Origin of the sequence: Variovorax sp. 3319 (assembly GCF_031456585.1) — a bacterium.
GTDB classification, from domain to species: domain Bacteria; phylum Pseudomonadota; class Gammaproteobacteria; order Burkholderiales; family Burkholderiaceae_C; genus Variovorax; species Variovorax paradoxus_P.
Genome location: NZ_JAVDUZ010000001.1, coordinates 168,821 through 225,282 on the forward strand (window position 1 = coordinate 168,821; position 56,462 = coordinate 225,282).

Annotated in this window: 53 protein-coding genes (2 of these 53 running past the window's edge); 43 read left to right on the forward strand and 10 right to left on the reverse strand. The window is 64.3% G+C overall.

Translation table 11 applies throughout. From position 1 onward, the window contains the following. From groL to J2X67_RS00805, 3 genes are all read right to left on the reverse strand, one after another. Positions 1–1,202 carry the 5' portion of a chaperonin GroEL gene (gene groL, locus J2X67_RS00795; protein ID WP_281149289.1) on the reverse strand. Its footprint begins 451 nt before the window's first position, so 1,202 of the gene's 1,653 nt are visible here — the first part of the coding sequence; its start codon is at positions 1,200–1,202; the stop codon falls past the left edge of the window. A 30-nt stretch (positions 1,203–1,232) separates the two neighbouring features. Next, positions 1,233–1,523, reverse strand: a complete 291-nt coding sequence (locus J2X67_RS00800; protein ID WP_258504344.1) for a co-chaperone GroES — start codon at positions 1,521–1,523, stop codon at positions 1,233–1,235. A 214-nt stretch (positions 1,524–1,737) separates the two neighbouring features. Next, the gene (locus J2X67_RS00805) at positions 1,738–2,529 is read right to left on the reverse strand and encodes a LuxR C-terminal-related transcriptional regulator (protein ID WP_309949638.1); all 792 of its coding nucleotides are present in this window, start codon (positions 2,527–2,529) and stop codon (positions 1,738–1,740) included. Positions 2,530–2,600: 71 nt separating this feature from the next. Here J2X67_RS00805 and J2X67_RS00810 point away from each other — a divergent pair, with 71 nt between their 5' ends. Then, complete coding sequence (locus tag J2X67_RS00810; RefSeq protein ID WP_309949639.1) at positions 2,601–3,092, forward strand: DUF3237 domain-containing protein; 492 nt, start codon at positions 2,601–2,603, stop codon at positions 3,090–3,092. Positions 3,093–3,144: 52 nt separating this feature from the next. Continuing rightward, complete coding sequence (locus J2X67_RS00815; protein WP_309949640.1) at positions 3,145–4,167, forward strand: tripartite tricarboxylate transporter substrate binding protein; 1,023 nt, start codon at positions 3,145–3,147, stop codon at positions 4,165–4,167. A gap of 39 nt (positions 4,168–4,206) precedes the next feature. On the opposite strand, the gene J2X67_RS00820 is transcribed toward J2X67_RS00815, so the two are convergent. Beyond that, positions 4,207–5,823: a phospholipase D family protein gene (locus J2X67_RS00820; RefSeq protein WP_309949642.1), complete on the reverse strand. Its 1,617-nt coding sequence runs from the start codon at positions 5,821–5,823 to the stop codon at positions 4,207–4,209. A gap of 160 nt (positions 5,824–5,983) precedes the next feature. Here J2X67_RS00820 and J2X67_RS00825 point away from each other — a divergent pair, with 160 nt between their 5' ends. The 4 genes from J2X67_RS00825 to J2X67_RS00840 all read left to right on the forward strand — a co-directional run bounded on the left by J2X67_RS00825 (position 5,984) and on the right by J2X67_RS00840 (position 11,706). Beyond that, positions 5,984–8,086, forward strand: a complete 2,103-nt coding sequence (locus tag J2X67_RS00825) for a TonB-dependent siderophore receptor (RefSeq protein ID WP_309949643.1) — start codon at positions 5,984–5,986, stop codon at positions 8,084–8,086. A gap of 33 nt (positions 8,087–8,119) precedes the next feature. Then, entirely contained in the window at positions 8,120–9,319 is a 1,200-nt protein-coding gene (locus J2X67_RS00830) for a PepSY domain-containing protein (RefSeq protein WP_309950809.1), read from the forward strand. Beyond that, complete coding sequence (locus tag J2X67_RS00835; RefSeq protein ID WP_309949644.1) at positions 9,316–9,495, forward strand: hypothetical protein; 180 nt, start codon at positions 9,316–9,318, stop codon at positions 9,493–9,495. The genes J2X67_RS00830 and J2X67_RS00835 overlap by 4 nt, the downstream gene beginning before the upstream one ends. 66 nt (positions 9,496–9,561) lie before the next feature. After that, on the forward strand, positions 9,562–11,706 hold the full coding sequence (locus J2X67_RS00840; RefSeq protein WP_309949645.1) for a TonB-dependent receptor: 2,145 nt from the start codon (positions 9,562–9,564) through the stop codon (positions 11,704–11,706). 19 nt (positions 11,707–11,725) lie between these two features. Here J2X67_RS00840 and metK read toward each other — a convergent pair whose 3' ends face one another. Then, a complete protein-coding gene (gene metK / locus J2X67_RS00845; protein WP_126745502.1) occupies positions 11,726–12,910 on the reverse strand; it encodes a methionine adenosyltransferase in 1,185 nt (394 codons plus the stop codon). Positions 12,911–13,130: 220 nt separating this feature from the next. Between metK and J2X67_RS00850 the strand changes: the two genes are divergently transcribed. Both J2X67_RS00850 and J2X67_RS00855 read left to right on the forward strand, forming a co-directional pair. After that, a complete protein-coding gene (locus J2X67_RS00850) occupies positions 13,131–14,030 on the forward strand; it encodes a lysophospholipid acyltransferase family protein (RefSeq protein ID WP_309949648.1) in 900 nt (299 codons plus the stop codon). Beyond that, entirely contained in the window at positions 14,027–14,911 is an 885-nt protein-coding gene (locus J2X67_RS00855) for a lipid A biosynthesis acyltransferase (RefSeq protein WP_309949651.1), read from the forward strand. Before J2X67_RS00850 ends, J2X67_RS00855 begins: the two co-directional genes overlap by 4 nt. Before the next feature lie 17 nt (positions 14,912–14,928). On the opposite strand, the gene J2X67_RS00860 is transcribed toward J2X67_RS00855, so the two are convergent. Both J2X67_RS00860 and yihA read right to left on the reverse strand, forming a co-directional pair. Next, on the reverse strand, positions 14,929–15,840 hold the full coding sequence (locus J2X67_RS00860; protein WP_309949652.1) for an alpha/beta hydrolase: 912 nt from the start codon (positions 15,838–15,840) through the stop codon (positions 14,929–14,931). A 78-nt stretch (positions 15,841–15,918) separates the two neighbouring features. Next, a complete protein-coding gene (gene yihA / locus J2X67_RS00865; RefSeq protein WP_309949654.1) occupies positions 15,919–16,662 on the reverse strand; it encodes a ribosome biogenesis GTP-binding protein YihA/YsxC in 744 nt (247 codons plus the stop codon). A gap of 70 nt (positions 16,663–16,732) precedes the next feature. On the opposite strand from yihA, the gene J2X67_RS00870 reads away from it, so the two are divergent. From J2X67_RS00870 to J2X67_RS00890, 5 genes are all read left to right on the forward strand, one after another. Next, positions 16,733–17,398 (forward strand): c-type cytochrome, encoded by a 666-nt coding sequence (locus J2X67_RS00870; protein WP_309949656.1) that lies wholly within the window; start codon positions 16,733–16,735, stop codon positions 17,396–17,398. Positions 17,399–17,513: 115 nt separating this feature from the next. Further along, entirely contained in the window at positions 17,514–19,685 is a 2,172-nt protein-coding gene (locus J2X67_RS00875; RefSeq protein WP_309949658.1) for a cytochrome c biogenesis protein ResB, read from the forward strand. Further along, positions 19,682–20,998 carry a c-type cytochrome biogenesis protein CcsB gene (ccsB, locus tag J2X67_RS00880; protein ID WP_309949660.1) on the forward strand — a complete coding sequence of 439 codons (1,317 nt, stop codon included), beginning with the start codon at positions 19,682–19,684 and terminating at the stop codon, positions 20,996–20,998. The genes J2X67_RS00875 and ccsB overlap by 4 nt, the downstream gene beginning before the upstream one ends. A gap of 118 nt (positions 20,999–21,116) precedes the next feature. Beyond that, positions 21,117–22,127, forward strand: a complete 1,011-nt coding sequence (gene msrP / locus J2X67_RS00885; protein WP_309949662.1) for a protein-methionine-sulfoxide reductase catalytic subunit MsrP — start codon at positions 21,117–21,119, stop codon at positions 22,125–22,127. A gap of 29 nt (positions 22,128–22,156) precedes the next feature. Further along, positions 22,157–22,825, forward strand: coding sequence for a protein-methionine-sulfoxide reductase heme-binding subunit MsrQ (locus tag J2X67_RS00890; protein WP_309949664.1), 669 nt, complete (start codon positions 22,157–22,159; stop codon positions 22,823–22,825). Between the two features lie 25 nt (positions 22,826–22,850). On the opposite strand, the gene lysA is transcribed toward J2X67_RS00890, so the two are convergent. Both lysA and lptM read right to left on the reverse strand, forming a co-directional pair. Then, positions 22,851–24,131, reverse strand: coding sequence for a diaminopimelate decarboxylase (gene lysA, locus J2X67_RS00895; protein ID WP_309949665.1), 1,281 nt, complete (start codon positions 24,129–24,131; stop codon positions 22,851–22,853). Then, complete coding sequence (lptM, locus tag J2X67_RS00900; protein WP_309949667.1) at positions 24,128–24,406, reverse strand: LPS translocon maturation chaperone LptM; 279 nt, start codon at positions 24,404–24,406, stop codon at positions 24,128–24,130. The genes lysA and lptM overlap by 4 nt, the downstream gene beginning before the upstream one ends. Before the next feature lie 12 nt (positions 24,407–24,418). On the opposite strand from lptM, the gene cyaY reads away from it, so the two are divergent. Then, a complete protein-coding gene (gene cyaY / locus J2X67_RS00905) occupies positions 24,419–24,751 on the forward strand; it encodes an iron donor protein CyaY (protein ID WP_307702537.1) in 333 nt (110 codons plus the stop codon). A gap of 12 nt (positions 24,752–24,763) precedes the next feature. Here cyaY and J2X67_RS00910 read toward each other — a convergent pair whose 3' ends face one another. Next, positions 24,764–27,172 (reverse strand): penicillin-binding protein 1A, encoded by a 2,409-nt coding sequence (locus J2X67_RS00910; protein WP_309949669.1) that lies wholly within the window; start codon positions 27,170–27,172, stop codon positions 24,764–24,766. Between the two features lie 238 nt (positions 27,173–27,410). Here J2X67_RS00910 and J2X67_RS00915 point away from each other — a divergent pair, with 238 nt between their 5' ends. The 29 genes from J2X67_RS00915 to hisC all read left to right on the forward strand — a co-directional run. Beyond that, positions 27,411–28,490 carry a pilus assembly protein PilM gene (locus J2X67_RS00915; protein WP_126745805.1) on the forward strand — a complete coding sequence of 360 codons (1,080 nt, stop codon included), beginning with the start codon at positions 27,411–27,413 and terminating at the stop codon, positions 28,488–28,490. Further along, positions 28,487–29,107, forward strand: coding sequence for a PilN domain-containing protein (locus J2X67_RS00920; RefSeq protein ID WP_309949671.1), 621 nt, complete (start codon positions 28,487–28,489; stop codon positions 29,105–29,107). The genes J2X67_RS00915 and J2X67_RS00920 overlap by 4 nt, the downstream gene beginning before the upstream one ends. Before the next feature lie 7 nt (positions 29,108–29,114). Beyond that, the gene (locus tag J2X67_RS00925; protein ID WP_309949672.1) at positions 29,115–29,795 is read left to right on the forward strand and encodes a type 4a pilus biogenesis protein PilO; all 681 of its coding nucleotides are present in this window, start codon (positions 29,115–29,117) and stop codon (positions 29,793–29,795) included. Further along, positions 29,792–30,334: a pilus assembly protein PilP gene (locus tag J2X67_RS00930; protein ID WP_281149313.1), complete on the forward strand. Its 543-nt coding sequence runs from the start codon at positions 29,792–29,794 to the stop codon at positions 30,332–30,334. The genes J2X67_RS00925 and J2X67_RS00930 overlap by 4 nt, the downstream gene beginning before the upstream one ends. Then, on the forward strand, positions 30,331–32,472 hold the full coding sequence (gene pilQ / locus J2X67_RS00935) for a type IV pilus secretin PilQ (RefSeq protein ID WP_309949674.1): 2,142 nt from the start codon (positions 30,331–30,333) through the stop codon (positions 32,470–32,472). Before J2X67_RS00930 ends, pilQ begins: the two co-directional genes overlap by 4 nt. A gap of 23 nt (positions 32,473–32,495) precedes the next feature. Continuing rightward, positions 32,496–33,044, forward strand: coding sequence for a shikimate kinase (locus tag J2X67_RS00940; protein ID WP_309949676.1), 549 nt, complete (start codon positions 32,496–32,498; stop codon positions 33,042–33,044). 33 nt (positions 33,045–33,077) lie between these two features. Further along, positions 33,078–34,190, forward strand: coding sequence for a 3-dehydroquinate synthase (aroB, locus tag J2X67_RS00945; protein ID WP_309949678.1), 1,113 nt, complete (start codon positions 33,078–33,080; stop codon positions 34,188–34,190). A gap of 22 nt (positions 34,191–34,212) precedes the next feature. Next, the gene (locus J2X67_RS00950) at positions 34,213–35,343 is read left to right on the forward strand and encodes a deoxyguanosinetriphosphate triphosphohydrolase (protein WP_309949680.1); all 1,131 of its coding nucleotides are present in this window, start codon (positions 34,213–34,215) and stop codon (positions 35,341–35,343) included. Next, complete coding sequence (locus J2X67_RS00955) at positions 35,340–36,602, forward strand: MFS transporter (protein WP_309949682.1); 1,263 nt, start codon at positions 35,340–35,342, stop codon at positions 36,600–36,602. Before J2X67_RS00950 ends, J2X67_RS00955 begins: the two co-directional genes overlap by 4 nt. Then, positions 36,599–37,174: a DUF1415 domain-containing protein gene (locus J2X67_RS00960; RefSeq protein ID WP_309949683.1), complete on the forward strand. Its 576-nt coding sequence runs from the start codon at positions 36,599–36,601 to the stop codon at positions 37,172–37,174. Before J2X67_RS00955 ends, J2X67_RS00960 begins: the two co-directional genes overlap by 4 nt. Beyond that, complete coding sequence (locus J2X67_RS00965) at positions 37,171–38,052, forward strand: SAM-dependent methyltransferase (RefSeq protein WP_309949685.1); 882 nt, start codon at positions 37,171–37,173, stop codon at positions 38,050–38,052. Before J2X67_RS00960 ends, J2X67_RS00965 begins: the two co-directional genes overlap by 4 nt. A gap of 28 nt (positions 38,053–38,080) precedes the next feature. Beyond that, positions 38,081–38,776: a transposase gene (locus tag J2X67_RS00970; RefSeq protein WP_309949687.1), complete on the forward strand. Its 696-nt coding sequence runs from the start codon at positions 38,081–38,083 to the stop codon at positions 38,774–38,776. Between the two features lie 182 nt (positions 38,777–38,958). Further along, positions 38,959–43,725: a glutamate synthase-related protein gene (locus tag J2X67_RS00975; RefSeq protein WP_309949689.1), complete on the forward strand. Its 4,767-nt coding sequence runs from the start codon at positions 38,959–38,961 to the stop codon at positions 43,723–43,725. 35 nt (positions 43,726–43,760) lie between these two features. Next, positions 43,761–45,239, forward strand: coding sequence for a glutamate synthase subunit beta (locus tag J2X67_RS00980; RefSeq protein WP_309949690.1), 1,479 nt, complete (start codon positions 43,761–43,763; stop codon positions 45,237–45,239). Positions 45,240–45,337: 98 nt separating this feature from the next. Continuing rightward, positions 45,338–46,162: an ABC transporter ATP-binding protein gene (locus tag J2X67_RS00985; RefSeq protein WP_309949691.1), complete on the forward strand. Its 825-nt coding sequence runs from the start codon at positions 45,338–45,340 to the stop codon at positions 46,160–46,162. Further along, the gene (gene mlaE / locus J2X67_RS00990) at positions 46,159–46,941 is read left to right on the forward strand and encodes a lipid asymmetry maintenance ABC transporter permease subunit MlaE (protein ID WP_126745528.1); all 783 of its coding nucleotides are present in this window, start codon (positions 46,159–46,161) and stop codon (positions 46,939–46,941) included. Before J2X67_RS00985 ends, mlaE begins: the two co-directional genes overlap by 4 nt. A gap of 38 nt (positions 46,942–46,979) precedes the next feature. Continuing rightward, positions 46,980–47,471: an outer membrane lipid asymmetry maintenance protein MlaD gene (mlaD, locus tag J2X67_RS00995; protein WP_281149326.1), complete on the forward strand. Its 492-nt coding sequence runs from the start codon at positions 46,980–46,982 to the stop codon at positions 47,469–47,471. Positions 47,472–47,497: 26 nt separating this feature from the next. Then, on the forward strand, positions 47,498–48,217 hold the full coding sequence (locus J2X67_RS01000) for a VacJ family lipoprotein (protein ID WP_309949693.1): 720 nt from the start codon (positions 47,498–47,500) through the stop codon (positions 48,215–48,217). 186 nt (positions 48,218–48,403) lie between these two features. Then, the gene (locus J2X67_RS01005; RefSeq protein ID WP_309949694.1) at positions 48,404–49,063 is read left to right on the forward strand and encodes an ABC transporter substrate-binding protein; all 660 of its coding nucleotides are present in this window, start codon (positions 48,404–48,406) and stop codon (positions 49,061–49,063) included. A gap of 4 nt (positions 49,064–49,067) precedes the next feature. After that, positions 49,068–49,340, forward strand: coding sequence for an STAS domain-containing protein (locus J2X67_RS01010; protein ID WP_309949696.1), 273 nt, complete (start codon positions 49,068–49,070; stop codon positions 49,338–49,340). 94 nt (positions 49,341–49,434) lie between these two features. Beyond that, entirely contained in the window at positions 49,435–50,382 is a 948-nt protein-coding gene (locus tag J2X67_RS01015; protein ID WP_309949698.1) for an ABC transporter ATP-binding protein, read from the forward strand. After that, complete coding sequence (locus tag J2X67_RS01020) at positions 50,379–51,143, forward strand: ABC transporter permease (RefSeq protein WP_309949699.1); 765 nt, start codon at positions 50,379–50,381, stop codon at positions 51,141–51,143. Before J2X67_RS01015 ends, J2X67_RS01020 begins: the two co-directional genes overlap by 4 nt. Before the next feature lie 21 nt (positions 51,144–51,164). Then, entirely contained in the window at positions 51,165–51,407 is a 243-nt protein-coding gene (locus J2X67_RS01025; RefSeq protein WP_012746311.1) for a BolA family protein, read from the forward strand. Between the two features lie 40 nt (positions 51,408–51,447). Further along, entirely contained in the window at positions 51,448–52,737 is a 1,290-nt protein-coding gene (gene murA, locus J2X67_RS01030; RefSeq protein WP_309949701.1) for a UDP-N-acetylglucosamine 1-carboxyvinyltransferase, read from the forward strand. A 93-nt stretch (positions 52,738–52,830) separates the two neighbouring features. Then, a complete protein-coding gene (gene hisG / locus J2X67_RS01035) occupies positions 52,831–53,481 on the forward strand; it encodes an ATP phosphoribosyltransferase (RefSeq protein ID WP_309949703.1) in 651 nt (216 codons plus the stop codon). 21 nt (positions 53,482–53,502) lie between these two features. Then, the gene (gene hisD / locus J2X67_RS01040) at positions 53,503–54,825 is read left to right on the forward strand and encodes a histidinol dehydrogenase (RefSeq protein WP_309949705.1); all 1,323 of its coding nucleotides are present in this window, start codon (positions 53,503–53,505) and stop codon (positions 54,823–54,825) included. 41 nt (positions 54,826–54,866) lie between these two features. Then, complete coding sequence (locus tag J2X67_RS01045; RefSeq protein ID WP_409050452.1) at positions 54,867–55,688, forward strand: hypothetical protein; 822 nt, start codon at positions 54,867–54,869, stop codon at positions 55,686–55,688. A gap of 4 nt (positions 55,689–55,692) precedes the next feature. Then, the gene (locus J2X67_RS01050; protein WP_309949710.1) at positions 55,693–56,064 is read left to right on the forward strand and encodes a hypothetical protein; all 372 of its coding nucleotides are present in this window, start codon (positions 55,693–55,695) and stop codon (positions 56,062–56,064) included. Beyond that, positions 56,061–56,462: the 5' portion of a histidinol-phosphate transaminase gene (gene hisC / locus J2X67_RS01055; RefSeq protein ID WP_309949713.1), read on the forward strand. It continues 687 nt past the right edge of the window; 402 of the gene's 1,089 nt are visible here — the first part of the coding sequence; its start codon is at positions 56,061–56,063; its stop codon lies off the right edge, out of view. The genes J2X67_RS01050 and hisC overlap by 4 nt, the downstream gene beginning before the upstream one ends.

Below are 56,462 nucleotides of genomic sequence, written 5' to 3' on the forward strand. Positions count from 1 at the left end.
TGCAATGCATCTTCCACACGTGCTTTCTTTTCCTTCATTTCGACTTCGGTGGCGGCGCCAACCTTGATCACTGCAACACCGCCGGCCAGCTTGGCCACGCGCTCTTGCAGCTTTTCACGGTCGTAGTCGCTCGTGGCTTCTTCGATCTGCACGCGCACTTGCTTCACGCGGGCTTCGATGTCGGCAGCAGCGCCGGCGCCGTCGATGATGATGGTGTTTTCCTTGCCCACTTCGATGCGCTTGGCTTGGCCCAGGTCGGCCAGCGTCACCTTCTCGAGCGTCAGGCCCACTTCTTCAGCGATGACCTTGCCGCCCGTCAGGATGGCGATGTCTTCGAGCATGGCCTTGCGGCGGTCGCCGAAGCCAGGAGCCTTGACGGCCACGACCTTCAGGATGCCGCGGATCGTGTTCACGACCAGGGTAGCCAGGGCTTCGCCTTCGACTTCTTCGGCAATGATCAGCAGGGGACGGCCAGCCTTGGCAACTTGTTCCAGCGTGGGGAGCAGGTCGCGGATGTTGCTGATCTTCTTGTCGAACAGCAGCACGAACGGGTTGTCGAGCAACGCCGATTGCTTTTCGGGGTTGTTGATGAAGTAGGGCGACAGGTAGCCGCGGTCGAACTGCATGCCTTCGACGACGTCGAGTTCGCTTTCGAGCGACTTGCCGTCTTCGACGGTGATCACGCCTTCCTTGCCGACCTTGTCCATCGCGTCAGCGATGAGCTTGCCGATGGTTTCGTCGCTGTTGGCCGAGATCGAGCCGACTTGTGCGATTTCCTTCGACGTGGTGGTGGGCTTCGAAGCCTTCTTCAGCTCTTCGACCAGGGCCGTGACAGCCTTGTCGATGCCGCGCTTCAGGTCCATCGGGTTGATGCCGGCGGCCACGTACTTGAAACCTTCGCGAACGATGGCCTGTGCCAGCACGGTCGCGGTGGTGGTGCCGTCACCGGCGTTGTCGGAGGTCTTGGAGGCCACTTCCTTCACGAGCTGGGCGCCCATGTTCTGGAGCTTGTCCTTGAGTTCGATTTCCTTGGCGACCGAAACACCGTCCTTGGTGACGGTGGGGGCGCCGAACGAGCGCTCGAGCACCACGTTGCGGCCCTTGGGGCCCAGGGTCACCTTGACTGCGTTGGCGAGGATGTTGACACCCTCGACCATGCGTGCGCGGGCTTCGCCGCCGAAGACTACGTCTTTTGCTGCCATGTTTTATTTCTCCGAAAGGGGATGGATGGATTACTTATCGACGACTGCGAACAGGTCGTCTTCCTTCATGACGAGCAATTCGTCACCGCCGACCTTGACGGTCTGGCCGCTGTACTTGCCGAACAGGACGCGGTCGCCGACCTTGACGGTCAGTGCGGTCAGTTCGCCCTTGTCGTTGCGCTTGCCCGGGCCCACGGCCAGGACTTCACCCTGGTCGGGCTTTTCGGCGGCTGCGTCGGGAATGACGATGCCGGAGGCGGTCTTGGTTTCGCTGTCAACACGCTTGACGATCACGCGATCGGCCAAAGGACGAAGTTTCATTGCATCTCCTGGATAAGAAACGGGGTTGTGGTCGGGCGCCGGGCGGGGGAGACCGGCGGCCCATCGACTGGAAGCGAGGCCTGTTAGCACTCATCAACAGTGAGTGCTAATCATAAGGGCAATCGGAGGAGTTTCAAGGGCGGCAGGGCGGTTTTGCCCGCCCTGGCCGTGGCGCCAAGCGCCCGGGCTGGCCAGATGGCTCTGTTTCAGAGCCTCAAAAGGCTACCTCGCGCTCCGGCAGCATGAGCGCGAACAATTCGCTGCGAAAGTGAATGCCGAGCCGGTTGAACGCCCGGTTGCGGTATGTCTTGACGGTCGGCAGCGCCAGGCCCATGTCCGACGCAATGCCCTCCTGGGTCATGCCGCGAAGCAACCGGAGGCATACGTTGAGTTCTTGCGTCGTCAAGGCAGGGCAACGGGCGAGCAGCCGCGCGCCGGGTTCGTTGGCCGCGTCCGCGCGTGTCAGGGCAATGTGCTTGCGCGCGAGCGCCATCAGCAAGCGCCCCGCAATGCCGAAGTCTGCCAATTGGGCATCGCTGAGCGGCCGCTGATGCGTATGCCGATAGAAATTGACCGCAAACAGCGCGTTGTCGTCGTATGCGGCAGGTTCTTCCTCGACCACCGACACGCGCTCCATTACCCCGTGGGCGTCGTATACCTTGGCTCGGTGCTCCGCAGGCACCTCCGGCGCAGTGATGTGGCACACGCGAAGTTGCGGCACGCTTGCTTCACGCAATGTGCGGTCGCTTCGGATCGGGCCCGACAAATAGGCGTGCCAGCAGTCGCGGGTGGTGTCGGGCATGCCCCGGCTGCCACTCAGAAAGATCGCCGGCCGCGACCCTGTGCGGTACACCGAGAACGAGCCCACCGGCAGGGCGGATGCCATGGCGTCTAGAAGGCAGGCGCCAAACCCGGGCTCTCCCAGCGCAGGTACCACCATCGGCAGGCGCTGCGCCAACGACGATCCGAGGGACTCGGCGGGCAGGTCAGGAATCCAGGTGCGCATGGGGCAATACGGGGAATCCCGTCATCTTCCGGGATGACAACGTTGTCCGGCCACCGGACTTACGCTAGGGCATGACTTCTTCCCCTCCCCAAGAGAACGATCCGCTTGCCGCACCGCGCCTGGCCAGGTTTGCCGATGTCACCGTAGAGGTGGGTGAGCCGATGGTGCTGGGCGAGGGTGCCCAAGGGCTGCGCCGCGTGGTGCCCATCCTGGGCGGCCGCGCCACGGGCGACGGATGGACGGCGCGGGTGCTGCCGGGCGGTGCCGACTTTCAGCGCATTGCAAGCGACACGGTTTCGGAGCTAGACGCCCGCTACGGCCTGGAGACGGATGCCGGCGACCGCATCTACGTGCGCAACCGTGCCATACGCGCCGCTCCCGCCGAGGTGATGGCGCAGCTGCTGCGCGGTGCACCGGTGGATCCGGCGCAGGTCTATTTTCGTTGTGCGCCCTCGTTTGAAACGCGCAGCCAGTCGTTGCGCTGGATCACCGAGCGGCTGTTCGTCGGAGTCGGCGTGCGCCACCCCGCCCAGGTGGTCATGCGCTTCTTCGCGCTGCAGTGATCCGCGCTGCCACCGGCCACTCGCTTCAATTTCAAAACGACAGGAGACTTGAATGAATACCGCCCCTCTTACGGGCGCGCGCCGCCGCGCGCTCATTGCTGCTGCCACCACCACGCTGGTCGGGCTCGGGAGCATGGCCGGGGCCTCCCAGGCGCTTGCCCAGGCGGGTTCTGCCTATCCAAACCGGCCGGTGCGCCTTGTTGTCGGGTTTCCGGCTGGCAGCGGGCCGGACATCGTGGCTCGCCTGCTGGCCCAGAAACTGTCCGAGGGGTGGGGAAACCTTGGCGTCATTGTCGACAACAAGCCAGGTGCCGGCGGGTTGATCGCCGCCTCGGAAGTGGCCCGCGCCCAGCCTGACGGCTACACCCTCATGCTCGGCGAAACCGGCCAGCTGGCGATTGCGCCCAGCAGCTACAGCAAGCTCTCGTACGACCCGAAGAAGGACTTTGTGCCTGTGAGCCAGGTGGTTACCTCAAACTTCATGCTGGTGGTCAACCCGGCCAAGGTGCCGGCGCGCGACGTGAAGCAGTTCGTGGAGTGGAGCCGCGCGCAGAAGGGGCTGTTCATGGGCACTTTCGGTGCCGGCACGCCGGGCCACTTTGGTGCTTTTCTCTTCGGCGATGCCATCGGCCTCAAGCCGGAGCCGGTGCATTACAAGACCACCGGCGATGCGCTGGGCGGCCTGTTCAGCGGCGACGTGGCGGGGGCCTTCGCGAGTGTTGGTCTCTCGGCGGCCAATGTGAAGGCGGGCAAGCTGCTGGCGCTGGCTTCCAGCGGCGACACGCGCAGCGCCAGCCTTCCCGACGTTCCAACCTTTCGTGAGCAGGGACTCCCGCAGCTGGTATTCAACTCGTGGTTCGGCGTGGTGGCCCCGGCCAAGACGCCGCCCGAGATCGTCGCGCGGCTCGAGAGCGATATCCGCAAGGCCGTGCAATCGGCCGAAGGCAAGGCGAAGCTGGAGGATGCGGGCTTCGGGGTCACGGGCACCACGTCGCAGGAGTTCAGCCGCGTGATCGCCGCCGACACGGCGAGTTGGGGCAAGGTGGTCGCCGCCACGGGCTTCAAGGCGGATTGAGTCGTGAACGGGCGGGTGTAGTTTGGCCTTGACCAGCGGCTACAGCTGGTCTGTGGGCACGAACCAGGAGAACAGCAGCAGCTGCAGGCGAGTGAGCAGGCTGGAGTCGGGTTCGCTGTCGAGCACCTCGTTGTCCACGTCTCCGGTGCCGATCCACTGCACGTTCTTGCCGTCGGGCATGAGCACCACGCGGTAGACGCCCTCGATGTCGTCAAGCTGATAGGCATAGAGCAGTGCCTGGCTCAATTCGAAACTGCGCACCCGAACGCCGAACTCGGTGTTCAGCCGGGCCGAGCGAGGATCGAGATTCATCGACCCCAGGAGCACCCATTCCCGGTCGACGATTGCGAGCTTGGCGTGCAGTCGCCCGCGCGCCTTCTTGAGCAGGGTGCGGAACTGCCGGTTGCGCTTGAGCTGCTCGGTGCTCACCTCGTACAGGTTCACGCCCAGCTTCAGCATGTCGACGCGGTAGCGGTTGTAGTTGATGTTGACCAGCGGCTCGTCGCTGTCGGCCAGCGAGTTGGTAACCACGCTGATGCGCACGCCGCGCGCGCGGCCCTCCCGAATGCGCGCCATGCCCTCGTCGCCCGGAATGAAGTAGGGCGAAATCACGATCACATCGGAGCGTGCGCTCGCCGTCATTTCATGGAACCGCGCTGCGAGCGACTCGGTCGCCGGAGTGAGGGCACCCAGTGCCTTGTGGGGGCTGTCGGCGGCGGCGTGGGCGTCGGCGCGCATCCACTTTACGCGGCCGATGTCGGCGAGCTGCGCACCCAATGGCGCATCGCCCATGAGGTCGGTGCCTGAAGGCGGAGCTGGCGGGGGCGCATGAACCGGTGAGGTGGCGGCTTCGAACGCGGACTTCAGCGCCTCCGCACCGTCGCTGGTGCCGGCGATCCGCTGGATCGGATAAACCACGTCGCTGTTCCAGTAGGTGTCGAAGATGCGCGCGGCTTCCGGAACCACCGGGCCGGCCATGACCAGCTCGAAATCGATGAAGTTGGCGCCTTCGCTTCGCAGGAAGTATTCGTCGGCCAGGTTTCGCCCGCCGGCGATTGCCATGGCGCCATCGGCCACGAAAAGCTTGTTGTGCATGCGGTGGTTCAGGCGCCTGAAATCGCCGAAGAACTCCAGCCACCGCGTTGCCGAGTGGTCGCGTGCGTTCACGAAGGGGTTGAACAGGCGAACCTCGGCGTTGGGCTCCGCGGCAAGGCCTAGCAGCAGGCGATCCATGCCGGCGGTATAGAAGTCGTCGAGCAGCAGGCGCACCCGCACACCGCGCCGGGCGGCGTTGCGCAGTTCGCGCAGCAGCAACAGGCCGGTCTTGTCGTTGCCGAGTTGATAGGTTTGCACGTCGAGCGAGGCTTGGGCGCGTCGCATCAGCTCGAATCGGGCGTCCAGTGCAAAAGAGGCCTCGACCAGCGGGCGGACGCTTGAAAGGCCATCTTGCGCCGCGTTGTTCAGGCTTGCCGCGGCGCGGCCGAGCCTGGTGGCGGGCGAGGCCACGATCGAAAGCGTTGGCGGCTCGGGTGCGCGAGGGGGAAGGCCAGCGCAGCCCGCGAGGAAGAGCGCGAATCCGGCGGCGGCCAGCCGCAGGGCCGGCCGGCGCAGCGCAGAAAACGAGGGTGCAATGAGCTTGAGCATGAGACCGGCCATCGCACGGAACGTGCGGGCGGGATCGTAGCCGTTTTGGCTTGCGCCACGCCCGCGGCGGGTAACGGAACGCCCCTGCAGATCTCGGGAAATTGAAACAGGTGAGACTTTATAACTATTAGAATGCGAATCGTTCTTAATAATGTTTCGGAGTGGAGCAGGAATGTCGAGGAAGATGGCGGGGCGCAAGGTTGTATCGGTGCTGGCAGGATGCATGGCAATTTATGTGCATCAGCAGGTTTTGGCCCAAGCCGCGACGCCCGGCGCATTGCCGGAAATCAGGGTCGATGCAAGTGCAGAGGCCGAAACCGCCACTTCGCCCGTCATCGGCTATCGCGCCAGGAACGCCGCAACCGCTACCAAGACCGACACCCCGCTTTCAGAAACCCCCCAGTCCGTGACCGTGGTCACACGCGACCAGATGGTGGACCAGGGCGCGGGCAATCTGCAGGACGCGCTCAACTACGCAGCCGGCGTGCGCTCCGATGCCTATGGTCTCGATTCGCGGACGGACTCCGTGCGCATTCGGGGTGCCTCGCCCGACATTTACCTGGACGGCCTGCGCCAAGCCTACGGCTATTACACCAGCACCACGCGGACCGAGCCCTACACGCTGGAGCGGCTCGAAGTGCTGCGCGGCCCGTCGGGCATGCTGTTCGGCGCGGGTACGGCTGCGGGCGTGGTGAACATGGTGAGCAAGCGGCCCCTGCAAGAAGCGCAGCGCGAAGTAGGCGTGCAGTTCGGCAGCTTCGGCCGCAAGCAGATCCAGGCCGACCTGACCGGCCCGCTGAATGCCGACGGTTCGCTCTCTTACCGGTTGATCGCTTTGCAGCGCAAGTCGGACACGCAGGTCGACTACGTGCCCGACGACCGCAGCGTCATTGCACCTTCGTTGACCTGGCGGCCGAGTGCGGCAACGTCGCTCACGCTGCAAGGCCTGTACCAGAAGGACAAGAGCGGCAGCAGTTCGCAGTTCTTTCCGTGGGAAGGCACGTTGCTGCCCAACCCGAACGGACGCATTCCCACCAGCCGCTTCATCGGCGAGCCGGGCTTCGACTACTACGACAGCGAGCGCAAGACCTTCGGCTGGCAGTTCGAACACAAGTTTAACGAGAGCTGGACCCTGCGGCAGAACTTTCGCTATGCGCAAAACGAAAACGACAACCGCTACCACTACGGTGCGGCATTCAGTGGCGCTGAAAGCTGGGATGCAACGGACCCGATCTTCAAGCGCACGCTGGGCCGCTACTATGACAGCTACCTGACGCGCAACCGCACGCAGACGCTGGACAATCATCTTGAAGGGCACTTCCAGACCGGTGCGCTCAAGCACACGCTGCTCGTCGGGGCCGACTTCGCGCGCCAGCGCGAAAACGTCTGGGGCGGAACCACGTTCGACACCATTGATGCCTACGCGCCTGTGTATGGCCATGTCGACATGCCTGTGCGCGATGCCCGGCCGCGCACGCGCCAGCGCCAGAACGGCTTCTATCTGCAAGACCAGATCAAGCTCGACAACTGGATCTTCGTGGCGGGCCTTCGGCACGACAAGGCCGTTTCGAGCGCCGAGGGAAGCGATGCCGAGAAGAGCAGCGCAACCACCAAGCGCTTCGGGGTGATGTACGCCATGCCGTCGGGCTGGTCGCCGTACCTGAGCTACAGCGAATCTTTCACGCCGCAGTCGCCGCGCAACGGGCAGATCTTCTCGCCATTGCGTGGCGAGCAATGGGAGGCCGGTATCAAGTACGAACCGAAGGATCGCGCACTCGCGTTCAGCGCGGCGGTGTACGACCTGCGCGAGAAGAACCAGATCACCTCGCCGTCGCCCAATGTGTACACGCAGGTCGGCAAGACCAAGACCCAGGGCCTGGAGCTCGAGGCCAAGGGCTCGATCGGCTCGAACCTCGATCTGATTGCGCACTACAACTACACTGATGCGGACGAGCTGATTGAAGGCCTGCCAAAGCACCAGGCGAGCGTGTGGGCCAAGTACCGCTTCTCGATTGGCGGCCTCAGCGGGTTCTCGGCGGGCGCGGGTGTACGCATGATGAGCTCGTTCCGCGACCTGCAATCGGGCGCGGGCCCGCGCGTGCCGGGCGTGACATTGCTCGACGCCGTCCTTGCCTACGAAAATGCCAACTGGCGCTATGCGCTCAACATCAACAACCTGACTGACAAGGTCTACTTCAGTACCTGTCTTTCACGTGGCGACTGCTGGTACGGCTCGCGCCGCAGCGTCGTGGCAAGCGCAACTTACCGTTTTTGATATTTCTCTTTCGACGGGAGCAGTGACGACATGATGAACAGCCGAAAGATCAAGACCTGGGCGTGGGTGCACAAGTGGAGCAGCCTTGTGTGCACCGTGTTCATGCTGCTGCTGTGCATTACGGGCCTGCCGCTCATCTTTCATCACGAGATCGGGCATCTGCTTGGCACCGAGGTCGAAGCGCCGAAGATGCCCGCGGACACGCCCCGCGTGAGCCTTGACAGCGTGCTTGAAACGGCGCGCTCCAGGCACCCCGATCGCGTGGTGCAGTTCGTCTCGCAGCCCGAGGACGACGACGGCCTCTGGCTCGTTACGCTCACGCCCACGCCTGAGCCTACGGAAGACTTCAAGTCGGTCGCCATCGATGCGCGCACCGGCGCCGTGCTTGCGCAGCCGAAGTTCGACGAAGGCTTCATGTACGTGATGTTCAAGCTCCACGTCGACCTGTTCGCGGGGCTTGCGGGCAAGCTGTTCCTGGGCTTCATGGGCTTGCTGCTGCTCGTGGCTATCGTTTCGGGTGTGGTGCTCTATGCGCCGTTCATGCGCAAGCTCGACTTTGGTACGGTGCGGCGCGAGAAGCGGCCACGCCTCAAGTGGCTCGACCTGCACAACCTGCTGGGCATCGTCACGCTGGTATGGCTGTTTGTGGTGGGCTCCACCGGCATGATCAACACGTGGGCCGACCTGATCATCAAGTACTGGCAGTACGACCAGCTGAGCACGCTGCTTGCGCCGTACAAGAACGAGCCGACCGTGCCCGCTGCCGAGCGCGGTTCGGTTCAGCGGTCCATGGAAGTCGCGCTGAAGCAGGCGCCCGACATGAAGCTGTCGTTCATCGCGTTTCCGGGCACTTCGTTCTCGAGCCCGCATCACACCACCTTCTTCCTGCGCGGCAACGAGCCCTTCACCTCGAAGCTGCTGAAGCCGGTACTGGTCGATGCCAAGACGACGCAGGTAACAGCCTCGCCCGAGATGCCCTGGTACCTGACAGCGCTGCTGGTGTCGCAGCCGCTGCACTTTGGCGACTACGCCGGCATGCCGATGCAGATCATCTGGGCGCTGCTCGACATTGCGACCATCATCGTGCTGGGCAGCGGGCTCTACCTGTGGCTCAAGCGCGGCAACACCGTGCCGGCGCCCGCCGCGCCGCTGCCGGCCGGCGGTGGCGGGCGCGGGCCGCAGCATGGCGGAAAACAGCCTGACCCGGCCCCCGCCATGAAGGTGCAGGCATGAAGCCCCGGCACGCGTTCCGGCGCATGTGGGGCTGGCCGATCGTGCTCGGCGTGCTGACCACCGTTGGCCTGATCTCGGCGCTCTTCAGCGACGGCGGCGTGGGAGACGTGCTGGCCTGGTTCGCGCTCGGCATTCCCGTTGCCGTGTGCGCCTGGTACGGCTGGCGAAGAACCTGATTTTTTCGACCCGCCCGGGTTGTTGCTAGTACGGGCAGCGCTGCACACCAAAGCAGAATGGGTGCGATGAAGCCTGCACTCGTCGCCGCTGCCGTTCGCCTGTTGCTGCTGGGTATTCCGCTCATCTCTCAAGCACAGCAGGTGCAACAGGAGCTGCCGGCGGAAACCGACCGCGGCCGCTTGCCCGAAGTGACGGTGTCCACGCCGCGCGGTGAAGTTGCGCCCTTCGCCGTGCCCGGCTCGGTCGACCGCGTTGACGGGGCGGAGATGCGCGACAACCGCCTGCAGGTCAACTTGTCGGAAAGCCTGGGTGGTGTTCCGGGCCTGCAGGTGCAGAACCGCATGAACTATGCGCAAGACCTGCAGCTGTCGATTCGCGGCTTCGGCGCGCGGTCCACTTTCGGGGTGCGGGGTGTGCGGCTGTATGTCGACGGCATTCCCGCCACATTGCCCGATGGCCAGGGGCAAACTTCCAATATCGACATCGGTTCGCTGGATCGCGTCGAAATCTTGCGCGGGCCGTTCTCCGCGCTGTACGGCAACTCTTCGGGCGGCGTGCTGCAGGCCTTCACCGCATCGGGGGAGGGCGCGCCGCGGCTTTCATACTCGGCGGCCGGCGGGAGCTTTGGCACCTGGCGTCAATCGCTGCAGGCCAGCGGCTCGCGAGGGGCAGTGGACTATCTGCTGAACGCCAGCCGCTTCCAGACCGACGGCTGGCGCGAGCACAGCGCCGCTCGGCGCGACATTGCCAATGGCAAGCTCGGCATTGCGCTCGACAACGGCGACAAGCTCACCCTGGTGCTCAACAGCGTTCGTATCAGTGCGCAAGACCCATTGGGCCTCACGGCCGACCAGTACGCACTGGCACCACGCAGCGCCGCGCTGGCTACGCAATTCGATACCCGCAAAACAGTAGAGCAGACCCAGGCGGGCCTGCTCTACGAACGGCGCGTGAGCGCCTCGCAGTCGCTCCGGCTCATGGTGTACGGCGGCGAGCGCAAGACGGTGCAATACCAGTCGATTCCGCCATCGGCACAGCAGAATCCCTTGCATGCCGGCGGCGTAATCGATCTTTCACGCCAGTATGGCGGCGTCGATCTGCGCTGGACCGCCGTGTTGCAAATGGCCGACCGGCCGCTCGACCTTGCCGTGGGGCTGGGCTACGACAGCTTGCGCGAACAGCGCCTCGGCTACGAAAACTACCTCGGCCGCGTGGCCGCGCCCGTGCTCGGCGTGCAAGGGCGCCTGCGGCGCAGCGAGCGCAACGAGGTCTGGAATCTCGATCCCTACGCGCAGGCCACCTGGCGGCTCGCGGAGCGATGGACGCTCGAGGCCGGCGTGCGCCGAAGCAGCGTGCACTTCGATTCGCAAGACCGTTACATCGTGGGTGCCAACCGCGACGACAGTGGCAGTGCGCGCTACAGCAAGATTTTGCCGGTGGCCTCGCTGCGCTACCAGGCAACGCCGGATCTGGCGCTCTATGGCTCGGTTGGCCGCGGCTTCGAGACGCCGACGCTGAACGAGCTGTCCTACCGATCGGGCGGTGCGAGCGGGCTCAACTTTGCCTTGCGGCCCTCGGTCAATGACAGCGTGGAAGTCGGCGCCAAGGCAAGGCTGGGCGGAGGCCTGCTGACCGCTGCGCTGTTCCAGACCCGCACGCGCGACGAGATCGTGACCGACACCAACAGCGGCGGACGCGCCACCTTTCAGAATGCAGGCCGCACGCGGCGCAACGGCTTCGAACTGGCCTGGCAGCATGAAACCGCCAGCCACTGGCGCACGCAGCTTGCCTATACCTGGCTGGACGCACGCTACCGCGACGCCTTCTGCTCGCCGTCGCCCTGTGCGGCATCCAACACCGTGGCGGCGGGCAACCGTATTCCGGGCATCGCGCGGCAATCGCTCTTCGCGTCGCTCGGGTGGGTGCCGCCCGAAGGTTGGCGGGCCGGCGCCGAGCTGCGCGCGCTTGGCCGCATGCAAGCCAACGACGTCAACACCGCCAGTGCGCCGGGCTATGCCGTTGCGGCGTTGTACGCCGGCTATCTGAAGAAGTGGGAGCGCTGGGAGTTCAACGCCTTTGCCCGCATCGACAACCTCTTTGACCGGCGCTACGTGGGCTCGGTCATCGTCAACGAGGGGAATGCGCGCTATTACGAGCCTGCGCCGGGCCGCAACTGGACGGTGGGCCTGAGCGGCGCTTACCGCTTCTGACCCACCGCCGGTTGGCTTTTTACTTGAGGCCGGCCGCAGCGCGCAGCGCGGCAGCCTGGGTGGTTGCTTCCCAGGTGAATTCGGGCTCTTCGCGGCCGAAGTGGCCATAGGCTGCGGTCTTCTGATAGATGGGGCGCAGCAGGTCGAGCATCTGGATGATGCCCTTCGGACGCAGGTCGAAGAACTCGCGAACGAGTTCGGCAATCTTGTCGTCGGGAATCACGCCGGTGCCTTCGGTGTAGACGGTGATGTTCATCGGCTGTGCCACGCCAATGGCGTAGGCCACCTGGATCTGGCACTGGCGCGCCAGGCCGGCCGCCACGATGTTCTTGGCCACGTAGCGCGCGGCGTAGGCGGCCGAGCGGTCGACCTTCGACGGGTCCTTGCCCGAGAACGCGCCGCCGCCGTGCGGGCAGGCGCCGCCGTAGGTGTCGACGATGATCTTGCGGCCGGTAAGACCGCAGTCGCCCTGCGGACCGCCGATGACGAAGCGCCCGGTCGGGTTGATCAGGTAGCGCGTGTTCTGCAGCCATTCCTTCGGCAGCACGGGCTTGATGATCTCTTCGATGATGGCTTCATTGAACGAGGCCTTCATCTTGGTGGGCGTTTCGCTCTGGTCGGGGCTGTGCTGCGTGGAGAGCACCACGGTGTCGATGCTGTGCGGCTTGCCGTCGACATAGCGCATCGTTACCTGGCTCTTGGCGTCAGGGCGCAGGAAAGGCAGGCGGCCGTCCTTGCGCAACTGGGCCTGGCGCTCGACAAGGCGGTGCGCATAGTAGATGGGGGCGGGCATCAGCTCGGGCGTTTCGTCGCAGGCGTAGCCGAACATCAGGCCCTGGTCGCCGGCGCCGGTGTTCAGGTGGTCGTCCGATGCGTGGTCCACGCCCTGCGCAATGTCGTTGGACTGCTTGTCGTAGCAGACCATCACGGCGCAACCCTTGTAGTCGATGCCGTAGTCGGTGTTGTCGTAGCCGATGCGCTTGATGGTGTCGCGCGCCACCTGGATGTAGTCGACGTGCGCGTTGGTGGTGATTTCGCCTGCGAGCACCACCAGGCCGGTGTTGGTGAGCGTTTCGGCGGCCACGCGGCTGCGGGGGTCCTGCTCGAAGATCGCGTCCAGGATGGCGTCCGAGATCTGGTCGGCAACCTTGTCGGGGTGGCCTTCGGAGACGGATTCGGAAGTGAAGAGGAAGTCGTTCGCCATTTTGTTCAAAGCTCCTTGAAGTGATTTGGCGCGTTGCCAACTCTGCGGAGCCCTGGCGAACGCTTTAGCAGATGCCGATGAATCGACGGGGCACAATCGCTCTTGCGCTTGTGTTTGTCGCCCTGCAAGTTGTTCCGTAACTCGGCGACAATTTGCATTCTATTCGAGCCGCGCCAAATCGTGCGCGCGCGTCCTGGTATTCACTCCCTGCTGTCAGCCCATGGTCACCCTGTTCCGCCTGCTTGCCCGCATACCGATGCCCTTGATGCATCGGCTCGGCGCATTGCTTGGCTGGATGGTCTGGTGGTGCGCCCCCGATTACCGCCGCCGCTTCAAGGCCAACGCCGAAAACGCGGGCTTCACGCCCGACCAGTACCGTCCCGCCATTTCAGCCGCCGGCCACATGGTTGCCGAGTTGCCCTGGCTCTGGCTGCGCCCGCAGGGCGAAAGCGTGCTCCGGCGCGTGGTGCGCTGGGAAGGCGTCGAGGCTTTCGAAGCCGCAATGCAGGCGAAGAAGGGCGTGATCCTGGTAGCGCCGCATCTGGGAAGCTGGGAGATGTGCGGCCAGGCCATCGGCGAGCGCTTTCTCGATGCCTTCGGCCCCATCACCGCACTGTTTCGCCCCGCACGCAAGAAATGGATGGCCGAGCTGATTGCAGCCGGCTCGCGCGACCGGCCCGGCCTGCAGACGCTGCCGACCAACAACACCGGCGTGCGCGGACTCATTCGCACGCTTCGCAGCGGCGGCTACACCGGCATCCTGCCGGACCAGGTGCCGCCGCTGGGGCAGGGCGTCTGGGCGCCTTTTCTGGGCCGGCCGGCCTACACCATGACATTGCTGCCGCGCCTTGCCCAGCAGACCGGCGCCGCATGCTTCCTGAGCGTGTGCGAGCGGCTGCCGCGCGGCAAGGGCTACGTGATTCGCTTCGAACCCATCGAAGGCACTGCACTGACCGATCCCAAAGCTTCCATCGAAGACGCTGCGGCGGCAATGAACGACGCCATCGGCCGCCTGATTCGCAGCCTGCCCGGCCAGTACGTGTGGGACTACGCGCGCTACAAGGAGCCGCGAGGCGACACAGTGGTGGCGGCCCATGGCGGCGGGGAGCAGGTGCGATGAGTCTCGGTTCCCGTCTCGGCATCGGTTTCATGCGCGCGATTGCGCCGCTGCCCCTGCCGCTGGTGCGCGGCTTCGGCGCGCTGCTGGGGCGCGTGCTCCACACCGTTGCCGTGCCGCGCCGCCGCGTGGTCGACACCAACCTGGCGGTTTGCTTTCCTGGCAAATCGGAGGCCGAGCGCCGCCGCATAGCGCGTGAAACCTTCGTCTACGTAGCGCAGTCGTGGCTCGATCGCAGCTGGCTCTGGCATGCGCCCGAAAAAGTGGTGGCCAGCCGGCTCAAGGTGGTGGGCGCGGCGCAGGAGATTCACGAAATTGCCGACGGCGACGAGCCGATGATCCTGTTCGCGCCGCACTTCTATGGCCTCGATGCGGCAGCTACGGCGCTGACCATGCACACTGCCCGGCCGTCTGCCACCATCTACACGACCCAGCGCGATCCGATGGTCGACGAATGGATTCGCGAAGGGCGCACGCGCTTCGGCAATGTGGCGGCTCTCAACCGGGTCGACGGCATCAAGCCGGTGCTAGGGGGCTTGCGCAAGGGAGGCCTGCTGTACCTGCTGCCCGACATGGACTTTGGCCGGGACCAGACGATCTTCGTGCCGTTCTATGGCGTGCAGGCGGCCACCGTGCCCTCGCTCTCGCGCTTTGCCCGGCTCGGCAAGGCCAAGGTGGTGCCCATCGTCTCCAAGCTCACCCCGGGGGGCTACGAGATCGAGGTGCTGCCGGCCTGGCAGAACTTTCCAACGGACGATGTCGAGGCCGACACGGCGCTTATGAACGAGCGGCTGCAGGGCTACATCGACAAGATGCCTTCCCAGTACTACTGGGTGCATCGCCGCTTCAAGACGCGGCCCGAGGGTTCCCCGTCGATCTATTGAAGCAAAGCGGCTTCTTCTCAATTCCTCTTCAGGAAGGCTTCAATCTCTCGCGCCACCAGTTGCGGCTGTTCGTGAATGATCCAGTGGGTGGCGTTGGGCACCTTCTTGATCTCCAGTTTTGGCACGTATTCCTCCAGGCCTTCGAGCAGGCCGGGCAACAGCGCAGCGTCGTCGAGGGCCCAGAAGACGAAGGTGGGTACGTTCACCGTGAGCCGTTCGCGCGGCAGCACCGGAATGCCGTCGATGGTCTGCCCCGGCAGCGGCGGCTTCATCGGCGTGACGCGATAGAGATTGCAGGCGCCGGTGAGGCCTGCATTCCACACTTCGCGGTACTGCTGCTTTACCGCTTCAGTCAGCCAGCCGAAGCCGTCGGGGCCGGCCTTCATCAGCGTGAAGAACGGCCACATGCGCTTGAAGTCGTCGGCTGAGAGCAGGGCCTCCGCGTCTGGCCGGGCCAGAAAGTTCATGTAGGCGCTCGCTTGCTGCTGCGCCGGGTTGTTGCGCAGCTCGCGCGTGAAGGTGCCAGGGTGCGGCGAGTTGATGATGACCAGCCGGCCGACCTGTTCCGGAAACGCATTGGCATAGCCCCAGCCGAAAGCGCCGCCCCAATCGTGCGCAACCAGGGCGGCCATGGTGCCGTCGCCGCTCTCGGTAGCGACCAGTTGCTGGATGTCCTGAATGAGCAGGTGGGCCTTGTATGCGGCAACCTCGGTCGGCGCGCTCGACTTTTCGAAGCCGCGCAAGTTGGGCGCAAGACAGCGGTAGGCGCCGTGTTCAGGCTGGGCGAAGTACTCGAGCAACTCGTCCCAGATGAATGCGGCCTCCGGAAAGCCATGGAGGAACACCATCAGCGGGCTGCCGGGCGTGCCGGTTGCGCGGCAGCTCAGCGTGGTTCCGTTGGGCAGGCTGCGCTGGAACGTCTCGATCATGCTTTGTCTCCTTCAACTTGCGTTGCTATTGTTTTCATAGTGGACCGCGCAAATGGGACGGCAGCGAGCCGGTTTTCCCTAGGTGTCTTCCGGCACTGCGGGCTGCTCTGCTTCTGTTTGCGCTTCCCCGGGTGGATGGGCCCAGCGCCACAGCAGCTCGGCGGCTTCTCCCACGCCCTGTTTCTTGAGGGCGGAAAACAGTTTGACCTCGCCGCCACCGGCCTGCAGTCGCGTAATGGACAGCACCTTGGCGCCTTCGCTGCGGGTGAGCTTGTCGGACTTGGTCAGGAGAACGAGAAACTTGAGCCCTTGCTCCACGCGCGGGCGGATCACGTCGAGCAGGATCTCGTCGAGTTCGGTAAGCCCTTGGCGCGGGTCGCACATCAGCACCACGCCGCGCAGGTTTTCGCGCGTCATCAAATAGTTGCCCATGACGCGCTGCCAGCGCAGCTTCGCTTCCTTGGGAACCGCGGCATACCCGTAGCCGGGCAGGTCGGCCAGCACGGCGTCGTCGGCCTTTTGCTTGCCGACGCCGAACAGGTTGATGTGCTGTGTGCGGCCAGGCGTCTTGGAGGCGAAGGCCAGGCGTGTCTGCTGCGTGAGCGTGTTGATTGCAGTTGACTTGCCAGCATTCGAACGGCCCACGAAGGCGATTTCAGGCAGGTCGAGCGGGGGCAAATGCTCGAGTTGCGGAGCGCTGGTCAGGAAGTGGGCGGTGTGCAGCCAGCCGAGCGCCGTGCGCTCGCGCTCGGCGACGATGGGGTCCACGGCAGGGGTCGCGCGGGAAGGGGGAGCAGCGTGCTTGCGCGACGGGGTAGTCATCTATGAGCTTTCGGAACGGGCCGCCATTGTAGAATCGCGGGGTTTTGCGCCAATAAATCGAGCCCCCGATATGAAGTTGTTTGCCAATTTTCTGCTTGCAGCCCTCATGGGCGTCGCAGCCAGCGCGAGCCTAGCGGCTGATGAACATGCAGCCGCACCGGCTGCACCCGCCGCGGCCAAGCCGGCCAAGCCCGATCCCGCCAAGGGCGATGCGGTGTTCAATTCCGCCGCCCAGGCCTGTGCCTCCTGCCATAACGCAGACGGCAACTCGGCCGTTGCGGCAAACCCCAAGCTGGCGCAGCAGCACCCCGAATACATCCTCAAGCAGCTGCAGGACTTCAAGTCCGGCAAGCGCAAGAGCCCCATCATGCAACCCATGGCCGCCAAGCTGTCCGACGAAGACATGCGCAACATCGCCTGGTTCGTGGGCTCCAAGAAGATCAAGACCGGCTTCTCCAAGGAGAAGGACTCCGTGGCGCTTGGCGAAAAAATCTACCGCGGCGGCATTGGCGACCGCCAGATTCCGGCCTGCGCCGGCTGCCACAGCCCCAACGGCGCCGGCATGCCTGCGCAATACCCGCGCCTGGGCGGCCAGCACGCCGACTACACGGTGGCACAGCTTGTTGCCTTCCGGGACAACGTGCGCCAGAACAGCGCACCCATGACGAGCGTGGCCGCAAAGCTCAATGACCGGGAAATCAAGGCTGTTGCCGACTACATCGCCGGCCTGCGCTGACGCCACGCCCTTCAGCGTGAACTAACCGCCGATAAAAAACCCAAACAAAGGGCGGGCCGATCCAGTTGGATGGCCCGCCCTTTGCTTTTTCACCTATTCCTTTCTTTCCTGACCGATGTCTGTCTCCACCCATGGCCTTCGCGTCCATCGCGGCCCGCAAGTGCTTCGCGCTGCGGTGGAGCTGTTTTCATCGATGCGGTTCGCAATTGCGCTGCTTACCGTCATCTGCATTGCGTCGATCATCGGCACCGTGCTCAAGCAGCACGAGTCGATCAACAACTACATCAACCAGTTCGGGCCGTTCTGGGCCGAACTGTTTCGCGCGGCCAAGCTTGATTCGGTCTACAGCGCCTGGTGGTTCCTGCTGATCCTGCTGTTTCTGGTGATCAGCACGTCTCTGTGCATTGCGCGCAACACGCCGCGCATTTTTGTGGACCTGAAGACCTTCAAGGAAAACATCCGCGCGCAGAGTCTCAAGGCCTTTGGCCAGCGCGCTGAAAACCAGCTTGCCGAGGAGCCCGCAGCGGCCGCCAATCGCATAGGCCAACTGCTGGTGAGCGGCGGCTGGAAGGTCAAGCTGCAGCAGCGCGAAGCCACAGACGGCCAGACCGGTGCCGGCTGGATGGTTGCCGCGCGTGCCGGGGGCGCCCACAAGCTTGGCTACATTGCCGCCCACAGCGCCATCGTGCTGGTGTGCATCGGCGGCCTGCTCGACGGCGACCTGGTGGTGCGCGCCCAGACGTGGTTCAACGGCAAGAGCGTGTTCACCGGCGGCGGCATGATTGCCGACGTGCCGCCGCAGCACCGGTTGTCTCCGCGCAACCCGACCTTCCGCGGCAACATCCTGGTGCCCGAAGGCGGGCAGGGCAGCGTGGCCATCCTGCAGCAGTCAGACGGCGTGCTGCTGCAGGAACTGCCCTTTTCGATCGAGCTCAAGAAATTCATCGTCGACTACTACTCGACCGGCATGCCCAAGCTTTTTGCAAGCGAGGTGGTGCTGCACGACCGCGAGACCGGTGCCCAGGTGCCCGCGCGCATCGAGGTCAATCATCCGGCCAGCTACAAGGGTGTGGAAATCTACCAGTCGAGCTTCGATGACGGCGGCTCCAAGGTGAAGCTCAAGGCGGTGCCCATGGCCGCCGCCGCCAAGCCTTTCGAGGTGGACGGCATCATTGGCGGGCCGAGCACCGAAATTACCAATGGCAAGGAAAAGCTCACGCTCGAATACGCCGCGCTGCGCGTGATCAACGTCGAGAATTTTGCCGACGGCGGCGCCATGAGTAGCGGTGCCGACGTACGCAAGGTCGACCTGCGCCACGACATCGAGTCGCGCCTGGGCGCTGCCAACAAGACCACCAAGCCGAAGGTGCTGCGCAACATCGGCCCGAGCATCGGCTACAAGCTGCGCGACGCCGCAGGCCAAGCGCGCGAATACCAAAATTACATGGTGCCGGTCGATACCGGCGACGGACAGCCGGTGTTCCTGCTCGGCATGCGCGAAAAGCCCGAAGAGCCGTTTCGCTACCTTCGAGTGCCCGCCGACGAACAGGGCAGCATGGACGGCTTTGTGCGCATGCGCGCTTCGCTTGCCGACGCCGATACCCGCACGCGTGCGGTCGAACGCTACATTGCCAAGGCCGTTGATCCGAAGCGGCCCGAAATGGCCGAGCAGTTGCGCGTGTCGGCGGCGCGCGCCCTGGCGTTGTTTGCGGGCAGCGAGCGCGCAAAGGCCGATGCCACCACGATGGGCGGCTGGCAGGCCATTGCGGAATTCATGGAGGCCAACGTGCCTGAGCCTGAGCGCGAGCGCGCAGGCGCAGTGCTGGTGCGCATATTGAACGACGTGCTGTTCGAGGTGCTCAACCTGAGCCGCGAGGGGGCGGGGCTCGCACCCTTGCCGAGCGACGAGAAGTCGCAAGCGTTTCTTACGCAAGCGGTGCTGGCCATCAGCGATGCGCATTTCTATCCGGCACCGGTTGCGATGATGATGACGGACTTCACCCAGGTGCAGGCCAGCGTGTTCCAGGTCGCGCGAGCGCCCGGCAAGAACGTGGTCTATCTGGGCTGCCTGTTGCTGATCGTCGGGATTTTTGCCATGCTGTACGTGCGCGAGCGCCGGCTTTGGGTATGGCTGACGCCCGGCGGCGCAAGCCACGGAGACAACACCACAACGGATGCCACGATGGCTTTCTCTGTCAATCGCAAGACGATCGACAGCGATCGCGAGTTCGAGCACCTCAAGCACAAGCTGCTTGCCTTGAAAAAAGAAGGATTGGCGTCGCCATGAACACCACCACTCTCACGCTCCACGAAAGCTGGTTTTCGCGCCGCAACCTGTTCGATTGGGTGTTCGCTGCACTGGTGCTTGCCGGCGGCCTCTTTGCCTTTGCGCGGTATGCGGGCTCAATGGATTCGTACGAGAAGCCCATCCTCGTTGCCGCGATGGTTTCCGTGATTGCCGTTGGCTGGTTCTGGCGTCCGCTGCGGGTACTCGCCATCGTCGTGGCTGCGGCGTCCCTGCTGGCGATTGCTTCCTACCAGGGCGACCTGGCGCGCGCAGACACGGTGTTCTGGCTCAAGTACTTCCTGTCGAGCCAATCGGCCATTCTCTGGATGAGCGTGCTGTTCTTCATGAGCACGCTGTTCTACTGGCTCGGTTTCTTTGGCGGCAAGCAGGGAGATACCTTCGACCTGATCGGCTCTCGCCTCACATGGGCCGCCATTGCCATGGCGCTCATCGGCACCATGGTGCGCTGGTACGAAAGCCATCTGCTCGGGCCGGACATCGGCCACATCCCGGTCAGCAACCTGTACGAAGTGTTCGTGCTGTTCTGCTGGCTTACGGCTGCCTTCTACCTGTACTTCGAATCGCGCTACGGCACGCGCGCACTCGGCGCCTTCGTCATGCTGGTGGTGAGCGCGGCAGTCGGCTTTTTGCTCTGGTACACGCTGGTTCGCAATGCGCACGAGATCCAGCCCCTGGTGCCCGCCCTGCAGAGCTGGTGGATGAAGCTGCACGTGCCGGCCAACTTCATCGGCTATGGCACTTTTGCGCTTGCGGCCATGGTGGCCTTCGCCTACCTCATCAAGGAGCAGGCGGGCGAGACACGCTGGTACAAGCTCACGCCTATCTGGCTGCTGGGCGTGGCGCTGTGCTTTGTGCCGGTGGCGTTCCGCCAGCGTGTGCAGGAGGCCGGCGGCAGCTACTGGGTGATTTATGCGGGCATCTCCGCGCTTATTGCCGCGGGCATCCTGCTCGGCCGCAAGCGCATTGCCGCACGGTTGCCCACCAACGAGGTGCTCGACGACGTGATGTACAAGTCGATCACCGTCGGTTTCGCGTTCTTCACCATTGCAACCGTGCTCGGCGCCTTGTGGGCGGCCGACGCCTGGGGCGGCTACTGGAGCTGGGACCCGAAGGAAACCTGGGCCCTGATCGTCTGGCTCAATTACGCGGCGTGGCTGCACATGCGGCTGGTCAAGGGTTTGCGCGGTACCGTGGCGGCCTGGTGGGCGCTGGCGGGGCTGGCGGTCACCACCTTTGCCTTCCTTGGCGTGAACATGTTCCTGAGCGGACTGCATAGTTACGGCACCTTGTAGCCCCGGGCCGCTGGTTTTTCGCGAAGAATCGAATCCACGCGCAGCGATTGTGCGTAACCGAATCAGGGAATTGCTCGAACTACCCTGAGCACATCGATTCAAGCGAAAGGCCATCACCATGTCGTTCCACTCCCGCCCGCAGGGTCGCAACAGCGGTTTCATCCATCCGCTCTCGAGCGAGATCACGCCGCGCGCCGTCTACGAGAGCCGGCGCGACCTGCTGAAGCTGATGGCCGGCGGCGCGGCCGGTGCCGCGCTGGCGAGCTTCGCCGGGCGCGAAGCCTTCGCCCAGGGAACCGGTCCGCACAAGCTGGCGCTGCTTCCGGGCGCCAAGTCCGCCGTGCCGGGCGCCCAAACAATGGAAAAGCTCACCGACTACAAGGACGCGACGAGCTACAACAACTTCTATGAGTTCGGCACCGACAAGGGCGATCCGGTCAAGAACGCGGGCACGCTGAAGACCCGTCCGTGGACGGTAGAGGTCGAGGGGCTGGTCAAGAAGCCTGGCAAGTACGGCATCGAAGACCTGCTGAAGCTCAGCGCGCAGGAAGAGCGCATCTACCGCCTGCGCTGCGTCGAGGGCTGGTCGATGGTCATTCCGTGGGTGGGCTATTCGCTGGCCGAGCTCATCAAGAAGGTCGAGCCGCAGGGCAACGCCAAGTACGTTGAGTTCGTCACCCTGGCCGACCCCAAGACCATGCCCTTCGTCGGGTCGCGCGTGCTCGAGTGGCCATATACCGAGGGCCTGCGGATGGATGAGGCCATGCACCCGCTCACGCTGCTGGCGTTCGGTATGTACGGCGAAGTGCTGCCCAACCAGAACGGCGCGCCGGTGCGCATCGTGGTGCCCTGGAAATACGGATTCAAGTCGGCCAAGTCGATCGTGAAGATTCGTTTCGTCGAGAAAGAGCCGAGCACGGCGTGGAACAAGGCCGCGGCCCAGGAATACGGCTTCTATTCGAACGTCAATCCAAACGTCGACCATCCGCGCTGGAGCCAGGCTACCGAGCGGCGCATCGGAGACGGCGGCGGCCTCTTTGCCAAGCGGAACAAGACGCTGCTGTTCAACGGCTATGAAGCCCAGGTCGGCCAGCTGTATGCAGGCATGGACCTGAAGAAGAACTACTGAGCCGGCGCGGCCATCCAGGTTTTTGCTCCATGAACAAGCTGCTCATGCATCCGGCGGCCAAGCCGGTGGTCTTTCTGCTGTGCCTGCTGCCGTTCGCGTGGCTGACCTACGGCGCATTCACCGACGGACTTGGCGCCAACCCGGCCGAGTTCTTGATTCGCGCGACCGGCGACTGGACTCTGCGCTTCATATGCATCGTTCTGGCCGTGACGCCGCTGCGCGTGATCACCAAAACGAATGCGCTTGCACGTTTTCGCCGCATGCTGGGGCTCTTCGCGTACTTCTACGTGGTGGTGCACCTGCTGTGCTACAGCTGGTTCGACATGGGCTTCGAGTGGGCCGACATTGCCAAGGACATCGCCAAGCGGCCGTTCATCCTGGTGGGTTTTTCGGCCTTTGTGCTGCTGACGCCGCTGGCCGCTACCTCGTTCAACCGGGCCATCAAGGCGCTGGGCGCCAAGCGTTGGCAAATGCTGCACAAGCTGGTGTACCTGATCGCCGGCCTCGGCCTGCTGCACTTCTTCTGGATGCGCGCGGGCAAGAACAATTTTGCCGAAGTGTTCGTCTACGCGGCAATTGTTGCGGTGCTGCTTGGTTGGCGTGTGTGGAACTACGCGAGCAAGCGCAAGCCAAAGCCCTCGGCAGGCGCTCGCGCGAGTAACGGCGAGAAGTCGCTGCGCAGCAGCAGCGCCGGCTGAGGCCTGCGCTCCCTGCCGACGCGGATCAGCCCTCGATCCGCTCGCTGCGCAGCTGGTCTTCCATCGTCTCGCGACGACGGATCAGCGTGGCGCTTTGGCCGCTGACCAGCACTTCGGCGGCGCGGCCGCGCGTGTTGTAGTTGCTTGCCATGCTCATGCAATAAGCGCCGGCCGACAGCACGGCCAGCAGATCGCCGGCCACTACGTTCAGTGCACGATCGCGGCCGATCCAGTCGCCGCTTTCGCAGACGGGGCCAACCACGTCGTAGGTCGGCGCGCTTCCGGCACGGATACGCAGCGGCACGATCTTCTGGAACGCCTGGTACATCGCTGGCCGCGGAAGGTCGTTCATTGCCGCATCGACGATGCAGAAGTTCTTGTCTTCTCCGGGCTTGGTGTAGAGCACCTCGGTCACGCAGACGCCCGCATTGCCGACCAGCGAACGGCCGGGCTCGATGACCAGCTTGCGCCGCCCGAAGCCGCGAGCGTCGAGCCGGGCGAGCAGCTGCTGCCAGAGCGCATCTGCCTTGGGCGGTACCTCGCCGTTGTAGTCGATGCCTAGCCCGCCGCCAAAGTCCAGGTGATGGATCGGAACCCCGGCCGCTTCGATGGCCTCGACCAGGTCGAGCACGCGGTCGCAGGCGTCCAGGTACGGTGAAGCCTCGGTGATTTGCGAGCCGATGTGGCAGTCGATGCCCACCACCTCGAGCCCCGGCAACCGTGCTGCGTGGCGATAGGCCTCGACCGCGCGGTCGTGGGCAATACCGAACTTGTTGCCCTTCAGCCCGGTGGAAATATAGGGATGCGTCTTCGGATCGACGTTCGGATTGATGCGAATGCTGATGGGTGCCCGGCGGCCTTCCGCCACCGCCACTTCGTTGAGCACGTCGAGCTCGGCTTCGCTTTCGACATTGAAGCAGGCAATGCCCGCTGCGAGCGCTTGCCGCATCTCGGCGCGGGTCTTTCCAACGCCCGAGAAGATGATTTTTGCCGGGTCGGCGCCAACGGCCAGCACGCGCGCCAGTTCGCCGCCCGAGACAATGTCGAAGCCGCAGCCTGCCTCGGCGAACACACGCAGCACGCCGAGCGACGAATTCGCCTTCATCGCATAGCAGATCAGGGCTTCGCGGCCCTCGAAACCGCGCTGGTACGCCGCCAGTGCGTCCAGCATCCATTGCTTCGAATAGACGAAGAGGGGGGTGCCGTGTTCGCGGGCGAGCGCATCCAGGCTCAGGCCCTCGACGTGGAGCGCATCGTCGCGATGCCCAATGTGCGGGTGGCCGGGAAGGAGGGGGGCGTTCGTCACTTCGGCACTCCGGGGCTGGTGGCGTTGCCGGTTGCTGCGGCTGGCGCACTGGCAGCTGCAGCCGGCGCGGGGGCTGCTTCAGCATTGGAAGCGCGCGAGCCGCCGGGCGTGAGCAACTGCGGCAAGGTCGCGCGCTGGGCTGCCGCCGGGTCGGTTGGAAGATAGAGCGGCCCACGCTGACCGCAAGCTACCAAACCGCTCGCCGTTGCGGCAAGGCAGACCATGAGCGCAGCGCGGCTGGAGGCGCTCACTAGAATTTGACGAACATTCAACATAACGAAATTGTAATGACCGACTCCGAATACATGGACCGAGCCGAAGCTGCGCTCGCCGCTATCGAGCAAGGCTGCGACCGCATCAACGATGCAACAGATGCCGACATCGACAACCAGCGCGTGGGCGGGATGATCACGATTTCTTTCAGGAATGGCAGCCAGCTGATCGTGAATCTGCAAAAGCCGCTGCAGGAAATCTGGCTCGCTGCACGCTCGGGCGGCTATCACTACCGCTTCGACGGCAAGGCCTGGGTCGACACCAAGACAGGTGAGGAATTCTTCGGCAACCTGTCGCGCGAAGCGAGCCTGCAAGCCGGGCAGCCGCTGGAGTTTGCGGCCGCCTGACGTTCACTGCGGTCAGTTCCTGAAGAGGTCGAGAATGCGATTGCGCTCTTCAGGCGGCGGAGGCGGGCTCACCGGCACGCCGCTCAATGACTCCGCGGGCGGTGTGGCGGGCGTATCCACGCCGAGGCTCGACACACCGCGGCCCGGCGCGTAGTCGTCGTAGTACCACTCGCCGCCAACACTCACGACACCCGCCGGAGGCGTGGTCGAAAGATCGGTCACGGGCACGCCCTTGATGGCGGTTTCCATGTAGTTGATCCAGATCGGCAGGCTCAGGCCGCCGCCGGTTTCCCGGTCGCCCAGGTTGCGGGGCGTGTCGTAGCCAATCCAGGAAATGGCAGTCATCGTGGGCTGGAAGCCGGCAAACCAGGCGTCGAGAGAGTCGTTGGTGGTGCCGGTCTTTCCGTAGAGGTCGGGCCGCTTCAGCGTGGCCTGCGCCTTGGCCGCGGTGCCAGCGCGCGTAATGGATTGCAGCAGCGAATCCATGATGAAGGCATTGCGCTGCGGAATGGCGCGGATCGTCTCGTTGAGCAGCGGCGGCTGCTTGTCGACCAGCACCTTGTCCTTGTGGTCGGTGATGCGGGTCACGAGATACGGATTGACTCGGTAGCCGCCGTTGGCAAACACCGAATAGCCCACGGCCATCTGCATTGGCGTGACCGCACCTGCTCCCAGCGCCATTGGCAGGTAGGCGGGGTGCTTGTCCTTGTCGAAGCCGAAATTGGTGATCCATTCCTGGGCATAGCGGGTGCCGATGGATTGCAGGATGCGAATCGACACCAGGTTCTTCGACTTCATCAGCGCAGTGCGCATCGACATCGGGCCGTCGTAGCCGCCGCCGTAGTTCTTGGGCTCCCAGGGCTGGCCGCCCGTGGTGCCGGCATCGAAGAAGAGCGGGCCGTCGTTGATCACGGTGGAAGGCGTGAAGCCCTTCTCGAGCGCCGCAGAGTAGATGAACGGCTTGAAGCTCGACCCCGGCTGGCGCCAGGCCTGGGTGACGTGGTTGAACTTGTTCTTGCCAAAGTCGAAGCCGCCCACCAGCGCCTTGATGGCGCCGTCGCGAGGGTCCATGGCTACAAAGGCGCCTTCCACCTCGGGTAGCTGCGTGATTTCCCAGGTGTTCTTCGGCGTCTTCACCACGCGAATCACTGCGCCGCGGCGAATCTTGATGTTGGGCGGCGCCTTGTCGGAAAGGCCGGATTGCGCTGGCTTGAGGCCTTCCCCGGTAATCTGCACCGGGTCGCCGTTGCCGCGAACGGCCGAGATTTCCTTGGCGCTGGCCTTGAGCACGACGGCAGACATCACATCGCCGTTGTCGGGATGGTCGGTCAGGGCGTCGTCCACTGCTTCGTCGAGCTCCTTGGGGTCATTTGGCAGGTCGACGAACTTCTCGGGCCCGCGATAGATCTGGCGCCGCTCGTAGTCCATGATGCCCTTGCGCAGGGCCCTGTAGGCTGCGGCCTGGTCGGCGGCCACGAGCGACGTGTACACCTTGAGCCCGCGCGTGTAGGTGCTGTCGCCATATTGGGCATACATCAGCTGGCGAACGGTTTCGGCCACGTACTCGGCGTGCAGGCGGTTCGGGTCCGCCGCGTCGCGCAGGTGCAGCTCTTCTTTCTTGGCTTGGGAGGCCTGCTCGGCGGTGATGAAGCCTGCGTCCTGCATGCGGTCGATCACATAGAACTGGCGCCCGCGTGCCCGCTGCGGGTTGTTGACCGGATTGTTGGCGCCGGGTGCCTTCGGCAGGCCCGCCAGCATGGCCGCCTCGGCAATGGTGAGGTCTTGCAGCGGTTTACCGAAATAGGCTTCCGAAGCGGCGGCAAAGCCGTACGCCCGGTTGCCCAGGTAGATCTGGTTCAGGTAGATCTCGAAGATCTGGTCCTTGGTAAGCAGGTGCTCCAGCTTGAAGGTAAGCAGCACCTCGTAGATCTTGCGGGTGAGTGTTTTTTCGGAGCTCAGGTAGACGTTGCGCGCCACCTGCATCGTGATGGTCGAGGCACCCTGGCTCTTCACGCGGTTCATGTTGGCCAGGCCCGCGCGCACCATGCCCTTGTAGTCGACGCCGCCATGGTCGTAGAAGCGAGTGTCTTCGGCGGCCAGCACAGCGTCTTTCACCAGCTTGGGAATGGCGGCAATCGGCGTGAGATTGCGGCGCTCTTCGCCGAACTCGCCAATCTGGATGCCTTCTGCAGAGAAGACCCGCAGCGGCAGCTTCGGCCGGTAGTCCGACAGCTCGGAGATGTCAGGCAGGTTGGGGTAGGCGACGGCGAGCGCAACCGCGACAACGCACAGAACCGCGAGCACGCAGGCCGCGGCAATGCCGAATCCCCAGGCCATGAAGCGCAGCAGCCATTTCAGCCAGGCTGGTCGTGTAGAAGAGGGAGTCTTGGCTGGCCCTTTGGGGCGTGAGGTTTCTTGCATGTGGGCCCGGAGAATCACCCGACATTATAAAAAGCCGCCCTCTTGCCGAGGGCCGAACTTTCGCGCATCGTTGCCGGCTAAACCAAAAGTTACTGAATGTGGCGCTAACGTCAGCTTTTGACAACGGTCGCGAGCTTTGAAGCCTGCCGTCGCTTGGTTGCAAGTACGCCTCCTGCTAGCATGCAACCGAACGCAATTTTTTCCATTGGTTACAAATGCAGGGGTAAAGGGACCTAACTTGGCTGCTTTCGGATCATTGTTTCGTCGTCAGAACGCCCCCATGCTCGGCTTGGACGTCAGTTCGTCCAGCGTCAAGCTGGTCGAGCTCGGCCGAGAGGCCAGCGGCAAGCTGGTTCTGGAGCGGTGCGCGATCGAACCCCTCGAGCGGGGCTGGATCACTGACGGCAACGTCGAAAAGTTCGATGAAGTGGCCGAAGCCGTCCGCCGCGTCGTGCGCAAAAGCGGCACCCGCACGCGCAACGTGGCGCTGGCGCTGCCTCCGTCCGCGGTCATCACCAAGAAGATCATTCTTCCGGGTGGCATGAGCGAGCAGGAACTCGAACTCCAGGTCGAGTCCGAGGCCAACCAGTACATTCCTTTCTCGCTGGACGAAGTCAGCCTCGACTTCTGCGTCACCGGGCAGAGCGCAGCCTCTGCGGGCGATGTCGAAGTGCTCATTGCGGCGTCCCGCAAGGAGAAGGTCCAGGACCGCGAAGGGTTGGCCGAGGCTGCCGGCCTGAAGGCGATGATCCTGGACGTCGAGTCTTATGCATCGCGTCTTGCAACCGCCCGCCTGATCGAGCAACTGCCAGGCAAGGGCCTCGATGCGGTCGTGGCGCTTTTCGAAGTGGGTGCTTTCACCACCAGCATGCAAGTACTGCGCAACCAGGAAGTCCTGTACGACCGCGACCAGGCTTTCGGCGGCGCCCAACTCACCCAACTGATCGTTCGCCAGTACGGTTTTTCGGCCGAAGAGGCCGAAGCCAAGAAACGCAGCGGAGATTTGCCCGACGACTACGGCTCCAGCGTGCTGAAGCCGTTCGTGGAAAGCATTGCGCAGGAAATTGCCCGTGCATTGCAGTTCTTCTTTACCAGCACGCCGCACAACCGCGTCGACTATGTGCTGCTCGCCGGTGGTTCGGCTTCGCTGCCGAGCCTGACCAGCGCCGTCACGCGCCAGACCTCGTTTGCCTGTTCGCTCGTGAATCCGTTCGACGGCATGGAGATGGGTCCCAACATCCGTGAGAAGAAGGTCCGGCGCGAGGCGCCCTCCTATCTGACCTCCTGCGGTCTTGCCATGCGGAGGTTCGTGCAGTGATCCTCATCAATTTGCTTCCGCACCGCGAAGCTGCGCGCAAGCGCCGGCGCGAAGCGTTCTATGGCACCCTGGGTGCCGCGGCAATCCTCGGCGGCGTGATCGCGGGCCTCGGCTTCCTCTGGTTCGAGGCCCAAATCTCGGCCCAGCAGGCCAAGAATAATTTCTTGAAGACAGAAATCACCAAGCTCGACGCCGAGATCAAGGAAATCTCGACCCTGCAGGATGAAATTGCAGCCCTGCGTGCGCGCCAGCAGGCGGTTGAAGACCTTCAGGGTGATCGCAACCTGCCGGTGCACCTGCTCAATGAACTGGTTCGCCAGCTCCCTGACGGTGTCTATATCACCAGCATGAAGCAGGACAACCAGACTGTCACGCTGCAAGGCATGGCGCAGTCGAACGAGCGCGTTTCCGAGCTGCTGCGCAACCTGGGCAACAACAGCCCGTGGCTGGTCAAGCCCGAGCTGGTCGAAATTACTTCTGCAATGGTGAGCCTCAGCCAGCGCGACCAGCGCCGCGTGGCGAACTTCACGATGCGCATCGGCCTCAAGCGGCCGACCGACGCGCAGAAGGCCGCGGCCGAGAAGGCCTTGGCCACAGCGGCGCAAGTCAAGGGGTAGACGGATCATGGCAAGCAATCGCCCCTCTCAAAAGATAGACGTTGCCGCCGCACTTCGCGGTTTCGGTGACCAGTTCCGCAACCTGAATCCGAATGATCCGGCCAGCTGGCCGCCGGTGCCGCGCTATGCGCTGTGCCTGGCAGTGACGGCACTGGTGCTGGTCGGCCTGTGGTTCGTGTGGCTCACCAATTCGAATGACGAGCTCGAAAGCGAGCGCGCCAAGGAAGTGACGCTGCGCGCCGACTATCAGAAAAAGGTCGCTCTGGCCGCCAACCTCGACCTGCTGAAGAAGCAGCGCGAACAGGTGCAGCAATATGTGACGCTGCTCGAGAAGCAACTCCCGAGCAAGGCGGAAATGGACGCACTGTTGTCCGACATCAACCAGGCCGGCCTCGGCCGCAGCCTGCAGTTCGAACTGTTCCGCCCGGGGCAGGTTTCGGTCAAGGACTACTACGCAGAGCTGCCGATCGCGGTGCGCGTGACCGGCCGCTATCACGACATTGGCTCGTTTGCCGCCGATGTCGCGGGGCTCTCGCGTATCGTGACGTTGAACAACCTGACGATCACTCCGCAAAAAGACAAGGATGGCACCCTCACGATGGATGCCACGGCCCGCACCTACCGTTATCTCGATGACGAAGAGCGCGCGGCCCAGAAACGCGCTGCGGCGCCAAAGGCGAAGAAATGAGGACGATCGCCAAACTCCTGTGGCTGGTAGCGGCCGCATCGGGCTTGAGCGCCTGCGCCGATTCGGAGCAGCAGGACCTGCGCCAATGGATGGTCGAGCAGCGCGCCCAGGTGAAGCCCAATGTGCCGCCGATCACCGAGCCCAAGAAATTCACGCCCCAGGCCTACACCGAGGGATCGGCGTTCGAGCCGTTCAACTTGCTGAAGCTCACGCAGGCACTGCGCCGCGAATCGAACCAGCCGAGCACGTCAGAGCTGATTGCGCCTGAACTGGCGCGACGCAAGGAGGCGCTCGAAGCCTTCCCGCTCGACTCGATGGCCATGGTCGGCAGCATGAATCGCAACGGCCAGCCAGTGGCGCTGGTCCGTGTGGACAAGCTCCTCTACAAGGTGCGCGTCGGCGAGTACCTGGGGCTCAACTACGGGCGCATTACCCGTATCAACGAAACCGAAGTCGCCTTGCGTGAAATCGTGCAAGACGCCGCCGGTGAATGGATCGAACGCGTGGCGACATTGCAGCTGCAAGAGAGTGCGAAATGAATCAGAAAAAATCAACAATGGCACAGCGGCTGCGAGCTGCCGGGCTGGGTCTGCTGGCATTCGGTGCATTTGCCATGGCGCATGCGCAAAACGCCATCGAAGCGGTGACCAGTTCGACGCAATCCGGCGCCGAAGTGATCCGCATCGACCTGGCCCAACCGCTCACGGCGGTGCCGACCGGCTTTGCCGTTCAGACGCCGGCGCGCATTGCGCTTGATTTCCCGGGCGTTACCAATGCCATCGGGCGTTCCGCCATCGAGGTGAACCAGGGCAACCTGCGTTCCGTCAATGTGGTCCAGGCCGGCGAGCGCAGCCGCGTGGTGCTGAACCTCAAGCAAGCGACCGCCTACAAGGCCGAGATCCAGGGCAAGTCGCTGCTGGTGATTCTGGAGCCGGTGGCCGGTACGGCGCTGGCTTCGTCCACGCCCACCGTGTTTGCCGAGAACCGCAACCGCGACACGCTGCCGCTGCGCGATGTCGACTTCCGCCTCGGTTCGGACAACACGGGCCGTGTGATCGTCGACCTGCCGAACAACCAGGTCGGCGTCGATGTGCGCCAACAGGGCAAGAACCTCGTCGTCGAGTTCACCAAATCGACACTGCCCGAGGGCCTGCGCCGCCGCCTGGACGTGGCCGACTTCAACACGCCGGTCCAGCTGATTACTTCGCAGCAGTCGGGCGACCGCGTTCGCATGACGATCGAGGCCAAGGGCGACTGGGAGCACAGCGCCTACCAGAGCGAGAACCAGTTCGTCGTCGAAGTGCGTGCCCGCAAGGTCGACCCGACCAAGCTGACGCAAGGCGTGGGCTACAACGGCGAGAAGCTCTCGCTGAACTTCCAGAACATCGAGATCCGCTCGCTGCTGCAGGTGATCGCCGACTTCACGAACTTCAACATCGTGACTTCCGATTCGGTCACCGGCGCACTGACGCTGCGGCTGAAGGATGTGCCATGGGATCAGGCCCTGGACATCATCATGCAGGCGAAGAACCTGGGCATGCGCAAGAACGGCAGCGTGCTGTGGATTGCGCCCAAGGACGAAATCAACGCCAAGGAAAAGCTCGAGTTCGAAGCCAAGGCCGCAATCGAGAACCTCGAGCCGCTGCGCACCCAGTCGTTCCAGCTCAACTACACCAAGGCAATTGCGATTGCCCAGGGCCTGACCGGCACGGGCGCCTCGTCCGGCGGCGGTGGCGGCTCCGGCACCACCACCCGCATCCTGAGCCCGCGCGGCAGCGTGATCGCGGAGTCGCGCACCAACCAGCTGTTTGTTTCGGACGTTCCCTCGCGCCTTGCACAGGTGAGCGAACTCATCCAGAAGCTCGACATTCCGGTTCGCCAGGTGCTGATCGAAGCGCGTATCGTGGAAGCGTCGGACACCTTCGGCAAGTCGCTCGGCGTGCGGCTGGGCGGTGGTATCTCCCGCGAACGCGTCGCGTCGGCCAATGGCAGTCCGGCATACGGCACCTTCGGCGTCATGCCCACCAACACCGCTGGCGGCGTCGGTGCCGCAGCAGCCACCTGGACCAACTCCAACTTCATCAACCTGCCCGCAGGCGATGCCGGCGGCACCGGCAACTCGCCGGGTACCTTCGCGATCTCGCTGTTCAACTCGAGCTTGTCGCGCATGTTGAACCTCGAAATCTCGGCGCTTGAAGCCGACGGCAAGGGCAAGCTGGTGTCCAGCCCTCGCGTCATCACCGCCGACCAGACGAAGGCGCTGATCGAGCAGGGCGAAGAAATTCCCTACCAGCAGGCCACGTCCAGCGGCGCAACTTCGATTTCGTTCCGCAAGGCGGTGCTCAAGCTCGAAGTCACGCCCCAGATCACGCCTGAAGGCAACATCATCCTGACCCTGGACGTAAGCAAGGATGCCCGCGGCGTCAACACCTCGGCGGGTCCGGCCATCAACACCAAGCACGTGCAGACCGAAGTGCTGGTCGAGAACGGCGGTACGGTCGTCATCGGTGGTATCTTCGAACTCACCGAAACCAATGACGAATCGCGCGTGCCGGTGCTGGGTGAAGTGCCCTACCTGGGGGCACTGTTCCGCAAGCGCGAACGCGTTGCCAACAAGACCGAAATGCTCGTCTTTATCACTCCGAAGATGATTACCGACCGCAACGCCGCGCGCTGACGCGCGGGCGTAGCAGCCACCGCGTGGCGGTCGCACTCGTCGGTTTGCCCGGCGCCGGTAAATCCGCAGTGGGGCGGCGCCTGGGCGCTCGCCTCGGTCTTTCGTTCGTCGATACCGACCACGTGATCGAGCACCGCATCGGCTGCTCGATCCGCGACTACTTCGAGCGGGAAGGCGAAATCGCTTTCAGGGATCTCGAGCAGACCGTCATTGCCGACCTCTGCGCAGAGCCCCACGGCGTGCTTGCCACGGGAGGTGGAGCGGTTTTGCGCGAGGTCAATCGCAAGCAGCTGCGGGATCACTTCCATGTGATCTACCTGCGCTCCTCCCCAGAAGACCTGTTTCGCCGTTTGCGGCACGATGTCAAGCGGCCTCTCTTGCAGGTGGCCGATCCGCTCGGGCGGCTGCGCGAACTGCACGATGCGCGCGACCCGTTCTACAGGGAAACTGCCCACGACGTGGTCGACACGGGCCGCCCGTCGATCGCCATGCTGGTGAACATCATCGTCATGCAGTTGGAACTCGCGGGCATCGTCGAGCCGGGAGCGCATCCGGAAGAACCCACTGGCTGAGCCGCCCGGCCCACAGCGCCTAAACTCGCTGCCATGCCATTGCCCGCACCTTCCGCATCGCCAGAACGCGTCGATATCCACCTCGGCGACCGCAGCTACCCCATTCTGATAGGCGCCGGCCTGCTCGGCGACTCGTCGAGCTTTGCCGCAGTGCCGGACGCTGCGAGCGCGCTGATCGTCAGCAACACCACGGTAGCGCCGCTCTATGCCGAGACCTTGCGTGCCGCGCTGGCCAGCCGCTTTCGCACAGTGCACCTGCTCGAGTTGCCCGACGGCGAGGCGCACAAGAACCTGCAGACGCTGAATCTGATCTTCAATGAGCTGCTGGGCCATGGCAGCGACCGGAAAACGGTGCTTTTCGCATTGGGCGGTGGTGTGGTGGGCGACATGACCGGGTTTGCCGCCGCGAGCTACATGCGCGGGGTGCCTTTTGTGCAGGTTCCGACCACGCTGCTGGCGCAGGTCGACTCGTCGGTGGGGGGCAAGACCGCCATCAACCACCCGCTCGGCAAGAACATGATCGGCGCGTTCTATCAACCGCAACTTGTGGTGTGCGACCTGGGCACGCTGCAGACGCTGCCGCCTCGGGAATTGAGCGCAGGGCTGGCCGAAGTCATCAAATACGGCCCCATCCACGACATGGCGTTCTTCGACTGGATCGAGGCGAATGTCGATGTGCTGGTGGCGCGCGAACCGGCCGCGCTGGCCTATGCCGTCAAGCGCAGCTGCGAGATCAAGGCACTGGTCGTCGGTCAGGACGAACGAGAGACCGGGCTGCGCGCCATCCTGAATTTCGGACATACCTTCGGCCACGCGATCGAGTCGGGACTGGGCTACGGCGAATGGCTGCACGGCGAAGCGGTCGGCTGCGGCATGGTCATGGCGGCGCACCTGTCGCAACGCCTCGGCGGTGTCGATGCGGCGTTTGTCGAGCGGCTCACCCGGCTGATCGAGCGTGCCGGCCTGCCAACTGTCGGTCCGGCCTTGGGGGCCGACAGGTACCTCGAACTGATGCGGGTCGACAAGAAATCCGAAGCCGGCGAAATCCGCTTCGTGGTAATCGACAAGCCGGGTTCCGCCGTGGTCAGCAGCGCACCCGATGCGCTCGTGCGCGAAGTGCTTGCGCAGTGCTGCAGCGCGGGATGAGCGAAGCGCCAAGGGTGCGTCGATGAGTCTTGCGGCCTACGCCTGCCAACCAGCACGTTCGCGCGGACGCCGCCATGCCGAGCCACCTGCGCCCACGCGCGATGCCTTCCAGCGCGACCGCGACCGCATCGTGCATTCCACCGCTTTCCGGCGCCTGGTCTACAAGACGCAGGTGTTCCTGAACCATGAAGGCGACCTGTTCCGCACCCGGCTCACCCATTCGCTCGAGGTCGCGCAACTGGGCCGTTCCATCGCACGTGCATTGCGCATCAATGAAGACCTGGTGGAGGCCATTGCCCTCGCGCACGACCTTGGCCACACGCCTTTCGGCCACGCCGGGCAGGACGCGCTCAACGCCTGCATGGAAGGGCACGGCGGTTTCGAGCACAACTTGCAGAGCCTGCGCGTGGTCGATGCGCTGGAGCACCGCTATCCGCAGTACGACGGGCTGAATCTCAGTTTCGAAACCCGCGAAGGCATCCTCAAGCACTGCTCGCGCGCGAATGCCGAACGACTGGAAGCCGCCGAACCCAACGGCGTGGCGCGGCGCTTCCTGGACCGCACGCAGCCGAGTCTCGAGGCACAGCTGTGCAACCTGGCCGACGCCATTGCCTACAACGCACACGACATCGACGACGGCGTGCGCTCGGGGCTCATCAGCGTCGAGCAGCTAGGCGAGGTGGAACTCTTCGAGCGCTACCGCCAGGAGGCGCTCGCGGAATATCCCCAGCTGGAAGGGCGGCGCGTGCTCTACGAGACCATCCGCCGCATGCTGAGCGCCCAGGTCTACGACGTGATCGACGCCACCCGTGCGGCAATCGAGAGAGCGGGGCCAATCGATGCGGACGGCGTGCGGCACTCACCGCCGCTCGTCGCGTTCAGCGAAACCATGCAGGCACAGTCGGGCGAGCTGAAAAGCTTTTTGTTCCGGAATCTTTACCGGCACCCGCAGGTGACGCAAACCACCGACCAGGCTCAGCAGGTTGTGCGGGAGTTGTTCGATGCGTACCTCGAACGCGGTGCAGAAATGCCGGCTTCTTACGCCGATCGCCACGACCGGCATCGTGCGGTAGCCGACTACATCGCCGGTATGACCGATCGCTTTGCCATGCGCGAGCATGAGCGGCTCACAGGCCGGCGGGGTATCGGATGAATTCGGTTTCCGCCGTGTCCGCACGCGTTCCTGCCGCTGCTTTCGCCGTTCTCCTGGGCGGCGTCAGCGCGGCGCTGCATCTGGGCAAGCTGCCGCCTGCTGTGCCAGCCCTGCAAGCCTCGCTTGGCATCGGGCTGGTCGAGGCAGGTTTCCTTCTGTCGCTGGTGCAGGTGGCCAGCATGACCCTCGGTCTGGTGGTCGGGCTTGCGGCTGACACGACCGGCCTGCGGCGAAGCATGCTCGCCGGACTTGTTGTGTTGACGGCCGCCAGCCTGCTCGGCGGTGCAGTCGGTACCGGGCATTTCGGCAATGCGCACGCCGTGCAGTGGCTGCTTGTTCTTCGAGTCGCCGAAGGCATCGGTTTTCTTTTGGCGGTCATGCCCGGGCCGGGACTGATTCGTGCACTGACGCCTCCCGGTGCGGACAAGGCGGCGCTGGGCTTGTGGGGCGCGTACATGCCGCTCGGCGTGGCGCTCGCGCTCCTGCTGGGGCCGGTGTTGATCGCATGGGGCGGGTGGCCCGACTGGTGGTGGGCGCTGTCCCTTGTTTCGGCTGCTGCGGCGTGCTGGGTGTGGCTGGCAGTACCCGCAGACAACGCTCGTCCTGCTGCGTCGGTCGGCCCAGCGGGGGGATGGTCGTCGCGGTTGCGTGCAACAGTCGGCGCCCTCCCGCCATGGATCGTCGCGCTGACCTTTGCGGTGTATTCCGCACAGTGGATGGCCGTGATCGGCTTTCTTCCGGCCATTTATGCCGGCGCGGGTGTGCCTGCCGGCTGGAATGCCGTGCTCACCGCCGTTGCGGCGGCAATGAACATCGTCGGCAATGTGGCCGGCGGGCGCTGGCTCCAGCGGGGCGTTTCTCCCGAGCGTTTGCTGCAACTGGGCTTCGGCGCGATGGCGTTGGGCGGCGTTGCGGCCTTCGCGCAGGTGGGGCAGGGCGCCGATGCGCTCGGCCTGCCGCCGGTGTTTCGCTATGCCGCGGTCTGCGTGTTTTCTTTGGGCGGAGGCATGGTGCCGGCAACGCTGTTCCTGCTCGGAGTCCGCATGGCGCCGGGGCCTTCGACGGTCTCCACCACGATCGGCCTCATGCAGCAAGCGTCCTCCCTGGGGCAGTTTCTGGCTCCGCCGGCTGTGGCCTGGGTCGCTCACCGGGTCGGCGGTTGGCATTGGACGTGGACCGCCACCCTCGCATGCTCGCTGGCCGGCATGGCCATGGCGCGGCACCTTGGCCGAATACGCCTTGCGGCGGCAGTGGCATGACCGGCGCGGCGACAATCGAGGCCATTCAGGCCGAAGCCGATACGAGGCGCTGGCTCGAGCGCGCGGTGATCGGGCTCAACCTGTGCCCGTTCGCGAAGGCGGTTCATGTGAAGGCGCAGATTCACTTCGCCGTATACCTGCCGGCCGATGAAGCCGCGCTGCTCGAAATGCTTATGGCCGAGGCGAATGAACTCTCCGCGCTCGATGCTTCCGTGCGCGACACCACCTTGCTGATAGCACCCAATACCTTGGCCGATTTTCTGGACTTCAACGACTTCACGGCTCGCGCCGAACGCAAGCTCGCCCGCGCAGGCTTCGACGGTGTGTTTCAGCTTGCGAGCTTTCATCCGCAGTTCCAATTTGGCGGAACCGAACCGGATGACATTTCGAACGCCACCAATCGCGCGCCGTATCCCACGCTGCACCTTTTGCGCGAAGACAGCGTGAGCCGCGCGGTCGAGGCCTTTCCGGAGGCAGAGGCCATCTTCGAGCGCAACATCGAAACGCTGGAGGCACTGGGCCCCGAAGGCTGGGCCGCGCTCGACGTAGGCCCCGGGAGTGCCAAGCGATGAACGCACAAGCAAGCAAGACCGTGAAGACCGCAAAGGCTGCCAAGGCCGAAGCCGAGTTGTCGGAAGTTGTGCGCCCGGGCCAATCCGTCGAGCTTTTGAAAGAGCTGCACATTCTTACGCGCGAAGGCCGGCTCAACCAGGATTCGCGGCGCAAGCTCAAGCAGGTGTACCACCTGTTCCAGTTCATCGAGCAATTGCTGCGTGAGCTGCCGGAAGGCGGCGCCCAGGCGACGCTGGCCGATCACGGTGCGGGCAAGTCGTACCTCGGCTTCATCATCTACGACCTGTTCTTCCGCGCACGCGAGGGTGGCCATGTCTACGGCATCGAGACGCGTAGCGAACTGGTCGAGAAGTCACGCGCGCTGGCACAGCAACTCGGCTTCGACCGGATGTCGTTCCTGAATCTCACCGTCGCCGAATCGGCCCAGGCGAGCGAACTGCCCGAGCGGATCGACGTTGTCACCGCGCTGCATGCCTGCGACACCGCGACCGACGACGCGATCGCCTTCGGCCTTGCGAAGAAGGCGCGCTGCATGGCGCTCGTGCCGTGCTGCCAGGCCGAAGTGGCTGCCTGCCTGCGCGAAACCAAGGCGCTGGCCTTGTCGCGCACGCCTCTGGCCGAACTTTGGCGCCACCCTCTGCACACCCGCGAGATCGGCAGCCAGCTCACTAACGTGCTGCGCTGCCTGTACCTCGAGGCGAACGGCTACAGCGTTACGGTCACCGAACTGGTGGGCTGGGAGCACAGCATGAAGAACGAGCTGATCCTTGCGCGCCACACCGGGCAGCGCAAGGCCGCAGCTGCCGCCCGGCTGGGCGAGTTGCTGGCGCAGTTCGGCCTCGATGCCCTGGGCGAGACGCGCTTTCGCCTGTCCTGAATCCGCGAGAGCGCGCCGCCTTTACGCCATGGCCCGTCTCCCTCGTCTCACGCTGGCCGACATGCCGCACCACGTGATCCAGCGTGGCAACAACCGCCAGGCGATCTTTGTCGATCGTGCGGACCATGAGCGCCTGCTTGCCCTGCTGGCCGAAAACGCCGTGCGTTTCGGCGTCGCGCTGCACGCCTATGTGCTGATGGACAACCATTTCCATTTGCTGGCAACACCCAGTAGCGCCACCGGGCTGCCGCAGTTCATGCAGGCAGTAGGGCGCAGCTACGTGCGCTACTTCAACGACCGCCATGGCCGCAGCGGAACCTTGTGGGAGGGCCGCTACAGGTCCACCCTGATCCAGACCGATCGCTATTTGCTGACCTGCATGGCGTACATCGACCTCAACCCCGTGCGGGCGGGCATGGTCGCCGACGCGCGCGACTTTCCATGGTCCAGCCACGGCCATTACGCGGGGCTGCGACAGGACAAGCTGCTGACCCCGCATCCGCTGTACTGGCAGCTGGGCAACACGCCCTTTGCACGGGAAGCCGCATACGTCGAATTGGTGCGTGCCGGCGTGCGGTCTGCCGATCAGGGCACGCTCACTGAAGCCACGTTGCGCGGCTGGGCCGCCGGCGACGCGGATTTTCTCGCCTTGCTTCAAAAATCGACCGAGCGCCGCGTGGCCAAGGCAAAGGCCGGACGGCCGCCATCGGCCGCCGGTTCCTGAGCGAAGTCCAAGAGGGCTGCGCCGCCTCGGCGATATTCGTGTCGACTTTCAATCTGTCCCCTATTTAATTCTGACCGGAATGCTCGGAATTTAATAAGAATCTGACCCCTATTAAAGTGTTTGGCATTCTTTGTGCATCGCAATATCCTTCTCTTCCCTGCGAAAAACTGAAGGAGTGCGCCATGACGACGGCTGCCGAGATCGAACATCTCCAACAACACGGTCTGTATTCCGGTGCCGATGAGCACGATGCCTGCGGCGTCGGCTTCGTGGCGCACATCAAGGGCGAAAAAAGCCATGCCATCGTGCTGCAGGGCCTGAAGATCCTCGAAAACCTCGACCATCGCGGCGCAGTAGGCGCTGACAAGCTCATGGGCGACGGCGCGGGCATCCTGATCCAGTTGCCCGACCACCTGTATCGCGAAGAAATGGCCAAGCAGGGCGTCACGCTACCGCCACCCGGCGAATATGGCGTGGGCATGATCTTCCTGCCCAAGGAGCACGCCTCCCGCGAAGCCTGCGAGCAAGAGATGGAACGCGCCATCAAGGCCGAAGGCCAGGTGCTGCTGGGCTGGCGCGACGTGCCGGTAAACCGCGACATGCCGATGTCGCCTACCGTGCGCGCGAAAGAGCCGCTGCTGCGCCAGGTGTTCATCGGCCGCGGCAACGACGTCATCGTGCAGGACGCGCTCGAGCGCAAGCTCTACGTCATCCGCAAGACCGCCAGCGCCAACATCCAGCGCCTGAAGCTCAAGCACAGCAAGGAATACTACGTTCCGAGCATGTCGAGCCGCACCGTGGTCTACAAGGGCCTGCTGCTGGCCGACCAGGTGGGTACCTATTACCTCGACCTGCAGGACAAGCGCTGCATCTCGGCGCTGGGCCTGGTGCACCAGCGCTTCTCGACCAACACTTTCCCCGAGTGGCCGCTGGCCCACCCGTACCGCTATGTGGCCCACAACGGCGAAATCAACACGGTCAAGGGCAACTACAACTGGATGAAGGCGCGCGAAGGCGTGATGTCTTCGCCCGTGCTCGGCGCCGACCTGCAGAAGCTGTACCCCATCAGCTTTGCCGGCCAGTCCGACACCGCCACGTTCGACAACTGCCTCGAGCTGCTGACGATGGCGGGCTACCCCATCAGCCAGGCCGTGATGATGATGATTCCCGAGCCGTGGGAGCAGCACGCCACCATGGACCCGCGCCGCCGCGCTTTTTATGAGTACCACGCCGCCATGCTCGAGCCGTGGGACGGCCCGGCCTCCATCGTGTTTACCGACGGTCGCCAGATCGGCGCCACGCTCGACCGCAACGGCCTGCGCCCATCGCGCTACTGCGTGACCGACGACGACCTGGTCATCATGGCTTCGGAATCGGGCGTGCTGCCCGTGCCAGAGCAGAAGATCGTGCGCAAGTGGCGCCTGCAGCCCGGCAAGATGTTCCTGATCGACCTGGAGCAGGGCCGCATGATCGACGACGAGGAGGTCAAGGCCACCCTCGCCAACAGCAAGCCCTACAAGCAGTGGATCGAGAACCTGCGCATCAAGCTCGACAGCGTGCAGGCCGAACCCGCCGCAGCGGCGATCAAGGCGCCCGTCAGCCAGGTGGCGTTGCTCGACCGCCAGCAGGCCTTTGGCTACACCCAGGAAGACATCAAGTTCCTGATGAGCCCGATGGCGCAGGCCGGCGAAGAAGGCATCGGCTCCATGGGCAACGACAGCCCGCTGGCCGTGCTCTCCAGCAAGAACAAGCCGCTCTACAACTACTTCAAGCAGTTGTTCGCGCAAGTGACCAACCCGCCCATCGACCCGATCCGCGAAGCCATCGTGATGTCGCTGGTGTCGTTCATCGGCCCCAAGCCCAACCTGCTGGACATCAACCAGGTCAACCCGCCGATGCGGCTCGAAGTGAGCCAGCCGATTCTCGACTTTGCCGACATGGCCAAGCTGCGCGACATCGGCAAGTACACGCAAGGCAAGTTCAAGAGCTACGTGCTCGACATCACCTATCCGCTCGCCTGGGGCGACGAAGGCGTCGAAGCCAAGCTGGCTTCGCTCTGCGCTGAAGCGGTCGATGCCATCAAGGGCGGCCACAACATCCTGATCGTGAGCGACCGCGGCGTGAGCCCGACGCAGGTCGCGATTCCCGCCGTGCTGGCGCTGTCGGCCGTGCACCAGTACCTGGTGCGCGAGGGCCTGCGCACCACGGCCGGCCTCGTCGTCGAAACCGGCTCGGCCCGCGAAGTGCATCACTTCGGCGTGCTGGCGGGTTACGGCGCGGAAGCCGTGCACCCCTACCTCGCCATGGAAACCCTCGCGGCCATGCATGCCGACCTGCCCGGCGACATGAGTGCGGAAAAGGCGGTCTACAACTACGTCAAGGCCATCGGCAAGGGTCTCTCGAAGATCATGTCGAAGATGGGTGTCAGCACCTACATGAGCTACTGCGGCGCGCAGCTGTTCGAAGCCATTGGCCTGAACACCGCCACGGTCAACAAGTACTTCACCGGCACGGCCAGCCGCGTCGAGGGCATCGGCGTGTTCGAGATTGCCGAAGAAGCCATCCGCATGCACAAGGCGGCTTTCGGCGACGACCCGATTCTTTCCAACATGCTCGACGCCGGCGGCGAGTACGCATGGCGCACGCGCGGCGAAGAGCACATGTGGACGCCAGACGCCATCGCCAAGCTGCAGCACAGCACGCGTTCCAACAACTGGAACACGTACAAGGAATACGCGCAGCTCATCAATGACCAGAACCGCCGCCACCTCACGCTGCGCGGCCTGTTCGAGTTCAAGCTGGACCCGGCCAAGGCCATTCCGGTCGACGAGGTCGAACCTGCGGCCGAAATCGTCAAGCGTTTTGCCACCGGCGCAATGTCGCTCGGCTCGATCAGCACCGAAGCGCACTCCACCCTTGCCATTGCCATGAACCGCATCGGCGGCAAGAGCAACACGGGCGAGGGCGGCGAAGACCCGGCGCGCTACCGCAACGAGCTCAAGGGCATTCCGATCAAGCAGGGCGACACGCTCAAGAGCGTGATCGGTGCAGCCAACGTCGAGGTCGACCTGCCTCTGAAGGACGGCGACTCGCTGCGGTCGCGCATCAAGCAGGTGGCTTCGGGCCGTTTCGGCGTCACCGCCGAGTACCTGCATTCGGCCGACCAGATCCAGATCAAGATGGCGCAAGGTGCCAAGCCGGGCGAGGGCGGCCAGCTGCCCGGCGGCAAGGTCACCGAGTACATCGGCAAGCAGCGTTACGCGGTTCCGGGCGTCGGCCTGATCTCGCCCCCGCCGCACCACGACATCTACTCGATCGAAGACCTGGCTCAGCTGATTCACGACCTGAAGAACGCAGCTCCGCACGCGAGCATCAGCGTCAAGCTGGTGAGCGAAATCGGCGTGGGCACCATTGCAGCCGGCGTTGCCAAGTGCAAGAGCGACCACGTGGTGATCGCGGGCCATGACGGCGGCACGGGCGCGTCGCCCTGGTCGTCCATCAAGCACGCGGGCAGCCCGTGGGAAATCGGCCTCGCCGAAACGCAGCAGACGCTGGTGCTCAACCGCCTGCGCAGCCGCATCCGCGTGCAGGCCGACGGCCAGATGAAGACCGGCCGCGACGTCGCCATCGGCGCGCTGCTGGGAGCTGACGAGTTCGGCTTTGCCACCGCGCCGCTGGTGGTCGAAGGCTGCATCATGATGCGCAAGTGCCACCTGAACACCTGCCCGGTCGGCGTGGCCACGCAAGACCCCATCCTGCGCCAGAAGTTCTCGGGCAAGCCCGAGCACGTGGTCAACTACTTCTTCTTCGTTGCGGAAGAGGTGCGCCAGATCATGGCCCAGCTCGGTATCCGCAAGTTCGACGACCTGATCGGCCGCGCCGACCTGCTCGACATGCGCAAGGGCATCGAGCACTGGAAGGCTTCCGGCCTCGACTTCAGCCGCCTGTTCGCACTGCCGACCGTGCCGGCGGACGTGCCGCGCTACCACGTCGAGAACCAGGACCACGGCCTGGACAAGGCGCTCGACGTCAAGCTGATCGAAAAGTCCCGCCCCGCCATCGAGCGTGGCGAGAAGGTGCAGTTCATCGAGGTGGCGCGCAACGTCAACCGTTCGGTGGGCGCCATGCTGTCGGGCGCCCTGACCAAGGTGCATCCGCAGGGCCTGCCTGACGATTCGATCCGCATCCAGCTCGAAGGCACGGGCGGCCAGTCGTTCGGCGCCTTCCTGGCCCGCGGTATCACGCTCTACCTGATCGGCGATGCCAACGACTACACCGGCAAGGGCCTTTCGGGCGGCCGCGTGGTCGTTCGCCCGAGCCTCGACTTCCGCGGCGAAGCCATCCGCAACACCATCGTCGGCAACACCGCGCTCTACGGCGCGACCACCGGCGAGGCCTATCTGTGCGGCGTTGCCGGCGAACGCTTTGCGGTGCGTCTTTCGGGTGCCACCGCCGTCGTCGAAGGCACGGGCGACCACGGCTGCGAATACATGACCGGCGGTACGGTGGCGGTGCTCGGCAAGACGGGCCGCAACTTTGCGGCTGGCATGAGCGGCGGCGTGGCTTTCGTCTACGACGAGGACGGCCAGTTCGCCACGCGCTGCAATCTGTCGATGGTGTCGCTCGACAAGGTGCTGACCTCGGCCGAGCAGACCGCGAGCGTGCATCGCAAGATCTGGCATGGCGGCGAAACCGACGAGGCCCAGCTCAAGAAGCTGCTCGAAGAGCATCACCGCTGGACCGGCAGCAAGCGTGCGCGCGAACTGCTCGACAACTGGGCCGTGGCGCGCACCAAGTTCGTCAAGGTGTTCCCGAACGAATACAAGCGTGCGCTCGCCGAGCTGCACGACCGCAAGGTCGAGCTCACGAGCAGCGGCAACAACGCGCACATCGGCCTCGAGCCGCACGCGCTCGCCGCCGCACCGCAGGCCACGCCGGCTTCGGCCTGACAACCGGCGACATAAAGAACAAAGGAAAGCACGCGATGGGAAAGATCACCGGCTTCATGGAGCATGAGCGCATCGAAGAGGGCTACAAGCCCGTTGAAGAGCGCGTCAAGCATTACAAGGAATTCGTTGTCGGCCTGACGAACGAGCAGGCGAAGGTGCAGGGCGCACGCTGCATGGACTGCGGCACGCCGTTCTGCAACAGCGGCTGCCCGGTCAACAACATCATTCCGGACTTCAACGACCTCGTGTACCGCAACGACTGGCAAAACGCCTTCGCGGTGCTCGACTCGACCAACAACTTTCCGGAGTTCACCGGCCGCATCTGCCCCGCGCCCTGCGAGGCGGCCTGCGTGCTCAACGTGAACGACGACCCGGTTGGCATCAAGTCGCTGGAACACGCCATCATCGACCGCGCCTGGGACGAAGGCTGGGTGGCGCCGCGCGTTGCCAAGCACAAGACTGGCAAGAAGGTGGCCGTGGTGGGTTCGGGCCCGGCCGGCATGGCCGCGGCGCAGCAACTTGCACGCGCTGGCCACGATGTGACGCTGTTCGAAAAGAACGACCGCATCGGCGGCCTGCTGCGCTACGGCATTCCCGACTTCAAGATGGAGAAGACGCACATCGATCGCCGCGTCGAGCAGATGAAGGCCGAGGGCGTGACCTTCCGCACCGGCGTGATCGTCGGCGCCGCGAAAGATACGCTTGGCAAGGGCTCCAAGGTGACCAACCTCGCCAAGGAAACCGTCACGCCCGAGCAACTGGACAAGGAGTTCGATGCCGTGCTGCTCACGGGCGGCGCCGAGCAATCGCGCGACCTGCCGGTGCCGGGCCGCGACCTCGACGGCATCCACTTTGCGATGGAGTTCCTGCCCCAGCAGAACCGCGTCAATGCGGGCGACAAGGTCAAGGGCCAGTTGCGCGCCGAAGGCAAGCACGTCATCGTCATCGGCGGTGGCGACACCGGTTCCGACTGCGTGGGCACCAGCAACCGCCACGGCGCAGCGAGCGTCACGCAATTCGAGCTGATGCCCCAGCCTCCCGAAGAAGAAAACCGTCCCCTGACCTGGCCTTACTGGCCGATCAAGCTGCGCACCAGCTCCAGCCACGAAGAGGGCTGCGAACGCGAGTTCGCCATTTCCACCAAGGAATTCATCGGCGAAAAGGGCAAGGTCACCGGCCTGAAGACCGTCCGCGTGGAGTGGAAAGACGGAAAAATGCAGGAAGTGGCGGGCAGCGAGCAGATCCTCAAGGCCGACCTCGTACTGCTGGCCATGGGCTTCGTCAGCCCCGTGGCCGCCGTGCTCGATGCCTTCGGCGTCGAGAAGGATGCGCGCGGCAATGCCAAGGCAACCGTCGATTTCATCGGGGGCTATGCCACCAACGTGCCCAAGGTGTTCGCAGCGGGCGATATTCGCCGCGGTCAGTCGTTGGTGGTGTGGGCAATTCGCGAAGGCCGGCAGGCCGCTCGCTCCGTAGATGAATTTTTGATGGGATTTAGCGACTTACCGCGCTGATTTTTGTTTCAATTTCGCGGGGCCACTCACGGCCCCGCTATCATTTGCGGAAACCGCATGCCGGGATGCCTCTCAAGGCGCCCGGCTTTTTTATTGAGATGGACCCAGCCGCACAGCCACACCCCTTTGTAGAGTTCCGCGACGTTACGTTCGGCTATGGCGCACGTGCGATTCTCGACGGGGTGTCCTTTGCCGTCCCGCGCGGCAAGGTCACTGCGCTCATGGGAGCCTCCGGCGGAGGCAAGACCACCGTGCTGCGGCTCGTCGGCGGACAGCAGCGAGCGCAGCGCGGCCAGGTGCTCTTCGACGGGCAGGACGTCGGCAAGTTCGACGCACCGGCTCTGTATAAAGCGCGGCGCCGCATGGGCATGCTCTTTCAGTTCGGTGCCTTGTTCACCGACATGAGCGTGTTCGACAACGTTGCCTTTCCTTTGCGCGAGCACACGCAGCTGTCGGAAGCGCTGGTTCGCGACATCGTCCTCATGAAGCTCGACGCAGTGGGCCTGCGCGGCGCGCGAGACCTCATGCCCAGCGAAGTGTCCGGTGGCATGGCGCGGCGCGTGGCCCTGGCGCGCGCCATTGCGCTCGACCCCGACCTTGTGATGTACGACGAGCCTTTTGCCGGCCTCGACCCGATTTCGCTTGGTACGGCGGCACGGTTGATCCGCCAGCTCAACGACACGCTGGGCCTGACCAGCATCGTCGTGTCGCACGATCTCGAAGAAACTTTCCGGATTGCCGACCACGTGATCATCCTGGCCAACGGCGCCATCGCGGCGCAGGGCACGCCCGACGAAGTGCGGCAGAGCGCCGATCCGCTGGTGCACCAGTTCGTCAATGCGCTGCCCGACGGGCCGGTGCATTTTCATTACCCTGGCGTTGGAATCGAAGCAGATTTCGGCAATGAAGGGGGGCGGGCATGACTTGGTGGAAGCCCGCAGATGTCGGCTTTGCCGTGCGCAGCAAGCTCGCCGATATGGGCTATGGCGCCAAGCTGTTCGTGCGCCTGGCGTTTCAGGGCGCGCAAAGCCTCCGGCGCTTCAGCCTGGTGCGCGACCAAATTCACTTTCTTGGCAACTACTCGCTCGCCATCATTGCGGTGTCCGGCCTTTTCGTTGGCTTTGTGCTGGGCCTGCAGATGTATTACGCGCTGCAGCGCTACGGTTCTTCCGAGGCGCTCGGCCTGTTGGTTGCCCTGAGCCTGGTGCGCGAGCTCGGCCCCGTGGTTGCGGCATTGCTTTTCACCGGACGGGCCGGTACGTCGCTGACCGCGGAAATCGGCCTCATGAAAGCTGGCGAGCAACTCAGCGCCATGGAAATGATGGCTGTCGACCCCGTGCGGCGAATTCTTGCTCCGCGCTTCTGGGCCGGCGTCATCACCATGCCGCTGCTGGCGGCCGTGTTCAGCGCAGTCGGCATCATGGGCGGCTACGTGGTGGGCGTGCTGATGCTGGGTGTAGACCCGGGCGCGTTCTGGGGTCAGATGCAAGGCGGCGTCGATGTCTGGCGCGACGTGGGCAACGGCGTGATCAAGAGCATCGTCTTCGGCTTTACCGTGACCTTCATCGCGCTGCTGCAGGGCTACGAAGCCCAGCCCACGCCCGAAGGCGTGTCGCGCGCAACCACACGCACGGTGGTCATGGCATCGCTTTCGGTGCTCGGTCTCGACTTCCTGTTGACCGCCATGATGTTCAGTATTTGAAGGAGCTTCGGCTCCAATCGTTCTAGAGAGTGCAAACCATGCAACGTTCCACTAACGACATCTGGGTCGGCCTGTTCGTCCTGATCGGCGGCGCGGCGCTTCTGTTCCTAGCGCTGCAATCGGCCAACCTGCTGAGCCTGAACTTCCAGAAGACCTACAACGTCACCGCACGCTTCGACAACATCGGCGGTCTCAAGCCGCAAACCGCGGTCAAGAGCGCGGGCGTGGTGGTCGGCCGTGTGGAATCAATCTCGTTCGACGACAAGTCCTTTCAGGCCAGCGTCACGCTGGCATTGCAAAACCGTTACAGTTTTCCCAAGGACAGCTCGCTCAAGATCCTGACCAGTGGCCTGCTCGGCGAGCAGTACATCGGAATCGAGGCGGGCGCCGAGGAGAAGAACCTGCAAGCCGGCGACACCATTACCTCGACCCAATCGGCCGTGGTGCTGGAAAACCTGATCAGCCAGTTCCTCTACAGCAAGGCGGCAGAAGGAAACACTTCGACGCCGGGAACAGCCAACAAAAAATGAAAACAAGCCTTTTTTCCTCGATCGCTATGAATAACATAGCGAGCTATGCACGCTGGATGAGCGCGGCAGCCGTTTTTGCGGTAATTGCGGGTTGTGCTAGCGGCCCCCGCGCCAATCCAGCCGACCCGTTCGAGCCATTCAATCGAGGCGTTACCAGTTTCAACGACAAGGTCGACGAAGCTGTGCTGGTGCCGGTGGCCACCGCCTACCAGCGCGTGCTGCCCTCCATGGTGCGTACCGGCGTGAGTAATTTCTTCGGCAATCTGGGCGACGTCTGGAGCTTTGCCAACAGCGTGGCCCAGCTCAAGCTGCAAAACAGCGCTGAAACCTTCATGCGGGTCAACGTCAACACCTTCTTCGGGCTCGGCGGTCTCCTGGACATCGCCACCGAAGCCGGCATCGACCGCCACGAAGAAGACTTCGGCCAGACGCTGGGACGCTGGGGCGTGGGCGCGGGCCCGTACGTCGTGCTGCCGCTGCTCGGCCCTTCGACCCTGCGCGACACGGCGGCCCTGCCGGTCGACCGGGCCGGAAGCGTTATCGGGAACATGAACGACGTTGCATGGCGCAATTCGCTTTCCGTGCTCGAAGTTGTCGATACGCGAGCAAAGTACCTGCGTGCCGGCCGCCTGCTCGATGACGCAGCGCTCGACAAGTACACCTTCACCCGCGACGCCTTCCTGCAGCACCGCCGCAACGATGTCTACGACGGCAATCCGCCCGACGACGACGAAGGCGGAAAGTAAGAACTGAAACCGAGCCGAAAAGAGGCGGTTCGCTACCGGACCAGGTGTTTTCTGCTTGCATCCGGTTTCAAGGCTTCACCTGCGCTTCAGGAACCCGGTCGGCTTCAAGCCCGTCGAATACGTTCTTTCCACAGGGCGGGCCTTTCGTGTGCGCCTTGTGGATTTTCAAAACTTGAGGGAATTGCCATGAACAACAACATCTTGCAACGACGCGGCTTTGGCCGTCTTGTACTGGCCAGCGCGCTTCTTTTTGGCGCCGCCACGGCGTTCGTGCGTCCTGCACACGCTGCTGATGAAGCGCCCGATGCGCTGGTCAAGCGGCTGTCTACCGATGTGCTCGAAACCATCAAGGCCGATACCTCCATCAAGGCAGGCGACATCAACAAGATCATGCTGCTCGTCGACAGCAAGATCATGCCCAACGTCAATTTCCAGCGCATGACGGCTTCCGCCGTGGGCCCGGCATGGCGCCAGGCGACGCCCGAGCAGCAGAAGCGGCTGCAGGACGAGTTCAAGACCCTGCTCGTGCGCACGTACGCCGGCGCGCTCGACCAGGTGAGCGACCAGACGGTCACGGTTCGCCCGTTCCGCGGTTCGCCCGAAGACACCGAGGTGCTGGTGCGCACCGAGGTCAAGGGCCGCGGCGACCCGGTGCAGCTCGACTACCGCCTCGAGAAAACGCCCGGCCAGGGCGGCGGCTGGAAGGTCTACAACCTCAATGTGCTCGGCGTCTGGCTGGTCGATACCTACCGCACCCAGTTCTCGCAGGAAATCAATGCCCGCGGTATCGATGGCCTGATTGCTGCGCTTGCCGCGCGCAACAAGGGCAACAGCGGCAAGAGCTGACCCCATGCTGGTGCTGCCGACGAAACTCACCCACGACGAGGCCCCCGCCTGCATGCGCATGCTGCAGCAGGGGCTGGCGGGGCAGGCCGACACCTCGACCGTGGTCGACGCCAGCGCTTTGACGCAGTTCGATTCGTCCGCCTTGGCCGTGCTGCTGGAGTGCCGGCGCGAGTCGAGCGCGCTGGGCCGCGGTTTTGCCGTGAAGGGGCTCTCACCGCGCTTGCGTGAGTTGGCGGCCCTGTATGGCATCGCAGGTCTTTTGCCGGCGGCCCCCTGAGGCGGGTAGCCGGTAGCTCCGGTGCCCGGCGCGTCAGGGCATCCGGATGCGGCGCAGCAGCTTGCCAGGCGCGCCCGTAAAATCGCCGGCTCCCATGCCCGCGATCTCATTCCAATCGGTCTCCAAGACCTACCCCCCCTCCAGACAGCAACGGGCCCAAGGCAAACAAGGGCTGCGCGCCGTCGACGAGGTCAGCTTCCAGATCGAGCCGGGCGAGTTCTTCGGCTTGCTCGGCCCCAACGGCGCGGGCAAGACCACGCTCATCAGCATGCTGGCCGGCCTGTCGCGTCCCACCGCCGGGGCCATCAGCGTGCACGGCTTCGATGTGCAGCGCGACTTCGCCGAAGCCCGGCGCCAGCTTGGCATCGTGCCGCAAGAACTGGTGTTCGACCCCTTCTTCAACGTGCGGGAATCGCTGCGCATCCAGTCGGGCTACTTCGGTATCAAGAACAACGAAGCCTGGATCGACGAATTGCTGCAAAGCCTTGGCCTGGCCGACAAGGCCACGGCCAACATGCGCCAGCTTTCGGGCGGCATGAAGCGCCGCGTGCTCGTGGCGCAGGCCCTGGTGCACAAGCCGCCAGTCATCGTGCTCGACGAGCCCACTGCCGGCGTCGACGTGGAACTGCGGCAGACGCTCTGGCAGTTTGTTGCCAAGCTCAACAAGCAGGGCAGCACCGTGCTCCTGACCACGCACTATCTCGAGGAAGCCGAGGCGCTGTGCAGCCGTATCGCCATGCTCAAGCTGGGACGCGTGATTGCGCTCGATCGCACCAGCGAACTCCTGAAGTCCGCCGCCAGCAACGTGCTGCGGTTCAAGACCGACTCCATGCTGCCCTGGGCCATTGCCCAGCATGCACGCATTACCGGGCGCATCGTGCAACTGCCGGCACAGAACGCACATGAAGTCGAACAACTGCTGGCCGCAATCCGCGAAGCCGGCGTCGCAGTGGAAGACGTGGAAATGCGCAAGGCCGATCTCGAAGACGTGTTCATCGACCTGATGGCGGGTGAGCAAACGCCGCTGGAGGTCTCTAGATGATGGCTGTTACTGGCTGGCGCGCGCTTCTGTATAAAGAAACGCTGCGCTTCTGGAAGGTGGGTTTCCAGACGGTCGGCGCGCCGGTGCTCACCGCGCTGCTCTACCTGATGGTGTTCGGCCATGTCCTCGAAGACCACGTGAAGGTCTACGGCTCGGTCGGCTACACCGCCTTCCTGGTGCCGGGCCTCGTGATGATGAGCGTGCTGCAGAACGCGTTTGCCAACAGCTCGTCGTCCATCATCCAGAGCAAGATCATGGGCAACCTGGTCTTCGTGCTGCTCACGCCGCTCTCGCATTGGGGCTGGTTCTTTGCCTATGTGGGCTCTTCGGTCATCCGCGGGCTGGCCGTGGGGCTCGGCGTGTTTGCGGTGACTGTGTTCTTCGCCATGCCGAGCTTCGTTGCACCGGTCTGGATTCTCGTGTTCGCGCTGCTCGGCTCCGCGATGCTGGGCACACTGGGGCTCATTGCCGGGCTCTGGGCCGAAAAGTTCGACCAGATGGCCGTGTTCCAGAATTTCCTGATCATGCCCATGACGTTTCTCTCGGGCGTGTTTTATTCGATCGGCTCGCTGCCGCCTTTCTGGCAATCGGTGAGCCACCTGAACCCGTTTTTCTACATGATCGACGGCTTCCGCTACGGCTTTTTCGGCGTGAGCGACGCATCGCCCTGGCTCAGCCTGGGTATCGTCGGAGCCGCCTGGCTGGTGGTGAGCGCCATTGCCGTCCATCTCCTGAGAATCGGCTACAAAATCCGAGGCTGACCGCTTTTTTTCCAGACCCCCATGACCGCCGAACAACTCCAGGCCCTGATCCAGTCCCACCTCCCTTGCGAGCACATCACGCTCGAGGGCGACGGCCGCCACTGGTACGCCACCATTGTTTCGGCCGAGTTCGAGGGCAAGCGTGCCATTCAGCGACATCAGCGGGTCTACGCGACCCTCGGTGCGAAAATGCATACCGACGAGGTGCATGCGCTCTCCATGAAGACCTATACGCCGGCCGAATGGGCGGCGTTGGAAAAATAACTCTCCGGCCCCGCGGGGCCCTGATTTCGCTGGAAATTCGATGGACAAACTTCTGATTCGCGGCGGGCGCCAGCTTCGCGGCGAGGTACTCATTTCCGGCGCCAAGAACGCAGCCTTGCCGGAGCTGTGCGCCGCGCTGCTGACCGACCAGCCCGTGACGCTGCACAACGTGCCGCGCCTGCAGGACGTGTCGACCATGCTCAAGCTGGTGCGCAACATGGGTGTGGTGGCCGATCGCGACGACAACGGCACGGTTCAGCTCAATGCGGGCGACCTCACCAACCCCGAGGCTCCCTACGAACTTGTGAAGACCATGCGGGCGTCGGTGCTGGCTCTCGGGCCGCTGCTGGCGCGCTTCGGCCGCGCCAAGGTGTCGTTGCCGGGCGGCTGCGCGATCGGTTCGCGGCCCGTCGACCAGCACATCAAGGGCCTGCAGGCCATGGGTGCCGAGATCGTGGTCGAGCACGGCTACATGATCGCCAGCCTCCCGGCCGGGCGCAGCCGCCTGAAGGGTGCGCGCATTCTCACGGACATGGTCACCGTGACCGGCACAGAAAATTTCCTCATGGCTGCCGCGCTGGCCGAGGGCGAGACGCTGCTCGAGAACGCCGCCCAGGAGCCCGAGATCGTCGACCTGGCCGAAATGCTGATCCGCATGGGCGCGAAGATCCAGGGCCACGGCACCAGCCACATCCGCATCCAGGGTGTTGAAAAGCTGCACGGCTGCGAACACGCCGTGGTGGCCGACCGCATCGAGGCCGGCACCTTCCTTTGCGCCGTTGCGGCCACCGGCGGCGACGTGTTTTTGCGCCACGCCCGCGCCGACCACATGGACGCGGTAATCGACAAGCTGCGCGACGCCGGCTGCACGGTTGCCGCGGAAGAGGGCGGCGTGCGCATCAGTTCCACGGCCCCGGCCAGCGAGCACCTCAAGGCGCAGAGCTTCAGCACCACCGAATACCCCGGCTTTCCGACCGACATGCAGGCCCAGTTCATGGCCCTGAACGTGATTGCGCGCGGCGCCTCGATGGTTACCGAGACCATCTTCGAGAACCGCTTCATGCACGTGAACGAGATGGTGCGCCTGGGCGCGACGATCCACGTCGAGGGCAAGGTCGCCATGGTCGAAGGCGTGCCGCAGCTTTCGGGTGCCACCGTAATGGCCACCGACCTGCGCGCCTCCGCCAGCCTTGTCATTGCCGGCCTCGTGGCCGACGGCGAGACGCTGGTCGATCGCATCTATCACCTGGACCGCGGCTATGACCGCATGGAAGCCAAGCTGCGCGGCATCGGGGCCGACATCGAGCGTGTGGCGGGAGCCGCCGCATGATCACGCTGTGCATCACAGGAGTCGCAATCGTGATCACGCTTGCATCACAGGAGTCGCAATCGTGATCACGCTTGCATCACAGGAGTCGCAATCGTGATCACGCTTGCTCTGTCCAAAGGCCGCATCTTCGAAGAGACGATGCCCCTGCTGGCCGCCGCCGGCATCGAGGTTACCGAAGACCCCGACAAGTCGCGCAAGCTGATTCTTGCCACCACGCGGCCAGACGTGCGCGTGGTGCTGGTGCGCGCCTCCGACGTGCCCACCTACGTGCAGTACGGCGGCGCCGACCTGGGCGTGACGGGCTCCGATGTGCTGCTCGAGCATGGCAACCAGGGCCTGTACCAGCCGCTCGACCTGCGCATTGCCGCCTGCCGCCTCAGCGTGGCTGTGCGCGCCGACTACGACTACGCATCCGCCGTAAAGCAGGGCTCGCGCCTGCGCGTGGCCACCAAATATGTGGGCCTGGCGCGCGACTTCTTCGCCAGCAAGGGCGTGCACGTCGACCTGATCAAGCTCTACGGCAGCATGGAACTCGCGCCGCTCACGGGTCTGGCCGACGCCATCGTCGACCTGGTGTCGACTGGCAACACGCTCAGGGCCAATCACCTGGTCGAGGTCGAACGCATCATGGACATCAGCGCGCGCCTCGTCGTCAACCAGGCTGCGCTCAAGCTCAAGCGCGAGCCGATCCGCCGCATCATCGATGCCTTTGCTTCCGCCATTCCGGCGGTAGCCACGCCCTGACAAGTTTCACACCGCAGCCTCATGACACTGAAAGCAGCCCCCGCCCGTCTCTCCACGACTTCAGCCAGCTTCGATGCTGAATTCAAGGCGCGGCTGCATTGGTCTGCCGACGCGGACGCAGCCATCGAGAAGGTGGTGGCCGACATCCTGGCCGACGTGCAGAAACGGGGCGACGATGCGGTGCTGGAATACACCAACCGCTTCGACAAGCTCGGCGCCAGGACGCTGCCCGAGCTGGAGCTGACGCAGGCCGAACTGAAGGCCGCATTCGAATCGCTGCCCGCCGTGCAGCGCGACGCACTCGAAGCGGCCGCGCGCCGTGTGCGCAGCTACCACGAGGCCCAGAGGAAGGCGAGCGGCGAAAGCTGGAGCTACCGCGATGCCGACGGAACGCTGCTCGGCCAAAAGGTGACGCCGCTCGATCGCGTCGGCATCTACGTTCCCGGCGGCAAGGCGGCCTACCCGTCGAGCGTGCTGATGAACGCGATTCCGGCGCACGTGGCCGGCGTGGCCGAAATCATCATGGTCGTTCCGACTCCGGGCGGCGAGAAGAACCCGCTCGTGCTTGCCGCGGCCTATGTGGCCGGTGTGACACGCGGGTTCACCATTGGCGGTGCGCAAGCCGTGGCCGCACTGGCCTACGGCACAGCCACCATTCCCGCAGTCGACAAGATCACCGGGCCGGGCAACGCATACGTCGCGGCCGCCAAGCGCCGCGTGTTCGGCACCGTGGGCATCGACATGATCGCCGGCCCGAGCGAAATTCTCGTCCTGGCCGACGGCACCACGCCGCCCGAGTGGGTGGCCATGGACCTGTTCAGCCAGGCCGAACATGACGAGCTGGCGCAGAGCATCCTGCTGTGCCCCGATGCGGCATACATCGACCGCGTGCAGGCCGAGATCGACCGCCTGCTGCCGGCCATGCCGCGTGCCGAAATCATCGCGGCCTCGCTCAATGGCCGCGGCGCTCTCATCCACACGAAGAGCATGGAAGAGGCCTGCGAAATCAGCAACCGCATTGCGCCCGAACACCTGGAAGTCAGCAGCAGCGAGCCGAACCGCTGGGAGCCGCTGTTGCGCCATGCCGGCGCGATCTTTCTCGGCGCGTTCACCAGCGAAAGCCTGGGCGACTACTGCGCCGGACCCAACCACGTGCTGCCGACCAGCGGCACGGCGCGCTTCTCGAGCCCGCTCGGCGTCTACGACTTTCAAAAGCGCTCGAGCCTCATCGAAGTGAGCGAAGCCGGCGCGCAGGTGCTCGGCCCCATCGCCGTGACGCTGGCCGAAGGCGAGGGCCTGCAGGCGCACGCCGAAGCAGCGCGGATGCGCCTGCGCAAGATTTGAAGTTTCATAAATAGAAAACCGCTTCGGGGAGGAGCAGCCAGATGATTCATCGTCTTCATAGTTCGCGTTTTTTCAGATTTGCTGCGGGCCTCGTTGCAGGCGCGGGTTTGCTCGCCGCCTGCAGCCAGATGCCGCAGGCTCCCCGCAATGAGTCGGTGGCCCTGTCTGCAACGCCCAGCGCCGCCGCTGCCGCGCCGGCTCGGCTTGGCACCCAGTGGGGCGAGGGCATCGAGTCGAAGACCCGCACAGTCGATGCGAAGCGGCTGTCGGCACAGCCTGACGAAGTGGCCTCTCTGGGCTACAACGAAGCAGCCACCGTGCTGCGCGAAGCCGGCAACAACTCCGAACGCAGGCTCAACCTGCAACTGGCCCAAGGCGATGTCGAATGGTCGGTGCTCGACGAAAACGGCCGTCCTCTGCCAATGCAACGCGCACGCCGCAGCAGCGACATGTTCCGCATCGCGGGCATCGAAGGCGCGCGCTATACGCTGCGCTTTCGCAACCTGAGCGACCGGGCCTACGAAGTGATTGCCACCGTCGACGGCCTCGACGTGCTGAACGGCAAGCCCGGCAGCCTGCGCAACGGCGGCTATGTTCTGCAGCCGCAGCAGGTGCTCGATATTGCGGGCTTCCGCAAGAGCCAGAGCGAGGTGGCGGCCTTTCGTTTCGCCGCTCCTGGCCGCGCCTATGCAGCGAACACCGAGGCCGGCGACGTACGCAACATCGGCGTGATCGGCGCTGCGCTGTTCGAGCTCGAACTGCCCGAGGCACCACGCCGTCCGCGCCGCAATGCCGCGCCAACGCAGCCCAGCGCCTTCCCGGCCGACGACGCGTACGCACCGCCGCCGCGCTATCGAAAGTAACGCCATGAGCCGCGCCGCCGTTCCGCTGCTGCCGCGCCTGCTGGTGCTGTTGCTCGCGCTGGCGGCCGGCGCAGGCGCGCAGGCCATGAGCATCCGCGAATTGCGCACGCTCGAAGCCAACGAGAAAGACGGCAAGGCTTATGCGAGCTACTACCTCGTCGGCGTGCTCGAAGGCCTGCGCGAAGGCGTGGAGGCATCGCAGCGCAACGGGCAAAAACCCATCTTCTGCGTTGAAGGCCGCCGCCTCGAGCCGTCGATGGCGCGCTCTCTCTATCAGACCGAGCTGACCCGCAACGCCGACACCTATGAAGCCGACATGCCCGTGCAACTGGTGATGTCCGGCGCCCTCAAGAACAGCTACCGCTGCACCCGATGACCACTTCTCCTACCGCCCGCCCAATTGACCGCATCCGCTCCGACGTGCAGTCCATGCATGCCTACGCGGTGCAGGACGCGCGCGGCTTCGTCAAGCTCGACGCCATGGAAAATCCGTTCGGCCTGCCACCCGCGTTGCAGGCCGAACTCGGTGCTCGGCTGGGCGCCCTGGCGCTCAACCGCTACCCAGGCGAGCGCGGCGGTGACCTGCAGCGCGCGCTGGCCGTGCATGCGCACATGCCCGAAGGCTTTGCGCTGATGCTGGGCAACGGCTCCGACGAACTGATTTCGCTGCTGGCCATCGCATGCGATGTACCGGGCGCCACGCTGTTGGCGCCGGTGCCCGGCTTCGTGATGTACGCCATGAGCGCGCAGTTGCAGGGCCTGCGCTTCGCCGGC

Excerpts from the sequence above, each read along its gene's own strand:
- J2X67_RS00800 (WP_258504344.1), bottom strand. The coding sequence starts at position 1,523 with ATGAAACTTCGTCCTTTGGCCGATCGCGTGATCGTCAAGCGTGTTGAC.
- J2X67_RS00805 (WP_309949638.1), bottom strand. The coding sequence starts at position 2,529 with ATGCGCACCTGGATTCCTGACCTGCCCGCCGAGTCCCTCGGATCGTCG.
- J2X67_RS00810 (WP_309949639.1), top strand. The coding sequence starts at position 2,601 with ATGACTTCTTCCCCTCCCCAAGAGAACGATCCGCTTGCCGCACCGCGC.
- J2X67_RS00815 (WP_309949640.1), top strand. The coding sequence starts at position 3,145 with ATGAATACCGCCCCTCTTACGGGCGCGCGCCGCCGCGCGCTCATTGCT.
- J2X67_RS00820 (WP_309949642.1), bottom strand. The coding sequence starts at position 5,823 with ATGGCCGGTCTCATGCTCAAGCTCATTGCACCCTCGTTTTCTGCGCTG.
- J2X67_RS00825 (WP_309949643.1), top strand. The coding sequence starts at position 5,984 with ATGTCGAGGAAGATGGCGGGGCGCAAGGTTGTATCGGTGCTGGCAGGA.
- J2X67_RS00830 (WP_309950809.1), top strand. The coding sequence starts at position 8,120 with ATGAACAGCCGAAAGATCAAGACCTGGGCGTGGGTGCACAAGTGGAGC.
- J2X67_RS00835 (WP_309949644.1), top strand. The coding sequence starts at position 9,316 with ATGAAGCCCCGGCACGCGTTCCGGCGCATGTGGGGCTGGCCGATCGTG.
- J2X67_RS00840 (WP_309949645.1), top strand. The coding sequence starts at position 9,562 with ATGAAGCCTGCACTCGTCGCCGCTGCCGTTCGCCTGTTGCTGCTGGGT.
- metK (WP_126745502.1), bottom strand. The coding sequence starts at position 12,910 with ATGGCGAACGACTTCCTCTTCACTTCCGAATCCGTCTCCGAAGGCCAC.
- J2X67_RS00850 (WP_309949648.1), top strand. The coding sequence starts at position 13,131 with ATGGTCACCCTGTTCCGCCTGCTTGCCCGCATACCGATGCCCTTGATG.
- J2X67_RS00855 (WP_309949651.1), top strand. The coding sequence starts at position 14,027 with ATGAGTCTCGGTTCCCGTCTCGGCATCGGTTTCATGCGCGCGATTGCG.
- J2X67_RS00860 (WP_309949652.1), bottom strand. The coding sequence starts at position 15,840 with ATGATCGAGACGTTCCAGCGCAGCCTGCCCAACGGAACCACGCTGAGC.
- yihA (WP_309949654.1), bottom strand. The coding sequence starts at position 16,662 with ATGACTACCCCGTCGCGCAAGCACGCTGCTCCCCCTTCCCGCGCGACC.
- J2X67_RS00870 (WP_309949656.1), top strand. The coding sequence starts at position 16,733 with ATGAAGTTGTTTGCCAATTTTCTGCTTGCAGCCCTCATGGGCGTCGCA.
- J2X67_RS00875 (WP_309949658.1), top strand. The coding sequence starts at position 17,514 with ATGTCTGTCTCCACCCATGGCCTTCGCGTCCATCGCGGCCCGCAAGTG.
- ccsB (WP_309949660.1), top strand. The coding sequence starts at position 19,682 with ATGAACACCACCACTCTCACGCTCCACGAAAGCTGGTTTTCGCGCCGC.
- msrP (WP_309949662.1), top strand. The coding sequence starts at position 21,117 with ATGTCGTTCCACTCCCGCCCGCAGGGTCGCAACAGCGGTTTCATCCAT.
- J2X67_RS00890 (WP_309949664.1), top strand. The coding sequence starts at position 22,157 with ATGAACAAGCTGCTCATGCATCCGGCGGCCAAGCCGGTGGTCTTTCTG.
- lptM (WP_309949667.1), bottom strand. The coding sequence starts at position 24,406 with ATGTTGAATGTTCGTCAAATTCTAGTGAGCGCCTCCAGCCGCGCTGCG.
- cyaY (WP_307702537.1), top strand. The coding sequence starts at position 24,419 with ATGACCGACTCCGAATACATGGACCGAGCCGAAGCTGCGCTCGCCGCT.
- J2X67_RS00910 (WP_309949669.1), bottom strand. The coding sequence starts at position 27,172 with ATGCAAGAAACCTCACGCCCCAAAGGGCCAGCCAAGACTCCCTCTTCT.
- J2X67_RS00925 (WP_309949672.1), top strand. The coding sequence starts at position 29,115 with ATGGCAAGCAATCGCCCCTCTCAAAAGATAGACGTTGCCGCCGCACTT.
- J2X67_RS00930 (WP_281149313.1), top strand. The coding sequence starts at position 29,792 with ATGAGGACGATCGCCAAACTCCTGTGGCTGGTAGCGGCCGCATCGGGC.
- pilQ (WP_309949674.1), top strand. The coding sequence starts at position 30,331 with ATGAATCAGAAAAAATCAACAATGGCACAGCGGCTGCGAGCTGCCGGG.
- aroB (WP_309949678.1), top strand. The coding sequence starts at position 33,078 with ATGCCATTGCCCGCACCTTCCGCATCGCCAGAACGCGTCGATATCCAC.
- J2X67_RS00950 (WP_309949680.1), top strand. The coding sequence starts at position 34,213 with ATGAGTCTTGCGGCCTACGCCTGCCAACCAGCACGTTCGCGCGGACGC.
- J2X67_RS00955 (WP_309949682.1), top strand. The coding sequence starts at position 35,340 with ATGAATTCGGTTTCCGCCGTGTCCGCACGCGTTCCTGCCGCTGCTTTC.
- J2X67_RS00960 (WP_309949683.1), top strand. The coding sequence starts at position 36,599 with ATGACCGGCGCGGCGACAATCGAGGCCATTCAGGCCGAAGCCGATACG.
- J2X67_RS00965 (WP_309949685.1), top strand. The coding sequence starts at position 37,171 with ATGAACGCACAAGCAAGCAAGACCGTGAAGACCGCAAAGGCTGCCAAG.
- J2X67_RS00970 (WP_309949687.1), top strand. The coding sequence starts at position 38,081 with ATGGCCCGTCTCCCTCGTCTCACGCTGGCCGACATGCCGCACCACGTG.
- J2X67_RS00975 (WP_309949689.1), top strand. The coding sequence starts at position 38,959 with ATGACGACGGCTGCCGAGATCGAACATCTCCAACAACACGGTCTGTAT.
- J2X67_RS00980 (WP_309949690.1), top strand. The coding sequence starts at position 43,761 with ATGGGAAAGATCACCGGCTTCATGGAGCATGAGCGCATCGAAGAGGGC.
- J2X67_RS00985 (WP_309949691.1), top strand. The coding sequence starts at position 45,338 with ATGGACCCAGCCGCACAGCCACACCCCTTTGTAGAGTTCCGCGACGTT.
- mlaE (WP_126745528.1), top strand. The coding sequence starts at position 46,159 with ATGACTTGGTGGAAGCCCGCAGATGTCGGCTTTGCCGTGCGCAGCAAG.
- mlaD (WP_281149326.1), top strand. The coding sequence starts at position 46,980 with ATGCAACGTTCCACTAACGACATCTGGGTCGGCCTGTTCGTCCTGATC.
- J2X67_RS01000 (WP_309949693.1), top strand. The coding sequence starts at position 47,498 with ATGAATAACATAGCGAGCTATGCACGCTGGATGAGCGCGGCAGCCGTT.
- J2X67_RS01005 (WP_309949694.1), top strand. The coding sequence starts at position 48,404 with ATGAACAACAACATCTTGCAACGACGCGGCTTTGGCCGTCTTGTACTG.
- J2X67_RS01010 (WP_309949696.1), top strand. The coding sequence starts at position 49,068 with ATGCTGGTGCTGCCGACGAAACTCACCCACGACGAGGCCCCCGCCTGC.
- J2X67_RS01015 (WP_309949698.1), top strand. The coding sequence starts at position 49,435 with ATGCCCGCGATCTCATTCCAATCGGTCTCCAAGACCTACCCCCCCTCC.
- J2X67_RS01020 (WP_309949699.1), top strand. The coding sequence starts at position 50,379 with ATGATGGCTGTTACTGGCTGGCGCGCGCTTCTGTATAAAGAAACGCTG.
- J2X67_RS01025 (WP_012746311.1), top strand. The coding sequence starts at position 51,165 with ATGACCGCCGAACAACTCCAGGCCCTGATCCAGTCCCACCTCCCTTGC.
- murA (WP_309949701.1), top strand. The coding sequence starts at position 51,448 with ATGGACAAACTTCTGATTCGCGGCGGGCGCCAGCTTCGCGGCGAGGTA.
- hisD (WP_309949705.1), top strand. The coding sequence starts at position 53,503 with ATGACACTGAAAGCAGCCCCCGCCCGTCTCTCCACGACTTCAGCCAGC.
- J2X67_RS01045 (WP_409050452.1), top strand. The coding sequence starts at position 54,867 with ATGATTCATCGTCTTCATAGTTCGCGTTTTTTCAGATTTGCTGCGGGC.
- J2X67_RS01050 (WP_309949710.1), top strand. The coding sequence starts at position 55,693 with ATGAGCCGCGCCGCCGTTCCGCTGCTGCCGCGCCTGCTGGTGCTGTTG.